The organism is Mesorhizobium sp. WSM4884, from assembly GCF_029625675.1.
Taxonomy (GTDB): domain Bacteria; phylum Pseudomonadota; class Alphaproteobacteria; order Rhizobiales; family Rhizobiaceae; genus Mesorhizobium.
Genome location: NZ_JARTVO010000010.1, coordinates 57,672 through 115,342, shown reverse-complemented (window position 1 = coordinate 115,342; position 57,671 = coordinate 57,672). Strand labels below are relative to the sequence as shown.

The following is a 57,671-nucleotide window of genomic DNA, read 5'->3' as shown; positions in this document are numbered from 1 at the left end:
GATGCGACAGTATAGGCCGCTTACCATTGTAGCAGGAACATATCGGTCGAACTCACCTGGCGGCAAGGTGAGGATCGACACTTTAGCGCCCGCCGGCCGACTTTGATATTGACAGCGGAACGCCCGGCCGGAATCTGGATGCGCTTGTGGGGCAATGATCCCGCTGGTGTGCGGCGACCACCCCTGATCGTCACGAGCAGGGCCGTCGCGGCCTCCAATAATGTTGCAGGAGACTTAGAAGCGGGATGTCCCGCATTGGCAATTGCTCTGCCTTGGGGCCATAGGGAAGAGGGGTAAGGTGCTGGCCCGACCACCGGAGAGCGCGTCTGTTACTACAAGGCTCGATCGCGGCCGCATCACGGCCCTCGGCGGCTGCCGATAACGCGCGCTTCGGGCGCTACCAGTACGCATTGGCGATAATCGCATCTGCTGTAGGAGAGCACTTGATTCGAGACTGACAGTGCGACGGTCAACAGGGTTCGCTATCATTGTCGAGCCGAGTTCAAGAATGGACACATACCTCAGGGAGGACCTTTCAGGGGGCAGACCATTGTCTGTCTCCTCATCCGAGAAACAAGCTAACCTCGCAGAGAGTGGCATCAGGGCAACACGTCATTGTCCTTCGATGCGACTGAATATCGACGACTTCAACGCGGCTTGCCGCCTTCGCGTATAGCCGCAGGACCTTGAATGCCGGGAACCAGCCGAGAAATGTTGGCGGTGGGTGAGCGCCTTTCATTTTTCAAGTCCGCTACATTCTGTCTGTCATATACCCGAAGGCGGCGATGCTTGTTGCCCGCCCGATGTGGTTAGCAGTTGACGTGCCTTCTTATGTATCTTCATTCAGCCTGCGGTGGCACGCTGGCCGTTTCGTTGAATGGCGGGGGAAAAAAGGCGTTGATGACTCAGGCTTGCGTGGAGCACTCGTGGGGCGCTCGATTGACAATGTTATTCGTGGAGAATGCTTTCCTTTGTGGAGGAGGATGATTCTCTCGTCCAGTTCCTTGTCGGCCTCGGTAAGGCGATGATTCAGGCGAAGGTAGTCGGTCCAGGTCGGCGTACGGAATGTCTCCGTCCATAGCACAGGCTCCTGAAGGTTGCGCTGGAGAGTCCAGTGCCGAGCACCAACGCGACTCTGTACATGCCGGCACCCGCGCATGGCGAGGAATTCTTCTAGATTTTCCACGAGTATGAGGTACTCGACTTTGACCACGATGGGGCCGCTTCTCGGCTTGAGACTGAGGGCGACTGCCGGCGCGTCGAATTCCTCCAAAGGGTCGGGCTCGGCCTCGCGACCCTCGCGAAGGGGAAACAGGACGCCGCTCGCAATGGAAGAGGCAGTGCCAGAAAAAGGGAGCACGCCGCACAGGCGACGCATGCCAGCGTCATTAGTTGCTCTTCTGACAAGCTCCGTCTTAATAGGCTGTTGGCGACGCCAGCCATGACGGCGCCTGTGCCGAAGCCGGCGATGATGGTGCCATAGGCGAGCGGTCCTTCGCCCAGCTGATCGCGGACAACCAATGGCAGCAGTGCGAGTATGGCGATGCCCGACAGGCCAAAGAAGGTTCCGCGGGCGATCGCCGTCTTGATTTCCGATGACATCGCTGTGAAGCGCAGCCTGTCATAGATGGCCGTCCTCATTGACTCACGTGGGAGAAGTGAGGAGCGAACCTTCCATTTGCATCGCCATATGGTGACCAAAGGGATCATATAGGTGAGTGTAAACATAGCGAAAGCCGTCATAAGTCCGAACGACGCAATCATGATGCCGCGAGCGCCGGTCCCACGGTCCGTGCAGTGTTGAAGCCAATGGAGAGGAGGGTGACGGCAGCGGGAACTTCGCGTCGGTCCACAATATCGCCAACAGAAGCCTGCCAGGCGGTATCGTTGAGCGCGGCACCACTTGCGATCAAGAAGCTGAAGCCGAAGATCATCCACGGGGCGATAAAGCCCAGCACCACTGAAGCCGTAGCATCGCGGATGCTATTACCATTAGGCATCGGCCGGCGAACATGACTCTTCGACGGCTGAAGTTGTCGGCGAGAACCCCTAGCGAAAATGGACAAAATGAAAGCGGGCAGGTTAGACGAAGCCTGCTCGAGCGCAACCATCAGATCGGAGGTCGGAACCGTTGCCATTAGCCAGCTGATAGCAACGGTCTGCATCAGCCAGCCAAGGGAAGAGACTTGAGAGGCTAAACCAGATTGAGCGAAATGTCGTATTCCTGAGCGGCGCAAACGTCTTCGGCGAAACTACATCCGCATCTGCGCCCGCCGCTTTGCTCATTGCTCCGACCGATTCGGTTCCGCCAAGCTTAACCACTTCGCGCGACACGATCCTCTTACACGTCGGATGCGCCAAATGCAGTCTTTGTATTAGTGTCATCTGGTAGCGAGATGCGGAGGTGGCGGCGGAGAGCCGTCGCTGGTGTCGCAGCGGCCTTACATCAGTGCAAACATGCTGTTGCGTGGCGCCGGCACAGTTCCCCCGGCGTCGGCGGCTTCGCCGGCAAGAATGCGAAGGCGCGCCGACTCGCTGCCAAGCTCAAGGTCGTCAGCATGGTTCTTCTGGCCGAGGCTGACGAGCTTGCCGAGCAACTCGGCGCCTTTGTCGGCGATCCTCTGGCGAGAACAAAGCTGTCGGAGACCAGCGTTGCCTGCATTGAGCGGCCGATGAAGGCACTATGCGCATCTCGCTGCGAGATGCAGCCGATATAAAAACAGCATTTGACGCTAGCCGCCAGGAAAGGGGATTGTCACCCCGCATGAGCCGGCGAAGCTTTTGTTCAATTTCGAACATGGACGCGATCGCGCGTTTTGCGCAACCAAACCACGACACACTGATTGAGGTGAGATATGGCGACGACACGCTCCGCAATTCCTCTGACTGGTGTACCGTTTCCGATATCAGAGTATGAGCGCCGGCAAAACAATGTGCTGGATGCGGTTGCTACGGCAGGCTTGGACGCAATCGTAGTAACGGCGCACGGCCACTTGAAGTATCTCAGCGGCTACGATGGGAGCGGTGGATATTTCGCGCCTTTCCCTCTTATTCTGATGCCGGGTCGGGTCCCGATATTTGTTGTCCGAGAATATGACGAGCAGGCAGTACGTTCATATAGCTGCATCGAGGAAATTGAAACCTATACACATCAGCCTGATTTTGGCAGGGTCTGCGCCGATGTATTGCGTCGACTCGGACTGGACAATAAGCGAGTCGGTTTCGAGCTTGGCTGCTGGAATCTCGCGCCCGCCGACGTGCGCGCAGTCCAAGACCAGCTCCCGGATCTGAAGATTACTGACGTCACCCGACTGGTCTCGTCAGTGTCAGCAGTGAAAGGAGAACTTGAGTTGGCGTGTATGCGCGATGCTGTTCGACTCACTGACGTGGCAATTCGAACCTTTCAGCAATCGCTTCGTCCCGGCATTACGGAGATCGAAATGGCAGCGGCCCTAGCTGCGGCGGTAACAAACGACCCCAGCAACGCCGCTGGGGATATCGGGCTTGCGCCGGGTACCATTTTGTTTGGAGAGCGAGTGAAGTTGCCCCATGCGCCAGCGACCCATCATCCTCTCAGCAACAACGAACCTGCCTTTCTGGAGATAGGGGCTTCGAAACACGGGTATACAGTGGGAATGGTTCGATGCGCAGTCCTTGGCAAACATCCCGAAACCGAATCTTTGCACGGCTTGGCTGAAGAGGTCATTGCGGCCCTTGTCTCCTCGATTCGACCAGGTGCTACGCCGGCGGACGTTCACGCTGCTGGGGGCGAGGTGTTGAAGCGATCTGGACGCAAGGGCGTCTTCCGCCAACGAACAGGATACCAAACTGGCATCAATTGGACTGAGCGCGGCGACCTAAGCCTGGAGCCCGATGTAAATGAACCACTCCGAGCTGGCATGACCCTGCACATGCCAAACATTTTGTGCAGCGAAAGTGGCTACCTATTTGGTGCCGGCGCACACGTGCTCGTGACAGAGCGCGGCGCGGAACTCCTGAGCGAAATCCCGCCAACACTTTATCGGGCGTGATGCTAGGCGGCGTGGACAAATTTGAGCCAGTATCTGGCGGTGGCTAGGTAGACCATTCCGAGGAAGCTATTGGCCAATTGATCGTAGCGGGTGGCAATGGCCCGGTTGATTTTGAGGTGGCCGAACATGCGCTCGATTCGGTTCCGCTGCTTGTAGAGCGCCCGGTCATACTCGATCTTCACGCGGCGGTTTGATCGGCCGGGTATGACGGGTTTAATCTTCCGCTCGGCGAGATCGGCGCGAATGGTATCGGCATCGTAGCCCTTGTCCGCAAGGAAGGCGTCCGGTGCACGAGTCCCCCTTTTCCGCCCGCTGCCGAGACATGGGCGCGAACTGTGGTGCTGTCGATGCTGTAGTGGCCGCTGTCCGCCATGACCTCGGCGAGCATTACCGCCACGGTCTCCCAGACCCCGGCCTCGCTCCAGCGTCGGAACCGACGATAGATGGTGTTCCAACTGCCGTATTTGGGCGGGACATCCCGCCATGGAGCGCCGCAGCGGAGCCGCCAGAGAATGCCGTTGATGATCGAACGATTCTGCTTGGGAGGTCTACCTCGGCCGCGTTTGTCAGGGTCGATGGGCAGCAAGCCCTTGAGAACACGCCATTCTGCTTCGGTGAGATCGCCCCTGCTCAAACCTGCCTCCAAAAAGCAGCCTTGAATCAATCCTCTTGGGCTACGTCAATCGCATCGACGTCCGAAATTCCGTAAGGCGGATATACTATTCCGCCAAGGTGATGGACAGTTCGAGAGGGCTGTCGCTATCCGCGAAAAATCGGCTGCCATCCTCAAACTCGATCACCACCTCTCCATCGCGGTGGCGCATGACACGGCGAACAACCTTGCCAATCAGCATCGACGTAGCTCGTTCGCTCTCTTCTTCCAGTGTCATTCCCAATGCTAACAACCCGATCGCAGGAAAGCGACCCTGCTAACATCGAATTTGTCCACGCCGCCTAGGGTCTGCGGTTTGCGGATTGAGTGGCAAAGCGCATGCAGTCCTGGAAAGTAGGTCGTGGGAGGGGGAGGAGTGTCGCGATGGTGACAGCTCTTCCTACTCAGACCTTTGCCATTGGCCGTTGCCAGCAGAGCCAGAGTTTATGATTGCCAGCACTTCGCAGCTGGTCCTCTAAGGCCGAAGCTTATCCATTTGAGGGCAAACGGCTTGTTATCGGGTCGCAGTCGCCGGCGCCAACACCGAGGCCTGAACGCGGGGCTATCTCGGTTCTAGATGGTTACGATATCCAAACTGCATTTGACGAAAACACCGGTGGCATCGATCATTAATTACGCACCGGCGCCTGATCCAAATTACTCAAATGCGGGAACGTGCCTATGGTTGGCGTTGACAGGTTCAAGGAGATCGAGATCGAAGCGATGACTTGGCGCCGGTACCTGCACGAGAATCCGGAGCTTGACTATCGGGTGAATGACACAGCGGCATTTGTGGCGGAAAAGCTGGCTTCCTTCGGGATTAACCACATCGAGTGCAGGATAGCTGAAACCGGCGTGGTTGCGTTGATCCAAGGTCAACTCGGAGATGGGCCCACTATCGGGTTGCGGGCCGACATGGACGCTCTGCCTATACTCGAAGCTTCAGGCAAACCTTGGACGTCGAAAAGGTCCGGACAGATGCACGCGTGTGGTCACGACGGGCATACTGCAATGCTCCTTGGCGCCGCGAAATACCTCGCCGCGACCCGGAACTTCAAAGGGTCCGTTGCCCTGATCTTCCAACCTGCCGAGGAAGATGGCCGCGGCGGCCAAAGAATGGTCCAGGAGGGGATCATGGACCGTTTCGGGATATCTCAGGTCTTTGGCATGCACAATTGGCCAGGCATGGAGGTTGGTGCGTTCGGCATTTGCGAAGGTTCGATTTTTGCCGCGCTCGACGAGTTCGATATTGTGGTCAAAGGCAGAGGGGGTCACGCGGCCGCTCCCCATCTGACAATTGACCCCGTCGTTGTTGCAGCTCAGATCATTTTAGGCTTGCAGACACTAGTCTCACGCAACACGGACCCCACCGAGTCCCTGGTGATCTCCGTCACAAAGCTGAACGCCGGACAAGCTTACAACATCATTCCCGAACGCGCGGAGATTGCCGGAACAGTCAGGACACTGTCACCGATTTTGCGCGACTTCGCTGAAAAACAGATTGAGGCGTGCGCGGAAAATATTGCACGCGCTTCCGGGGCGAAGGTCGAGTTTCAGCATCGCCGCCTGGAGCCCCTCACTGTCAATCATCCCGATCAAACGCGTCGGGCAACAGAGGTGGCGCGTGCTCTGGTCGGCCATTCATCGGTGAACCCCAAAGTCAAACCTAGTTTGGGGTCAGAGGACTTCGCGTACATGCTAGAGGCGCGGCCGGGGGCATGTATACTGCTTGGAAATGGATCGACTGCTGCTCTCCATAATCCAACCTACGACTTTAACGATGAAGCACTGCCATACGGCATTGGATACTGGGTCAACTTGGCCGAGGCTGCTCTAGCACCATGACATTGTCCAAGCAAAACAACCTTGGCTAATCAAGGCTGAGATCACAAGAAGAGGGTAACGACATGAAATACGAAATAAATCGCCGACGATTGCTGCAGGCGACATCGACCGCCATGGCGGCTGGCGCTCTGTCTTCAATTGCGGGCCGCGTTGCGGCCCAAACACCCAACCAGATCAACGTAGTGCTAGGCGGCGGCGATTGGGGAAAGGCTAACATTGAGGCTTACGCTAAGCCATTTGAAGCTGAGACCGGTATCAAGGTCAACCCAATCACCGACGACATGGGTATGGGACAGGTCGAGTTGATGGTAAAATCGGGCAATGTCACGGTAGATGTCGGGGCGCTTACGCAAGGGTCCGGCTTGGTCGCAGCTAAGAAAGGAATTCTTGAAGAAATTGATTACTCCTTGTTCAGGAAAGAAGAGCTAGACGGAATTTATGAATTTGCCAAGCAACCGTTTGGCGTGGCAAATTTGATTTACTCATATAATATGGTATATAGCACAGACGTATTCCCAGCTGATAAACCCCGGCCGACAAACTGGGCTGAATTCTGGGATGCTGATAAGTTTCCCGGCGTTCGCACCTTGGTGTCCGGCCAGTTTGGTTCAGAAGGACCCTGGGAAGAGGCCCTGTTAGCGGACGGTGTATCTCCCGATAAGCTCTACCCGATGGATATCGACCGGGTGTTTGCCAGTTTGGACAAAATAAAGCCGCACATCCGTAAGTGGTGGAGCAGCGGATCAGAGATTCAACAGATGTTGCATGATAAGGTCGTTGACATCGCTCAATCGTATGACGGAAGAGCTCTACTGTTGATCGATCAGGGCGCCGCGACGGAGATCAATCGAAACCAGGCGAAGCTGCAGTGGGATTATTGGGTCATTCCAAAGGGTTCACCCAACGCGAAGGCTGCGCAGAAGTTTATCGAATTCGCCACTCGCGCGGAACGTCAGGCAGCATTTTGCCAATTGTTTCCTGAGGGACCAAGCAACGGCAATGCGTTCAAACTTCTTCCCGAGAAAGTTGCGCGCAAGCTCCCTACCCACCCAGATTACATCAAGAGCAGCGTTTCCATCAACGGCAAATGGTACAATGAGGTAGGCCCCAGCGGTGTTTCCAACACTGAGATGCTTATCCAGCGGTGGAATGAGTGGATCCTGCAGTAGGGTTGGTTGAAGTGCGAAAGTCCGGTCGGGGTAACTCCATACCGGGCTAAAGTCGAAACTGATGCTGAAAATGTGACGGGGAGCGGGGTAGCCCACTAGCCTCTCCGCTCACGGCATCGGGTACGACGGCAGAAGGTACGGCAAATGCCTGCTAATGCACGCCAGCGATGGTGGAGGAGCCACAGTGAACATGCACGCAATGAATACCGCCCCCCGTTCGGAAGTTGACGCTGCAGATGTGAACCAATCGGTGCCACAAATTCAGTTCAGCAGTGTTACCAAGATGTACGGGAGTGTTCCGGCGGTCAGGGATCTGTCGCTGACCGTGCGTCGCGGCGAGTTCTTGACGATTCTCGGCCCGAGCGGCTCGGGTAAGACCACTACCCTGATGCTCTTGGCCGGCTTTGAGGCCCCGAGTTCGGGTGATATTATGATCGCCGGCCATTCAGTGGCTTCGGTCCCGTCCTACCGGCGCGATCAAGGAATTGTGTTCCAGAGCTATGCGCTGTTCCCGCATCTCACAGTGGCTCGAAACCTGGAATTCCCTCTCGAAATGCGGGGCATGGCTCCCGATCAGAGGAAGGTTCGGGTAGCCCGTATGCTTGAGCGCGTGCATCTAGGGGAATTCGGCGGTCGCATGCCATCCCAATTGAGTGGCGGTCAGCAGCAGCGCGTGGCGCTAGCCCGCGCGCTGATTGCCGATCCACCCTTCCTATTACTTGATGAACCGCTTGGCGCACTCGACCGTAACCTGCGTGAGCAGATGCAGATCGAGATGAAGAGCTTGCACAAGGAGTTCGGTATCACGACGGTGTGCGTTACGCATGACCAGGAGGAGGCGCTTACTCTGTCAGACCGGATTGTTGTAATGCGCGCAGGACGTGTCGAGCAAATCGATACACCAGAGGCCCTCTATGATCGGCCATCATCGTGCTTTGTCGCTAAATTTCTGGGTGAGGCGAACATTCTCGAGGATGCCTTGTTGCTGGCCAGAGGGGGCAACGCGCCGCAAATCGGCACCGTTGCGATGATAAGGCCAGAGCGCATCAGTGTACTTCCGAAGACTGCGGAGTGGGCTCAAACGGACCAGCGGCAATATGTTGCCGGTGCGGTCGACGATATGATTTTTGCCGGCCCTCTGCGAAAATACCATGTTCGCGTTGGCAACAATGTTCTCATCGTCCGGGAACATGTCGCGGCAGACCAACCTGTTTTCCAGCCAGGCGAGGAGGTTTGCCTCACGTGGCTGCGGTCAGACATTCGCTTCGTTTCGCCATAAGCGATTGATAAGGGATATCCATGAAGCTTTTGCGCAGAATGGCCAAGGTGCCACTTGGGTTAACCGCGCCCGCGTTCGCGCTTTTGCTTGTGGTTTTCGGTGCCCCTATAACCTTGCTTTTCCTAAGCAGTGTCAATGCCCCCGATTTCTCGTTCCAATACTACGGAGCGTTTTTCGCCCAGCCAGCTAATGTGCGGGTGCTCTTTCAAACGATAGAAATAAGTCTGGTCGCAACTGCCATCTGCTTAATCGTAGGCTATCCAACCGCGTATCTGATCGTCACGGCATCCAAGACTCTGCGCATGACGCTCATCGCTCTCGTGATCATCCCCTATTTGACCAGTGGGCTGGCGCGTACCTACGCATGGATTGTTATTCTTGGGGATCGCGGGGTCATCAACAACATCTTGCTGGACGTCGGATTGATCGATCGACCTCTGCAACTCATCTATAACCGAACCGCGGTCTATATTGGCATGGTCCACATCATGCTGCCGATGATGATACTTCCCTTGGTTAGTGCGATGATGGGGATCGATCGGTCCTTGATGGCTGCTGCACGCAGTATGGGAGCGGGACCTTTCACCGCTTTCAGGCGTGTATTTCTCCCCCTTAGCATTCCAGGCGCACGGAGTGGCTCGCTCCTAGTTTTTGTGTTCTGCCTAGGATTCTATATCACGCCGGCGGCACTTGGGGGATTGCGCGATGCCATGCTTTCAACCTTCATTGCGGCCGAGGTGAATAGCTCGTTCGATATTCCGCGCATTGCCGCTGCGTCCTTCATCCTTCTCGGGTTTGCCATTGTGGTGCTTTCCATGGTCGGGCTTGACCTCTCCGGCAAACAAGAGCAAAGCCAAACTCGAGCTCCGAAGGGCTCGATGTCCCGACTACCCATTGTTCTTGTTATCAAACGAAACTTCAGCGAAATTCTGCGTCCCTATCGTGTCAAACGGTGGACGGGACGGCGCTACGTGCCTGGGGCGGAAAGGCGATGGCCTAAAGTCGTCGCGATCGTTTTTATCGTTTTGGTGATGGCCTTTCTTTTATTCCCAGGGATAATCGTTGTCATCATGTCGTTCAGTTCCGGGGCATTTTTGCAATTTCCGCCTTCGGGCCTGTCGCTTCAATGGTATCGCTCGTTTTTCGGCGATGCATCTTGGAGCGGAGCAGCTTGGACCAGCGTCGAGATTGGTGTCGAGGTAGCTGTTATTTCTACTCTATTGGGAACACTTGCTGCTTTCGGATTGAGCCGAATAAGCGCAAGACTTCGCGGCGTGCTGACAATGATCATAATCACGCCTATCACCTTTCCAGTTATCGTGGTCGGTATCGCGACTTATCTGGGTCTCATCCAGATTGGTCTAATCGGCACAAAGGGTGGTATCGCCCTCGCTCACAGTATCGGCGCTGTTGGAATTGTGGTGGTGATCGTTTCTGCGACGTTGGCCAACTTCGATCGGACGTTAGAGCAGGCGGCCAAGAGTATGCGTGCCGGACCACTGCAAACGTTTTTTCGCGTAACACTGCCGTTAATCAGGCCGGGAGTGATCGGCGGCGCCATGTTCGCATTCCTCCAGTCATTCGATGAAGCGGTCATAACGTCTTTGGTCGGCGGTCTGTCGGTGCGGACGTTGCCCTTGAAGATGCTGGAGAATATCCGCCACCAAATCGACCCGACGATTGCTGCAGTCGCTTCTCTTTTGATGCTTCTGCCTTTAATCTGGATGCTTGTCCTCTATGCCGTCTGGTGGCGTTCTCGACCGAGCATGCAGCGAACATTACAGGAAGCCGCTGCCTAACTGGCGTGGCAGATCCACTTCCTGATGATGCGTCCGACCTATTCCTACGGACTGGCGACAAGCATCTGTTCGGGGCTTCAACGGGCGGATAAAATGGCCACCTGGTCCAAAACGGAAACCAGTAAAGCTCTTGCAATTATCATCTGGCACATGCGGATCAAGGATTCGGACTATGTCTGGGATCGGCCGGCCTTGCTCGCCAGCAAGCTCAGACCTGCCGATCCTCTTGCTGCGCGCCAGGATGGAATTCGAGGTCAACGGCGCTGACCGGATCGCACAGATCCTTCGCCCGTCTGAACAACGAACAGCTAGCCAACGTCAACCGGCTGATCGCGCGATTTCTGAAATCGGCTACCCACCGCGACTTTGACCTTCCTCCTCCCTTAGTGCACCGGGATCAAGGTGACGAACCAAGGGACAGGTCAGCAGAGCGAGCCCTGGTCATCTGAAAACGCGATGGTGCCGTCTCGGACATTATATTGGCGAAGTGGTGACCGCGTGTGCATAGTTCCAGGCGAAAAAAATAGCCGTGTACAAGACCATATGCCCGGTCAAAGTCGCCAGATCACCCGCAATAGGTTAAGCAATGAACGAAGCACCACATCTTACGTTTGATCTCGATGCGCATGGCGTGAGCAGAGGACACCTCGTTGTGCCGGGAGGCGCCGACCATGAAGAGTTCTCGCTTCCGGTTTTTAGTCTTAATAAGGGCGATGGACCGCGCCTTCTTATCACCGGTGGGAATCATGGCAATGAAATGGAGGGGCCATTAGTCGCGCGGCGGCTTATCGAGTGGCTGCCACAAGCGCAAACCAGTGGTAGGATCATCGTGCTGCCAGTGCTTAATCCATTGGCAGTTCAAGCATGGAGCCGCAATACTCCGCTTGATGGTTTGAATCTGAACCGCGTGTTTCCGGGCCGTGCCGACGGGTCTGTTACGGAACGAATCGCGGATGCGGTTTCACGCGTATTGTTGCCAAATGCCGACATCGTTTTCGATCTGCACAGCTTCGGCCCAACGTGGGATTTTCCCCCGGCGGTCATCACGCATCCAATTGCTGATGCGGATCTCATGGCTAAGACGCTCGCAATGGCAGCGGCATTTAAGCTGCCCGTAACATTGCTCTGGCAACATGACGACACGGCTGGGATGTTCGACAGTTGGGCACATAGCCTAGGGAAGGTATTCGTTTGCGCGGAATTCGGCGGTGGTACGGTTAGCGCAGAAGCTCTAGCGATTTATGAAGCTGGAGTTCGCAACGCGCTCGTTATGCTTGGACTCGTCGAAGGAAAAGTCGAGGACGTGTCTTTCCGTAACAAAAGGTCCAGTCAGACCCTTGAGACGCTGATATCAGACGAGTTGAAATCGCCCGCGCAGGGTATCTTCGAACCTCGCTGCTCTGTGTTGGATGAAGTGAGGTCGGGAGATCTTATAGGTATCCTACACTCTATGGATTCTGTTTCCGCTCCGTCCATTGACATCCGAGCGCCTGGGCCATCAATCGTCCTAGCCATAGGATCGGGCGCGCATGTCGACCGCAATGAAGGGGTAGCCATCCTTGCGCGGCCGCTGCATAACTAGAGGTACAGATTAGCCGCGCCTTGGCCAGCTGTAGTAACTCCGGTATGAAGGCACTGGCCTCGACTGGAGCTTATAGGCCAGCTCCTCGGATCGATCAGCGGCTGATCCTGTCTTCCAAAATCATGCCAAAAAGATTGCTTGATCCTTGATCGCTTGGTTTATACTAACCATGGTTGAAAGTGGCGGTCCGAGATGGGAGCTGGCCGGACGGATTGATCGCCTAGCTTCTGTTATGGAAGCAGGGGCGACGATCCGGCGCACCGCGACCAAGAGGGGAGGCGGACGGTGCCGTCCCCGCTGACGCCCGTAAAACAACTTTATCGTATCTTAAAACGAGATGGGCACGTTCGGGGCTTTATATTGGCAAAACCGATTCCGAACGGGGCATAACTTAGGACAGAGCGCGCAAATCCGGCCGCAGCTCATAGCTTGGCCAAACTCGAGTATAATTCAGTGCAGATCAAAGACGTCATTCTCACGCCCGGCAACGGCGCCTTCTTTTATGACGATCAAGCTGCCATTAGGGCAGGGGTTGGCCAGGACGGTTTTGTTTACGTCGGCGAGCCATTGACGCCCGGCTTCCGTGATATCCGTGTTCCGGCAGCTTGCTTAAGCGTCGGGCTTGTCCTGGAAGACGATATGGTCGCCTGGGGCGATATGATGGGAGTGCAATACTCAGGGGCTGGCGGGCGTGACCCCCTGTTTGACGTCGGAGCCATCATGGATCTCACGTCACGTGTTGTTGTCCCGCGGCTCTTAAACATTGATGCGTCCAGCTTTTTGACAGCCTGCTCCAGTGTCTTCGATCTCCATACTGGGAAACGACTCCCACTATGCATCGAATATGGGGTCAGCCAAGCCCTTTTAAGCGCTGCTGCCCATGCTGCGCGTCGTACCATGGCGGAGGTGGTTTGTTCGGAATTTTGCCTATCCATGCCGCATCGTCGTGTCCCAATTTATTGCCAGAGCGGTGATGCGCGCGAAATCAATGTCGATAAAATGATCCTGAAGGGGGTGGATGTGATCCCGCATGGCCTCATCAACTCGCGTAGCAAATTCGGCGTTGGGGGAGAAACCTTTCTGGATTTCGTCAAATGGGTGGCGCACCGCGTCAAGCAAATCGGCCAACCAGACTATTCTCCGGTGCTGCATTTCGATGTGTACGGCTGGATCGGTATGGAGATCGGGCTCGACGTCCAGCGCATCGCCGACTTCATCAGTAAGGTTGCTGACGCGGTTCCGGAGTTCACGGTGAATATCGAATCGCCAGCCGACTTCGGGTCTACGCCGGCGCAGGTCGAAAATTACGGGCAGATCGTCGGCATTCTGAATGCGCGCGCGTCACGTGCGCGCATCGTTGTCGATGAACGCTGCAACACCTTAGAGGATGTGCGTCTGTTTGCGGAGGCTAAGGCGACCCATCTCGTGCAGATCAAGACGCCGGACGTGGGCTCGATCGCCGACAGCGCCCGTGCGGTGCTTCTGTGCAAAGAGAACAACGTGGACGCCTATGTGGGAGGCAGCTGCAGCGAGACGGATCTCTCCGCGCGAGCGACGGTTCACATTTCGGTGGCAACACAGGCGGACATGATGCTCGCGAAGCCTGGCATGGGCATCGACGAAGGTCTTTCCATTGTAGGCAACGAACAAAATCGGTTGCTCGCCATGCTTGATCGGCGTCGGGCACAAAACCTGAAAGCCGCGTAGGAAGCGCCCTGATGCTAAACAGTCTCAAGGACATCACGGTTGTGGCGGTCGAACAGGCCGTTGCAGCTCCCTACGCATCGTCTCGCCTTGCTGACGCAGGCGCCCGGGTGATCAAGGTCGAAAGGCCCGAAGGGGACTTTGCCCGAAACTACGACAAGCTGGTGCGGGGGCAGAGCGCGTACTTCGTCTGGCTCAACCGGGGTAAGGAGTCGGTCTGTCTAGACCTGAGGTTGGAGGCGGATCGCGCCGTCCTCGACACGCTCATTGCCAGTGCTGATGTCTTCATCCAGAATCTAAAGCCGGGCAGCATAGAAAAACTGGGGTTCGCGTCCGCTGATCTGCGTCGACGATATCCGCGGCTGATCACCTGCGACATTTCTGGTTTCGGGGAGTCAGGGCCGTATTCCCATTTGAAGGCCTACGATCTGATCGTCCAGGCCGAAACAGGTCTATGCGCTATCACCGGCAACCAACAGGGGCCTGCGCGTGTAGGGGTCTCGGTTTGCGATATCTCGGCGGGCATGACAGCGCACAGCGCCATTCTTCAGGCACTGTACCACCGCGAGGTCACCGGCGAAGGGACCAGCATCCAGGTGTCACTGTTTGATGCCGTCGCCGACTGGATGAACGTGCCGGTTTTGCAAAATGATTACAGCGGCTACCAGACGGTACGCGCAGGCGTGAAACACCCGTCGCTCGCGCCGTATGGTGCCTATCGCTGTGCCGACGGCAAAGAGGTCATCTTTTCGGTTCAGAATGACCGCGAATGGGTGAATTTCTGCGAGAAATTCCTGAAGCAGTCCGGGCTCACACGCGCACCTGGTTTTGCTGACAATATGGAGCGCCTCGCTCATCGTGCGCAACTTGATGAGATCATTGAACAGCGGTTTTTTGAACTATCCTGCCACGATGCGATGCAGGAGCTCGAGGCGGCCGGCCTGGCATATGGCCGACTGAACGAAGTGGTGGATGTTTCAAAGCATCCACACATTCGCAGGGTGCAGGTTGGAACACCCGATGGAGCCGTCGAGACGATAGCGCCGGCGGCGATTTTCAACTCGGAGCTCCCCTCGCTTCGCCCAGTCCCGGCTCTTGGCTCTCATACCGAGGCTGTCCGCGAGGAGGTGCGGGCGCTTTTGCGCGAAAGAGCCGCGTCAGCGTGAGCGCGCGTTTCAGTAAGGTGAGACTGCTCGCGGTTTACAAAATGCCTGTGTACCTCGGATCATTTCAGCGCACCGGCCGCCTAGAAAGCTCACTGGCAGCGCCCGCGCTAAAATCGGCCGCAAAGGCGTCTCCATGATCAAGGACACCTTTGCGGCCGTTGAAGGCGCGATGTCTGTACCGCGCTGGAGATCCCTGCTCTTCGTTCCTGTTCACGTTCCGCGCTTTGTAGAGACGGCCCATGAGCGGGGCGCAGATGGCGTCATTCTCGACCTGGAGGATTCCGTGCCCCAGGATCGGAAAGGAGAGTCACGGCAGCAGCTTCCTGAATGCGTGGCAGAGGTGGGCCGGAAAGGCGCATCTGTTTTGGTCCGCGTGAATCATGGTCTGCGCGCCTTGGCGGCCGATCTCGATGCAGCCGTGATGGCGGGTGTTGACGCACTGGTTCTTCCGAAGACGGATTCGGCAGAGTGGGTTATAGAGATCGCGAATGCGGTTTCGGAACTAGAACGTGAAAGAAATCTTCCGCAGGGAGGCATCCGGTTCCTTGCCCAGATTGAGACCCCGGGCGCCTTGCAAAGGCTTGCGGCCATTGCGTCGGCGCATCCAAGGATGGTCGCAATGGCGCTTGGCCCTGAAGACTTCAGCGCCGCTGTTGGCGGCGCCCCAGGATTCGACCTTCTTTTGACGCCGAACCTTTCTGTTCTGTTTGCCGCCCGCGCGGCCGGCTTGCTCCCGCTGGGCTTCATAGGAAGCATCGGCGAGTTCTCGGACACGCATAAACTTCGTGAGGCCGCGGTGCGGGCGCGGCGGCTTGGCTTTGCCGGAGCTTTGGCGATCCATCCGACACAGGTGGCCATATTCAATGAGGCTTTCTCGCCAAGCGCCCAGGAGCTCGAGTGGGCCCATAAAGTTGTCGCGGCGGCAAATGATGCCGCCACGCGTGGACTGTCCGCATTCTCGTTGAATGGCAAAATGATAGATCCGCCAGTGGTGCGGCGCGCCCACGAGATCCTGATTCTTGTGGGCAACAACTGACTGGCCTGTTATCAGCGGCTGAACAGGAGCGAATGGCACTACACCGCGCCGGGCAAGCCGATGCAAAATGGCTACGCGATTCCCTCAACGGCCGAATGCGAGACGAGCTGTTGAACGATGGCCTGTTCTTCGGCCTCGACCACGCCCGCAGTGCCACTGCCGAATGGAGGCAGGACCTAAATCCTGTTCATAACACTCATCTGTCTATGTCATTTGAGTGAATAGGTTTTGCTGATCTGGATGCGATCCCATGGGGTATTTTGGGTTTTGCCGCGCGCGATGAACGATGCGCTGAGCCGCCGGTTCGTCAAGCGTTGATCGGCTGAAGACCCATGGACCGTCCGGCAGAGGATGAACGCCTTCGATCGACGCGAGTCCACCGAAGGCGATGCAACGCGGCTCGCCATTGTCAAGCAGACCACGCCAGCAGGAATAGCGCGGAATGTTGTGCTTGGTTCCCGTGTAGCGGACCGTCAGCTCGCGGCCGCAGCGCCGGCAGCGGACAAGGTCGGCGAGCAGAGCGTCGCCATGCTTGGGCGCCCCGTGATGCCGGCTCGTGGGCACGTGGTCGCTCACCATCTTGCGGATCGCTTCCGCCTTTCCCAGCCGACGTAGCCTTCGTGTGCACCCGGAATCAGCGCCAGCATCTCGCGCCTTACGGCGGCTGCGCGAGCGAATGGCGGCATCTGCGCGGTCTGCGCGTCGTGCGGGTTGGAGAAGATCGAACTGATATGTCGTAGGCTGGCGCGGTATGGACCTCTCCCCGGTTCGCTTCGTGAGGACCCGATGCTGCGCCCGAATCCTCCAATTGCGATGGGGTGTGGGAATTGGCCGTCGGGTCCTGCAGCAGTGTCACCAAGACGCCAAGCGTTCTGGGATCGATATGTGGGGCAGGGCAATGCGCCACGCGGTGCAGACCGCGATCAAACATCCAGGCCGGAACTTCCAGCCACCGATCGGAGGCGTGGCGGGAGAGACTGCAGCGGAAAACCTCCCGGTCGGCGTTCTCGATCACCTCATGAACGTGAACACAACGCCCGGCCCAAGGATGCCACGGATAAAGAAACTTGCGTTCCTCGGTCCTGTGGGTGTTCTTTCCTGGTGTTGTTCAACACCGTGAGGCCGCATTCCTCGCTCGCTATTTGACCCCGGCGGTCTTCGCCGGAACCCTCGCCGCAACCGGCTCCGACGCTGCACTCAATGAAGGCTTCGCGCCTCCGCCCGTTGCTCAAACCGCGCCATAACAGAAACGGCCGAGGCTAATCGCCACTGGTTGAAAGTTCAGTGGCAGGTCAGAGGGTCTGGCTCGACGGCCTTAGCTTCAGGCTATCCGGCCAATCCCGGCGATCACCCAGCGACACGATGACTGACCAGTGCTCAGCGCCACCGCCGGAGCTGCAAAAAGAGTTGCGTATGATTGAGCGTTCGACCACGTTGCTGTCGATCTTGATATGGCCTCGTCCAGGATGCGCGAGAGGCGCTTCCCAGCGCGAGAGCGTGTAGGGGATCGCCGCTGTGAGCTTGGTCTTCTGACTGATTTGGCCGAGCTTCTCTAGCCGCCCTGGGTCCAGTGCCGTGATGGTTGAGCACTTTTTGCCTGCGTGCAGCAAGGCCTCGTTGGCCTCGGCTACGGATGTCATCCTCGATCTTTTAGAGTTCGCGGATCCTTCTTAGCGCCTCGATCGGGCGCGGCATGGCAGAAGGCGAGCGTGAAGCCGCTTTTCGTCGGCCAGCAAGCGATGGCCCGCTATAGCCGTCGACCTGCAAGTTCCGGTAGAGAGCCTGCGAGATGAGCGATCGCACGCTGGGCCTTTTCGGTCCGGCGCATAGACATAAGACGCCCGGCGGTCCGCTCCCTCCCTAATCAGTCATCGCGGGCATAAATCCAGAGTAGGCCTGTCTTCGTCTTGCCGACCCCGGAACGAGCACCGGCGCGGTCGTCGCACGTCGGCGAAGAGTTTTGGCGAGGACTTCGGTTTTGCTAAAGCAACCGTTCATGGACCAGACGTAGGTGCCAGTCCGGCGCGGCCGACTACCGGCGCTGCCAGCAGCCTGGGCAAGCGAACCAAATTGTAGCCCGCCAAGTTATGCCGCGCCCGCGGTGGCACATCCTCGCAGCTTGACCTTGGCCATGCCGTCTGAGGTCTTGACTGACCGAACCCTCCTCTGACCCCTTAGGGCAGTGCTGACTGAGATCATAGCCCGGATGGCGCTTCGTGCGGTCATCGATCGCTATACGCGAGGCTTGTTGCTTTCTGCTCAAATGGGCGTTGAAGGCAACGCGCGGCGTGATCTTGCTCTTTGCAGGTCCTTGACTGGCGCGTCCTAGGCTTCGCCAGCGCCAGTCGATGCGCCGTCGCGGCGTCTGCGGTCCAACATAGCGAGAGCGGCATCACGCTCGCCTGTGCCAGGCCTGGGTATGAAACTTTCCAGTCAAGCCGGATTGGCCAGCACCTGGGTGCATAACCAACCTGTTGTCGCGGCTTCATTAGCATGAGGTGCCCGGAAACGAAGATACGTATGGACCCCGCCCCGCTTTCCAATTGAGCCTAGGGGCTGCTGATTCCTTCTTCGCCAAGGGTCGTGAACGGCGTGATCGACCAATGGATTAGGTTGATGGGACGATGAGTGTCGCCTCGGTCGAGCAATGGTGGATGAAACTGCGATGACATGTCCGATAGGATCTCTGTAATCGCCCTGCCTGACGCCCTGCCTTCAGGTTTTCGACATAAAATTTCACCTCGGTCACACCTGATCTTAATGTCGCCAGCGATCTAATCCAGTGTGCCAGGAATGAGGTACCGTACGGCCGCACTGCGAGAATGCCTTCTTCGCAAATCCCAGTCCTCGCCGTGACTGCTAGGTGCAATACTGCAAGCCAGCTGAACCAATTGAGGATCTGTCCCCTCATCGAGGCGCGGATTGACTTGGATGACGACGGGTCCAGGCTTCGTCCACGGAGTTCAATGTTCGTTGGCCCAGCTGAGGCCGTGAGCTTGCAAGCAATTCTGTGACACGTTGACGATACGATCATGCTCGTCATTAGTCAGCAGGGTTGGTTGGACAATTCACCTCTCGGAAGAGGAAATGGGGTGGCCGGCCGAAGTCCGCCAGCGGCAATAGCAATGACCTCCTTTCCCATCTTGTTAGCGCCGCTGGTTGCAATGGCGCTTGGTACTGAAGACTTCAGTGCAGCTGTTGGCGGTGCCCCAGAACTCGACCTGCTTTTGACGCCGAACCTTTCCGTTCTGTTCCCCATGCGGCAGTCTCGGCTCGATAGGAAGCATCGGCGATTCTTAGACAATGATAACTTCGTGGGGCCGCAGGCGATCCATTTAAACATCGATGGGGCTTTTCACCAAGCGCACAAGAACTCGAGGGACCCGTCGTGTCCTCGCGGCGAAAAAGATGCGACGGCGCAAGGCAAAGGCGCGTTCACATTGGACGGGAAGATGGTCGATCTACCGGTTATTCGAAGGGTCCGAGAAATCATCTCCATGGATCAGGGCGCCGAGTTGGCCGGTTGAAGCCTCGGCGGGTTGGGTCCATTCTGGACACATAGGTTACGGTTTTGGTCAAACCACACTGAGATGACACGACAGTTAGGCGTCATGTCGCTCTGCAATTATTGCTGTCGCGCCATCACATTTCGAGATAGATTACATCATTGCAGTCCGCCCTCGGAAGAGTACCCGTGGAAATCAGGCAGTTAAGATACTTTGTTGGCGTGGTCGAAGCAGGCAGTTTCACGAAGGCCGCTGGCTTTCTGAATGTCGCCCAGAGTGCGCTGAGTCTGCATGTGCGCCAATTGGAGGAAGGCTTCGGCACTCAGCTGCTGATACGCGACAGGACCGGCGTGAGCGTGACGGCGTCAGGAGCCAAACTCCTGGAGCGGGCGCGGGCGATTCTCAAAGAAATTCGAATTACCGAGGTGGAATTGACCAACACAGCCGCTTCCCCCGCCGGGGAGGTGACTATTGGCATTCCGTCTGGAGCTGCTCGCGTCCTGAGCGGTCCGCTGCTTGAGACGGTAAGACACGAACTGCCCAAGGTGTCCCTCAAGATGGTCGAGGGTATGACGGGACCGCTAGAGGAATGGATGGCGGCTGGACGCTTCAATCTGGCGGTTCTGTACCGCACTGCGGACAGTGTGGGGCGAATGACTGTGCTAGCGCGCGAAGACCTTTGTCTGGTGGTTCCGTCCGGCGAGCCACCGTTTGAAGATGCGATATCTCTGGCCGACCTGCATGCATTCCCCCTGGCGGTTCCCATGCGCAACAACAATGTCAGGCGTTCGGTGGCTGATGTCGTCGCACAACACGGTTGCGCGATGGACGTCAAGTTTGAAGTGGACTCGCTCTCAACGATCATCAACATGGTCGTAGAGGGAAAAGCGCATTCTATTCTCGCCCCGTCTGCCGTTCAGAAAGAAGCCTCTCAAGGGCTGGTCCGGACGGTCAAGATAGTCGATCCGGTAATTACCCGCTCCGTGGTGCTTGCTGTAAATCCCAAAGATGAGCGTTCTGCGGCCGTTTCTGCGGTCCGCAAGCTCATTCCGAAGGTCGCCAGAGAATTGATTGAGAGCCGGGGCTGGGTAGCATCGGCTCCTGACGCGACCTGAGAACCATCGATCTGTAAACAACGGCATGACTTCCTTCCTGTCGGAACAGATCGATCTGGATTCCAGATGGATTTAGGCACTAATCGATATTTGACCCGCTGCGACCATCGCGATGAAACTGGCTCAAGCGAGCTCAGCGGCTTCGAAAATTGAAACGGCGCTCGCATGGCCAGAATCACAAGTGGAGCCCGCGATGTCCCACGCCAGGAGCTACGAGCTCTTCATTAATGGCAAATGGCGAGCCGGTGGTAGCCGAGCCACTTTGCCGGTGATCAACCCGGCGACGGAGAAGGTATTTGCCTCAGTGGCCTCGGCTACGGTTCCAGACTTGGATGAAGCTCTTGCTTCGGCAGAACGCAGCCGCAAGGCGTGGTCCTCACGCCCCGCCAAAGAGCGTGGCGAGATCCTCGTCTCTGCCGCCAGCAATCTGGCTGAGAAAGCTGGCGCCGCAGCCAGGGACCTGTCGTCCGAACAGGGAAAGACGATTGCCGAAGCAACAGGAGAGTACGCGCGCGCAGTCGAAACGCTGGAATGGAATGGCCGGCATGCCGATGAGTTGTCGACCCCGATTCCGTTGGGTCCGAACAGGATGATCGTCCCGGAGGCCCTCGGTGTCGTCGCTGCCTTTACGCCGTGGAACTATCCAGCCGTTCTCATCGCCCGCAAGCTCGCCCCCGCGCTGGCGGCAGGCTGCCCGGTGATCCTCAAAGGGGCCGAAGAGACGCCAAGCGTGGCTGTCCATGTCGTGGAATCTTTGCGTCAAGCAGGGATACCGGAAGGCGTGGTCAACCTGGTGTTCGGTGTTCCTGTGCATATATCACGGCATCTGCTCAGTTCGCCAATTGTCAAAGTCTTGACGTTCACGGGGTCGACCGCTGTTGGGAAACAGCTGGCCACACTGGCCGCGAATAATCTGCAGCGCTGCATCCTTGAGCTCGGTGGACATTCCCCGGTTATTGTGTGCGAAGATGCCGACCTGGCAACGGCGATACCGGCTATTTCGGAATACAAATTCGAGTGCGCGGGCCAGAGTTGTAATGCGCCCAGCAGGATTCTTGTCGCCCGATCCCGCTATGAGGAATTCCTGTTCCGGATGACGGAGGCGGTCCGAAAAATCAGGATCGGTCCACCGGATGACCCTGCAACGCAGATGGGTCCCATGGCAAACGCGCGGCGAATCGAGGCCATGCAACGCCTGACCAAAGATGCGGTAGAGGGCGGCGCCCAAATCGAGACCGGTGGCATCCCCCTTGACCGACCGGGGTTTTACTGGCCGCCAACCATCCTGACTGGCGTACCGAAGGAAGCGAGAGTGCTTCATGAAGAGCCGTTCGGACCAATTCTCACCGTGGCTCCTTTCGATACGATCGAAGAGGCGATCGATGAAGCCAACGCCACGGAGTACGGTCTGGCCGCCTACTTGTTTACTGGCGCGGCCGATACGCAACAGAGGCTTGTGGGCGGTCTTTCTGCGGGCGCTGTTAGTGTGAATTACCTGAAAGGGGTTTCCGCTGATGCCCCTTATGGAGGAGTCAAACAAAGCGGCTATGGATATGAAGGCGGCGAGCAGGGGGTGCGAAGCTTCCAGATTCTGAAAATGGTCAATGGCCTCGGTTCATTTGGATAAAATCCGGTGGGAAACAGAACACGGACCATGGCCGGTAGCGACATCACAAGGAGCGTCGCCGACGCCCTTCAGTACATCTCGTACTATCATCCTCCAGATTATATCCGGTCTCTTTCTCACGCATACACGCGAGAACAGAGCCCGTCGGCGAAGAATGCCATAGGTCAGATTCTGCTGAACTCCCGCATGGCGGCCTTTGGGCGGCGCCCGATTTGTCAGGACACCGGACTTGTGGTTGTCTTCGCAAAGGTCGGCATGGATGCCCGCATTAAGTCAACAGCCAGTTTCGCGGATCTTGTGAATGAGGGCGTACGTCAAGCCTATCTCGATCCGGACAATCCCCTTCGGGCATCGATCGTTGCGGATCCCCTCGCTAGACGGGTCAACACCCGCGACAACACACCGGCAGTTGTCCATGTCGACCTGGTGCAAGGTAACCAGATTGAGATCACCATCGCCGCGAAAGGCGGCGGGTCGGAGAACAAGGCACGTTTTACCACCCTCAATCCCACCGCCTCCGTTTCCGACTGGGTGGTCAATACCGTTTCGACCCTTGGCAGCGGGTGGTGTCCACCTGGACTGATCTCTGTCGGCATCGGTGGTAGCGCTGAAAAGGCGATGCTGCTGGCCAAGGAGGCCATGAACGAGCCCATAGATATGGCGGAACTGATCGCAAGGGGGGCGTCAAGCGCAGAAGAGGGGCTGCGGATTGAGCTTTATGAGCGGATCAACGCGCTTGGTATCGGCGCCCAAGGCCTTGGTGGTCTGACGACAGTCGTTGACGTCAAGGTTGCGACCTATCCTACTCATGCAGCGTCCAAGCCTGTGGCGCTCATCCCGCAATGCGCCGCCAACCGGCACCTGAAGTTTACTTTGGACGGCTCTGGACCCATCAGCCTCCAGCCGCCCGATTTGCGCGAATGGCCCGACATCGGAGCCGACGAATTGAACCCAGCCGGCGTCCGGCGGGTCAATTTAGATACGCTTACGAAGGAAGAGACGGCATCGTGGCGCTGCGGTGAAACGCTCCTGCTTTCTGGAAAGATGCTGACGGGCCGTGACGCTGCCCACAAACGAATGGTCGAACTGATTGATGCCGGCAAGCCGCTCCCAGTCGATCTGAGGGGCCGCGTGATCTACTACGTCGGTCCCGTCCGGGCAGTGAGGAATGAAGTCGTTGGACCCGCCGGTCCAACAACCTCCAGCCGCTTGGACGATTTTACGGACAAGGTGCTCGCCGAAACCGGCCTTTTCGCGATGGTGGGCAAAGCGGAGAGGGGACCGGCGGCCATCGCGTCGATTGTAAGACACAGAACGCCATACCTTGCTGCAGTGGGTGGCGCTGCGTACCTGATTTCAAAGTCGATTAAGGCGGCGCGGATTGTCGCCTTTGAAGACCTGGGCATGGAAGCCATCTATGAATTCGATGTGCAGGACATGCCCGTCGTCATGGCTGTCGATGTTGAGGGAAACTCCATTCACAATTCCGGGCCTCTTGAGTGGCGTAAGCGTATGGCAGCCGACAGCATCGCACGCAACATCGGTGTTTGAGTCTTTCCGGTTGGGCGATTTCGGCCAGACCCGAGCGCCAAATTATCGGGCAAGCCATAAGACGAGCGGCATTTGCGGTGCCCTGCGCCTCGGCGAGCCGGCCAAGCAAGGCCTTCAATTCACCCTAATAGTTGAATGTGCGAGTGAATACTGCATTGAGTATGCCGTCCATGCGATCGAGGGTCGAATGCAGTCGCGCGTCTATCAAGTACGGCAGCGAGATTCAAGAAAATCGGTTATCTATTTATCATGGTCTCCGCCGCCGCCGACTATTCTCTCCAGCTGCACCATTGCCCCGTTGGGCGTTGGGGCGATAGCCAAATTACTTCTGCAGCTTTTCTCAGCGGATCGCTCACCCTCAGCTGATTTTCGTACCCCATTCTGGCACATCTCGGGCCTGGAACGGATGCCTTCCACTGCTACATTCGCTCGTTTCAATTGATGATAGAATTGATCGGCACACAACGCGATGTCATCGCTGAGAGCATAGGTTATGAAGTCGAAACCCGATCCCGTGCAACTCGACAGTTGGGACCTGCGGATCCTCTCCGAAATTCAGGCAGACGGTCGGATTTCAAAAAGTGAGCTTGCAAAACGAGTTCATCTTTCGGCGTCCGCCTGTTCGGAGCGGCTCCGAGCACTCAAGGCCGCGGGGATTATTGAGGGATTTTATGCGCGGCTGAGTCCTGCCCTCATCGGCGGCATGATCTTTGTGATGGTGGAGGTCGTGCTGGATCGTCATCGTCTTGAGGACCAACGACACTTCGAAACTGCTATCCAAGACATTCCGGAAATCCTGGACTGCTGGGCAATTGGGGGGCGCGTGGATTATCTGATGCGGGTCGCATCTCGTTCTATGGCCGCCTATCAGGATTTCATGGAGGGACTGCTGCAGGCAGGCTTGGGGATTGATCAATACTATAGCCTTGTCGTCACGAAACCAGTGAAGTCCAATTCACCGATACCTTTGTCCGCCCTGAGGCAACGGTAACCCAAAAGCTAAGTTTCAACGGCGTTTGGCACGGATCCCGTAGATTCGTCGGCAAAAGGCACCCATTCCGACGAAACTCAAGGGACATTTGCGGTATACTAATTGCTGGAAAAAGGTGGCCGAGCGCTATCCGCCAGTTGATCGCGAGCAAGGACGATGCGCTTGAGCAATCTGGAACCGATCTATTCCAGGAGAGGATCGAAGCAGCCATCGGACGCACTTGCCCAGCACGGTTACGGCGAGAAGCCAAACCGGATCGTGCCTGGTTGAGGAGGCGTCCATATCTAAGATGCGAAGTGCCGAAAAATGCCTCTACCGCTACTTCAAGGGGGGAACTTTCGCCCTGGATTGGCGATCAGTGGCGATTGAGCTTAGTCGCGGTCAGCGCATCCGTGTAGGGGGCGAAATCTACAGCGAGGGTTTGGCAAGCCGACGGGTAGCGGGAGTGCAAGCTGGCCCGCTCGGCCTTGGCGACCAACCCGGCCCTCGACGCCTGCGGACATTCGGAGATCGCGTTTTTACGTCCTAAGTTCGTTGCTGTTCGAGATTAGGAGATCGTCTGTCCTGTTTGACATTGCTGGTCTCCGCAGCCTTCTAAGCGAGGAGCATGGCTGTGCCGGGATCGCGTAGGTGGGTGACAAGGCCGGTCACTCCTGCCACCCGACGTGGTCTTTGAGAAGGTGGAGGTTGCGCTACCGGCTGGAGAGCATGGTGCCAGTTTTCACAAGACAAGGGTCGCTTAATCGAATGGGCGTCAAGTTCATAGATTGCGAACAGATCATGGGGGGATTTGAATAGTGCTACTGACCGAGGCAGAGCTGAAAAGAGTTGCGAATGCCAGTCGAGGACATAGAGCCGCATCGATCGTTCTAAAGGAAGAGACGGCCGCAGCTACAGCCAGATCGTCATTCGACGTTTTTCTGTCACATTCTTTCAAGGACGCAGAGATCGTTCTCGGTGTGAAGCGAATTTTCGAGGAGCTTGGGTTCACTGCTTACGTAGATTGGGTCGAAGATTCACAACTGGACCGCACAAAAGTCTCCTCGGCCACCGCCGAGTTGCTGCGGACCCGTATGAGGCAGTCAAAGACGCTAATCTATGTGCATTCAAACAATTCTCCAGGATCCAGATGGATGCCTTGGGAGCTTGGCTTTTTCGATGGGTTTCGGACCGCGGTAGCGGTTCTGCCCGTGGCAAAAAATTCTTCGGAAACATTCTCCGGGCAAGAATTTTTGGGCCTATACCCTTACATTGATGGGACAGGACCTGCATTCCTGTTTATGAACAGAGGGACCGCGCCTCGCTCAAGAATAGGCTCTGTAAGCTCGACTGCTAACCTCACGTTTGCCAAATCCTGGCTTAAAGAATTTACCGCCACAAAATAGACTGGTGTGCTTCAAAAATGAAATATCCTGGACTCTATAATAGCGCCGACGTGGCATCCAACGAGCAGCAGGCGACGTTTCTGCGCCTGATCCGGGCAGAGTACGTTCTTCTTTTTTTAGCGTCGGTGCTCTCTTTGGACTTGTCGCCATCAAAAGCCTATTTCGGTGTCTATGCTGCGGTATTTCTTTGCTCAATGGGAGTCCTCATTTTCCGGTCGGTCACAAAGCCCGAGCAGGTCTGGTATCAGGCTCGAGCTCTGGCAGAGTCGGTGAAGACATTGACTTGGCGCTTCGCGATGCGAGCACAGCCGTTCGATGACGCGCGCGCCGCTGACGCCAGAGCTGATTTTCGAAAGCTCATGGAAGGTATCCTTGATAGCAATCGTCACCTTGGTAGCGCGTTGAGCGGCACCGATTCAGCATCCCCCCAAACAACCGACCAGATGATGTCGATAAGGGACTCCCCGCTAAAAGAAAGAAAAGACCTATATCTGCAGAGACGAATCTGCGACCAACGGAAGTGGTACGAGAAGAAGGCGCGCTCGAACAAGAGGTCCGCGAAAGTCTGGATGGGCCTTGGTATTTTTGCATACGCTCTGGGATTCTCGTTCATCGTAGTACGCATCGCTGACCCCGCGATGCCAGGCTGGCCGACCGAGCCGCTAATTGTCATCGCCGCCTCCCTTATTGGGTGGACCCAGATCAAGAAATTTAACGAATTGGCATCGGCTTACACGTTGACAGCTCACGAGATCGGCTTGACTGCCGACCTTATTACGGACGCCAACTCGGATGAGGCATTCTCCGCCGCGGTGAACGAAGCCGAACTGGCTTTCTCACGGGAGCACACCCAGTGGGTTGCTCGTCAAAACAACTAAGAGACAACAATGGCATACAGCGATCCGACCTATGTAATATTTGACGGCGATGAAGACGCTTGGGCATACCGCTTTATGAAAGGGTGGAACGCCAGCGAGAATGTGAGTTTTGAATTCGCGAACGCTCACGATCTGGACAATATGACGAGCCGAGCACAGGACGAAGATTATGTTAAACGCAATCTTCGCAACAGAATGAATGGATCGAGCCAGGTACTTGTCCTGATCGGTGAGAAGACGAAAAACCTTTTTCGCTTCGTGCGCTGGGAAATGGAATTGGCTCTTGATCTAGGTCTGCCGATAATCGCAGCAAACCTTAACGGCTCGCGGCAACAAGATGTGAGCTGTCCGCCTATCATCAGGGACAAATGTGTTGTGCACGTGCCGTTCAAGATGAAGGCCATCAAGCACGCGCTAGCCAATTGGCCGAGCGAATTTCATCGGCTTTCAAACGCTCAGCGTGGCGATGGCGCCAGGAGCTATGGCGAAAGCACCTATCGCGATCTCGGCTTATAATCGCCACCTAAAAGCACTTAGCCGCCCAAACATCCTCGCCATCCGCTGGCGGCGACTAGCCTTAGCAACGTCCGCCAGCGTGTTCCGAGCTTGCCGAGCGATGATAAGAAGAGCACGACGTCCGATTTGCTGAGTTTGGCTGAAAGCTGCAGGTCATGTGCAACCTATTAGAGGAGCCCCGCTCGAAGCGTCGGATCGTCAGACAAGATCATGTCGCGCGAGGGCGCTGGTTTCGCGAGGAAAAGGAGCGGCTGTTCGATGTTTGAGGCTTGATCCAGCGTTTCGAGACTGCACGAGCGGCCAGCATTGATGGAGGCAGCTTTTCAGGCCGCGCAATTCTGTCGGCTCGCCCCCTCCTGCGAGCCGCAGCTCGGCTCGCCCTGCGCAGCAACCACGAATTTGCGATCGCAAGAAAGGCAACACGCTGACGATAGAACTTGGCGGCGCTGGTCGGCTGCGAATCAAGATGTCAATGGCAAGGAGCTCTCGCCGCGCGTCTTTGCCGGGCCGAACCTTCTGGCTATGCTCCTTCGAGAAGTCTGCCGAGCACCAGCCGCCGCACCGCCAAAGCTATCAATATGCGCGAGGGCACGACCTCAGCCTCTCAGCGCTGGCCAACCAGGTTGGAGCCTGTGCCGCGGCACGGAACCCGCTGCCTGCTGATCGAGGCGAATGTGCTTTGCCCCTGATCACCTCATTACCACCCTTGGGAAGGGCAAGACCGATCCGGACCGTCAGAATGTAAGGGATGACCGGCAGTTCGGCGGAACATGGCCGCCGGCGCTCTATCGTGCCTCGCGCGGCCGGCGGGAACAGCGTCCCGAGCGCTATTCATCCGTCAATATCGCCCGCTAATCGGGCACTATGCTGGGCGCATGCGCGTCGTAAGCTGTTCGTGTTTGCAGGACGCGCCCCCGACCCTCGGCTAAGGCGAAGGTGACGCCTTAGTTTTCACGGCAATTCGGGCCGATCCCGCGAATTTCACGGCGAATAACCTGCATTCCCGAGAAACTCAAGGGACGTTTCCGGTATGCTATTTGCTAAACAGGTGGCTGGCCGAGTGCCCTCCGCCAATTTATCGCGAGGAGAGGGACATGCGCTTGAGCAATCTGGGAACCGAGCAACTCCGGGAGAAGGATAGAAGCTTCGTCTTCCATCCTTCTACGCATCTGGCCAAGCACAGCCGAGGCGAAACGCCAAATAGGATTATGGCCGGTGCGGAAGGCGTCTATATCTGGGACACCGAAGGCCGAAGGAGCCTCGACGGTTTCGGAGGACTCTACTGCGTCAACATGGGATATGGATGCACGGAGATCGCCGAGGCCATTGCCAGGCAAGCACACGAATTGCCGTTCGCGCACGTCTATGCCAGCCAAGGTACGGAGCCGGTCGCCCTGTTGGCAGAGGCCGTGGTCGAGTATTTCGGTCAGAACATGCGAAGGGTCTATTTCGGCCTCTCCGGTTCCGATGCCAACGAAACCAACATCAAGCTGGTCTGGTACTATAATAACATTCTTGGCCGGCCCGAAAAGAAAAAGATCATCTCGCGAAATCGCGGCTATCACGGGTCTGGATTGGTCACGGGTAGCCTAACTGGCCTTCCCTTCTTTCACAATTTCTTCGACCTGCCTCTGGATTTGGTGCGCCATACAACCACGCCGCACTATTACCGCCAGGCGCGTGTCGAGGAGAGCGAGGAAGCGTTCTCCCGGCGCTGTGCCGATGAGCTTGAAGCCTTGATCCTGGCCGAAGGACCGGAAACGGTTGCAGCTTTTATCGGAGAGCCGGTACTTGGGACAGGAGGTATTGTGCCGCCCCCCAAAGGGTACTGGACGTCCATTCAAGCGGTGCTCGACAAATACGATATCCTTCTAATCGCGGATGAAGTGGTCTGTGGCTTCGCGCGAACCGGCGAGAAGTTCGGTTCCCACCTGTATAACATGCGTCCGGATTTCGTGACCATCGCAAAGGGTTTGAGTTCCGCCTACCTCCCCATCTCCGGGTCAATCATTGGCGACCGTGTCTGGTCGGTTTTGGAACAAGGAACTGAGAAGCACGGCGCACTCGGCCACGGCTGGACATATTCGGGGCACACGCTTTGTGCCGCAGCCGCGCTCGCCAATATTCGACTGCTTAAAGAAAAAAATATTCTGGAGCATGTCCGCGATGTTGGACCGTATTGGCAAGACCGGATGAAGGCCGAGCTGGCGGGACATCCCATCGTTGGTGAAGTTCGCGGAGTGGGTATCCTGTCGGCCGTAGAGATGATGCGGGACCCAAAACAAAGGATACCATTCGAACCCGACCTTCAGGTCGGGGTGCGCACTGCAGCTGCTCTGTTTGAGAATGGTGTCATCGGACGGGCCATGCCGCATGGCGACATCCTCGGTTATGCCCCCCCCCTGATCATTACCCGAAAAGAGATCGACATCATTGTCGACGCGACGGTAAAGTCGGTCGATACCACCTATCGCGCGCTGAAGGCCGAGGGTGCCGTATGATTTTGCGATCGCGAAGGAGCGAGTCCGGAGGCAGGCATGTCCCTGCGCGCTACTGCGCCGAGCAGACCCAAAACTGTTGAATTCCAGATATCTGATCTTGAGCATGCTCCGGGCTATTTCAGTCACGATTTGTAACCGAATCAGTTCTGCCGCCGCTGTCCTGTTGCCCAACGACCAGGACCTCTGTGCGGCGCGCCCTGCGGGTGTACCTCCCCGCCGGCAGGGCGCCCTTTTTGACCCACGTAATCAGTATCATTATGGCCCGTGCGGGATCGAGGGTCTGGTAAAGGTCATCTGCACGTTCCGATGCAGATTGAGCTTAGACGTGCCCTTTACATCATTGCAGCGGGCCATAATCATTGCGGTGAATTTTATCACGTCAGGTATATAGAAGGACGATACTCACACGCCACCCCGTTCACAAGGAAAGGCATTTTAATATTGTTGAGACGATTTGCCTATCAAAGAAAAGAAAGCATCGCAACACTTCTTTGCGGATCACGGCGCCCCGGGTGGGGGATGAGCGGCTATCCGAATTGTTATGCTAATGCCGACCCAAATTCCTGCAAAAGCTGGGGTCAATGATGGCTTTTGGTCAGCGCAGGATGATTTCTCCTGATTTGGTCGGTGCAGGGGCGGTCATGATTTAATGCATGGAGATTCTCTGATTGAGCTGTTGAGATCATGAGGCGTCTGCCAGACGCCCATCGGGTGAGCCCAGCATGATTGGGATGACCGACGAAGATCGAAAGTGTGGCAGCATTCTGGAGCCCGGTCAGCCCAGCGACGCCCGCGAATTCAATCACGTTTGTCGGGACATACACGACGCAGCCGGAAGGCGTGCAGAAAGAGGAAGAATCGAGCGCGACGATGACGAGGCACATGCCACTTGTTTTCGAGACATTCCTTGAAAGACTGTCACAGAGTATCGATGAGGCAGATTTCCGGGATGCCATGGCTGAGGCGGCCGGACGACTTGACCTAATCTTCTTTGCCTACCTCTCCTTGCCAGCACGGCCTTCCGGCAAACCGAGGTTAATTTCAAACTATCCACCCCGCTGGACCAGACAGTATCTGGAAAATCAGTATGAGAAACTCGATCCTGTGGTCTTGCGTGCTCGAAATGGCGGCTGCCCGTTTCACTGGGGATCGAATTTGGGAGGCGATAAAATGTCGCCGGCTCAACAGCAGCTATTCGATGAGGCGGCTCAATTCAGCATCTGCTGCGGTTTGACGATCCCAATTGTCGATCTCCGCGGCCGCATCGCTGCGGTTACTTTTGCCGCCGATGAGCCTCGTCCAGTATTTCTTCGGGTCGCTGAGCGGTACGAACAAGCTCTTCAACTGATGGCGGCCTGCTTTCATCGTTGCGTTCGCCGCAAATTGCCGAGCGATCGAACAGTGGATGGGGTTTCGCTGACATCCCGCGAATATGAGTGCCTGAGGTGGGCAGCGCGGGGTAATTCAGCCTGGGTGACCGGCCGCATCTTGGGTATCAAGCCACGCACGATCGCTTTTCATTTGGACAATGCCAAGAAGAAGCTAGGCGTGCGAACCCAAAATCAGGCTATAGCCCTTTTGGGGTCCGAAGGGTCCTCAATTGTCTGAGAAGCTTTTTGATCCCCTTGTGCTCGGGCCATTCGATCGCGCGCTTTGTATCGAGCGTTGACTGGATGCCGAGATCTTCTGTTCCGCCGGCTCGGGCGATGCAGCCGTATTCTTCCAGTCCGCGCCGGTGATCATAGTCTATGGGTGCTCGAGCGGGTGTGTCGTCGCTGACGAGCTAGTTGTGGAGCCTCAACAGGTTGTCCTCGGTTAGAGCGAGGCGACTGATAGGTGTTTTGGACTTTAGGCTCCCGTGGGGACGGTGCCAATTGTATCTGTGCAGCCAGACCGGCAACTCTGCGGCGCGGTGATCTGAAGTCGGATAAGCGATGGCATAAGCCCATTCGCGCAGTGCTGTCTGGATGAAGCGCTCGGCCTTGCCATTGGTCTTGGGTGTATAGGGTCTTGTCCTGACGTGCTTGAGGCCGAGATCGCGGCAGGCCTTGGCGAAGGCCTTTGATCTGTAGCAGGAGCCGTTGTCGGTCATGACGCGGGCTATCGTGACGCCGAGGCTGGCGTAGTAGGCCACCGCCGCCTTGAGGAAGGCGATGGCGCTTTCTTTTTTCTCGTCGGGCAGGATCTGCGAGAAGGCGATGCGGGAGGCGTCGTCGATGCAGACATGGACGAACTCCCAACTGCTGCCGCGCGAGCTGGCATTGCCGGTGCGCTTGCCGGTAATGCGATGACCGATGCGCTCGAAACGACCGAGCTTCTTGATATCGATATGGATCATCTCGCCAGGATGCTCGCGCTCGTAGCGTCGGATCGGCTCGGCCGGTTCGATATCCCGCAACCGCGACAGTCCGGCACGCTTGAGAACCCGGCTAACGGTGGCGGGCGAGACGCCGACCTCATGGGCGATGTGCTTGCCGGTCCAACGTTGCCGCCGCAGCGCCATGATGCGCTCGGCGATCAACGCAGCGGTGGCCTGCGGCATATTGGCGGGCCGCGAGGAACGGTCGATCATGCCGGCCCGCCCTTCGGACTTGTAGCGCTCGACCCAGCGCGCCACGATCTTGGCCGACACGCCGTAGACACGCGCCGCATGGGCTTTGGAGAAAGCGCCTTCTATCACCGACAGCGCCATCTCCTCTCGACGCAGCGGTGTGAGACGGGCATTCTTATGGATGTTCATTCGGACCCTCCGGTGAGTGCTGAAGCTTGGTAACTCCAGTCTCCCCGGTCCGGTCCGAATGGACAACCTCCCGAAAGCTCACAGCTAGTCGTGCGGTTATATAGTTTCCGAGGATGGCCCGCTTGCATACCTGCCTGCCGGTAATCTCTAACCCTTGACTTAGGGCGATGGCTATCGGTTATGCGGCTTGAAAGCGAAGAGGTGGACCCTTCGTCGAGCGCCGGTACGATATGGAGTGCTGCTCCGGGCTAATACCCATCCAGACAGAGCGGAACCTTCTATCACGTCAGACGCTCGGACAGTTGCCAAACCCCGATTTCCTGGGAACTGAATTGTGCTCGCCACCGGGTCCATTTTGCCGGCGCGTCTGTGGTGCAGGCCCCGATCAGCCTGACCAATGGCACAGGAACGCTTCTATGACCGAGCACTGCGAATTTGTCAGCTGGCGAACAATTCCTTGTAGCCGCTCGTCACCATCCAGTTCGCACGGTCGAGATGACTACGAAGCGCCTTCCTGGCGCGCTCCGGTTCAAGTGCCGGATCAATGCCGAGGATCAGTTGGGCCATTTCCTCTTCGGGCGCCTCATCGGCTGAGGCGTCCAGGAGCCTCATATAGATGGTAAAGTGCGCCCTGTCGTAGGCGGTAAGACGGTCAGACCAAGGGACTTCGTCGAGCAGTGTTGAGCTTTGAGTCCTATCTGTTCCCGTTGATTGATTCATGTCTGCCGCGAACCTCGCATGTTGATCGCTGGATCCAAGGCAGAATATCCCAAAATGGGATAATCCGAAACGGGGATTAGTCGCTGAGCCGGTCTCTACCTGCCGGTTCACCTAAATGCCCAAATCTCTTCGATCTCCCCGCCACCAGCGGTTTCTGGCCCAGTTGATCTCACTGCGCAATGTCAAAGGGCTGACGCAGGCGCAGGTGGCTGAGAAGCTTGGTCGTCCGCAATCTTTCGTGGCGAAATATGAGGGTGGCGAACGGCGTCTCGATGTCATTGAGTTTCTCGACGTAACTGCGGCCCTCGATGCTGATCCGTGTGAGATTCTGTTGAGCCTGCGCACGTAGTGGGCGCCCGCGCCCATCACCGCGCGTGCCGTGTGCCGGTGGGTCGAGCCCCGATTTTCTTGGCTCTGGCGTCTCGACCATTCCGCTGCGCCTCCTAGCGCGTCGTTAGACTCTCGCAATTCGCTCTGTTTTGTGCCTTTCTCAGCAGGTGGCGCCGCATCCTTCTAGGCCCGCCGCGGCGTCCCGCAACCCTTAGCCAGCTGTGAGCTTTCAGTAGGTTGTCCATCCGGCCCTTCGGATGCGGTGCGGCTCAGACGGCGGACCCGTTCCTGTCATGATTCGCCGCCGCACCCATTCCTGGGAAGCAGCCATTGGCGAGCGGAGGACAAAATGATGAGACAGCGAAGCGCTGGGCCATCCGCGCTGTGGTGATACGTCGATGCATGGCGGTTGCGCGACTTCGTTGCTTGAAGCGAAGCGACCGCACCGCCCATTTCGTCAACTGGCGAACAAATCCTTGTAGCCGCTCGTCACCACCCAGTTTGCACGGTCGAGATGACTGCGAAGAACGTTGCGTGCGCGCTCAGGTTCGCGTGCCGGATCAATGCCGAGGATCACTTTGGCCATTTCCTCTTCAGTGGCGTTGTCGGCCGAGGCGTCCAGGAGCCTCATATAGGTTGTAAAGTGGTCCTTGTCGTAGGCTGTAATGCGGTCCGACCAGGGGACCTCGTCGGCGAACGGCGTGTTCGATCTGGGCTGCAACATCGCTAATTCTATCTCCGGCCAATGGACCCGCGAAGCCCTGTGCCTGCTAAATGTGGATTACATATTATAGTTGATAAACTCAAGCCGCCTGATCCGCTGGCTTGCGTGCATGGATATGCGCAAGTTGGTCGGACGGAATGTGCAGAGGATCAGGCAAAGGAAGCGCCTGACGCAGGAGCAGCTTGCGGAGATTTCCGGGTTCAGTCAGCAGTACATCAGCGGCTTGGAGAAAGGCCGAAGAAATCCGACAATTATCACGATCTATGAACTGGCATTGGCCCTCGGCGTCAGCCACATGGATCTGGTTCGGCCCGACAAACAGGCATGATACACCCGCCCTCCAAGTAGCTGGCCGCCTGATGGCGCGCGCCGGGTGCTCGTGAACCCAGGCTTTTCTTAGGGTCCCCCGGCAGCCCCTGCCATTTGGCTCGCCCTGGCCCGGCGCACCCTATTGGACAGTCGGCCGCTGCGGTTTTTGTCAGCCTTTCCTGGGGCGGTCGGCATTGCCTTTTAGGCCCGCCGCGGCCTCCCGCAACCTTCGCTCTCGCTTCAGGTCCTTCTCTTGGTTACGATCCTTCGGATGCGGTTCGCCTCTTTCAGCGGGCCTAATCGCTTTCTGCCGCCCACCCCACGGGGACAGCCACGCGAGACTAGTATGGAGCGTTGCGGTTAGCGCACGAACAGCAAAGGAACTGAAAAAACAGGCAACTGTCGAAGCATGGCTGAACCAGCCATCGTGTCGGCATCTTGGAGCCGCGTGTTCGCCTTGAGGCCCTGCCGGTAGGATCCCTGCAGTTGAAGTCATTGTCGGCATTCTGACAACAATGGACATGAACCGCCGAACTATCAAGGCGACCAGGTTGTTGTCTAGCAATGGTTTTCCGAATCGGCACGGCACTTGCGTTACCAAAAACAAGTACGCCGCGGCACGGATCGCCCAAGAGGCTGAACGACCTGATCTGTTTGACCCTCGCAGCAGGGGTGGATGGCTAACACAAAGGAAACTTTGAAGGTGGACGTTTTCGAAAGTTCTCCAATACCTGTCAGGAAAACACGGACGCCATCTTTCTCGGTGGATCTAGCCTTGCTGGGAGTCGCATTCGTTTGGGGGGCGAGCTATCCGGTCGGGAAAGGCGCACTGTTCTACGCGCCGGTTTCGATACTTGTTCTTTATCGCTTCCTGATTACTACGATCATTACGGCAGTGGCTGCAAGACATGAGATCGCATTGGTCTCCTGGGGCGATTTCATCCGCGGCTTCGCATTGGGAACAATACTTTTTTGCATCTTTATTGCTGAAACTTACGGCGTTGCATCGACAAGCGCAATGAACACGGCCTTGATCATATCGCTTTGTGTGATTTTCACGCCGAGCATCGACTATGGGCTATCACGGCGACTTCCACCTACGGGCATTTTGGCAAGTGCTGCCATAGCGTGCATCGGTGTCGGCATTCTCACTGGCGGGATCAGCAGGTTCAGCCCGGGTGACGCGCTTGTCTTGGGGGCCGCGATTCTGCGAGCGGTTATGGTCGTTTCCACCAAACGCCTTCTGGCCGGCCGGCAGATTTCATCTGCAGCCCTGACGGCCATCCAAGGATCGACGGTGGCAACACTTACTTTCGTTTTGGCCGTCGCTCAGTTCGGAATTTCAGGCCTTGTTGTGAGGGCCACCCTTCAGTTTTGGGGCGCTGTTGCCTTCCTTGCACTCTTCTGCACCCTCGCTGCATTCTACATTCAAAATGCCGCAGTGAGAAAATCCACACCGACACGGGTTGGCTTCTTGATGGGAACAGAACCTTTTTTTGGTTTCGTTCTAGCGCACCTTCTTCTGAATGAGCCTTTGACAGTACCGAGCTTGATAGGCGCAGGCCTCGTCCTCGCTGCGACGTTTGCTGGCATCTGGTTTGAGAGCAGGACATCCAAATGAACCCCATCTTGGCTTCCACCAAACCCGCCATCGGCGGCATTTCGAGTTTTGAAGATCTGGAGGCTTTTCCGGACCGAACCGCACCAGTTGCAACCATGTTCAGCGGCGGTCTCGACAGCACCTATCTTCTCTACAAGCTGCAAAGCCTTGGCTTTGCGAACATTGAAGCTGTCGCAGCGGATGTCGGAACGCGCATCGATCAGCCTTTGTTGGAACGGACGGCAGCCATGTTCGGCGCGCGCTTTGTCTGCCTCGAAGGGCGGGATGCCTTTGTCGAACAAGGCGTGAAATCAGCCATTCGAGCCCACGCCAAGTACCTTGGCATCTATCCGTTGAGCAGTTCGTTGAGCCGTCCCATAATCGCATCTTTGGTTGTTAATCATGCTAGGTCAATCAACTCACGGCTGGTTCTTCATACAGCAAACCTTTCTCAAAACAGTCTTCCGCGCCTTAACAATAGCATTAAGCGCTCAGGATTTTCCGGCAACTTCGGCAGTCCGTATGAATGCTCTGTGATATCCCGACAACAGAAGACCTCCGACCTGTCCAAGTGTGGAGCGACTTTTGTGGCGGACCGCACGTGGAGCGCGGACGAAAACCTCTGGTGTCGGGAATTCGAGTCGGGGCCTTTGGAAGATCCCGAGAACTTTTCCATCCCCGAGGAGGCATTTGCTTGGACGCGCCACATTCCCGCAGAGCAGCCGGTAGAGATCAAACTCGGGTTTGCAGACGGAAGTCTCGTGTCAATTGATGACCGTGATGTTGCATTGGTCGACGCAATCCCGTTCCTGAATAACACGGTCGGCAAATTCGGGCACGGCCGCTTTGTCGGGCTTGAACACATCACAACCGGCCAAAAGGTTCTCGAAGTCCGCGAGGCCCCTGCCGCGGCCATTATCTTCGACGCGCTGCGTCACCTCGAAACCGCTTCTCTTGACGTGGCATCAATCGTTTTGAAGCAAGGGCTTGAGCAAGCCTGGTCCCAAGAGGCGGTTTCAGGTGCATGGGGCAGTACTATTCACCAGATGTGCGAACGGGCCATTGCATCCGCCCTCGAGGGCGTTAGCGGGAGCGTCAGCTACATAGTCGATCACACACGCTTTTTACCTCGGTCGATCCGAGCCAGGACGCCGAGATACATTAGGGACCGCGACCTTTGGGAATACCAAGCCGCAACCCACATAGCGTTGTCCAAAGCGTTCCGTCCTCGCCAAGTCACCAAAAGGGAGACACCCGTGGAAAACAACGCACCCCAGGCGCCGGCCAACCTCAGTCAACAATGCACTGACGGTCTGGTGACAAATGGATGGTGGTTTTCAAAAGGCGAGCGCGCCGAAGCCTGCTTTGGCATCGAAATTGATGCAGCCTGGAAGAACTTTGCTGACCATTGGAATCGACTTCTTCTCGATGAATACATGCGTGACGGCGGAACATATCGTTACCGGCGCTATAGCGCTTTTGAATATGACGCGACTGACGGAATCTTTAGGCTCCTACCCCACGCCCCCTACGAACAATCAAAAAGTGTCAATCATCTGAATGGCGGCTTCAAGCGCCACTTCGAGCCCCTTGAAAACTCCTTTATAGACCATCCCGTCTTAGAAAAGATTCTGACAGGTTTCTGCAGAATTCTATGTGAAGCCGCCCGACATGATCGTTGGAATATCAAGATCCATCCCTACCGGATTGTCGCGCGCGATGGTGTAAATGGCAAACCGGCACCCGAGGGCCTTCACCAGGACGGGGTGGACTTCATTGCTTGCTATATGATTGGGCGGGTCAACGTCACCGGCGGCATGAGCATGATCACCGACGCCTCAAAGGAGTTCCTCGGCGAGGTCGAAATGAACTCCCCGAATGATTTTGTGATCTGCAACGACCGCGAAACCTTTCACGATGTATCGTCGATTGTGGCCGAAAACCTGAAAATGCCGTACGCTTATCGCGACGTCCTTGTGATCGCCTTCGAGAAATTATAACGCCCAGCGCGCCGAGAGCATTTTCAACAAGGTTCAATACTGCTTGGTATCCTCTCGGGTGTTCCTGGTGCGGGAACAATGCAGGATTAATTTCTTGCATCTAAACACCTAGATAGCAGTTTCGCCTCTCTGGTATGATGGTTTTTGGCCTCGCGGATCTCGCGTAATACGAATGACCGTGGACACCCCCGATCTTCGCAAGAAAGTGAGAAATTATCCTCATGCTGTCCGACGAGGTGGTCTGCGGCTTCGGAGGCACCGGGAACTGGTTTGGTAGCCAGACATTTGGGATGGAACCGGACATGCTCTCGATCGCCGGGGGGCTTTCATCCGGTCACCTGCCCATTGGCGGCGTCATTATCTCGACAAGATTTATCAATGCGCCGCTGACGAGGCCCACAAGGTCGGCGTGTTCGGTCACGGTTTCACCTACTCCGGTCATCCGGTGATAGCGGCCGTCGCCGCCGAGGCGATCAGGATCTACAGCGAGATCGATTTCGTGACCCAGGCGCGTCGTCTCGGCGATCACTTGCATGGAGCCCTCGCGGACGCGCTCGGCGACCATCCGCTTGTCGGTGAAGCCCGCGGCCGCGGCTTCATCGCGGGGGTTCAGATCGTCGAGGATCGTGCGCCCGTCGCGTCTTCGCGCCCGAGCTGAGGATCGGCGATGTCGAGCGGCGGTGCCGCGAGCACGGCGTCATGATCCGCAATATGGGAGAAGTGCTTGGAATCTGTCCGCCCTATATAATCACCGAAAGCGAGATCGACCCCTTGGTTGACGGCATTCGTTCTGCACTCGACGGCGCCGCTGCTGCGAATTCCCGGGTCGGTCGGGTGGCATGAGTTCCAGCATTAAGACCGACTGCTTCACTTCAGTGGATATTATCGAGCAAACGCTCACCCGAGGGGTGCACTTCATCCGTGTCCGGTACAAAACGTCACCCATGTCTCAGGTCGGGCACGCCGCTCGCCAACGACACCGAGTTCGGCCTCGCGGCCTACTTCTACACCGGCGATCTCGGTCGCGCCTTCCGCGTGATGGAAGGACTGAAGTACCGGCGTCAATGAAGGCCTGATCACCACGCCGGAGGTGCCGTTCCGCGGCGTCAAGGAATCGGGCCTCGGCAAGGAAGGCGGCCTCCAGGGCATCGTGGATTATCTCGACACCAAACATGTCTGCATCGGCGGTCTCGGCGTCTAGTGGTTCCCGCCTGACATAGGAGTCCAATCAGAGATTCCCTTTCTGGCCTGCGCGTGCGAGTCTGGCGCATGCGCACAGGAAGATCGTTCACCGTTTCGTCGGCCGATCGCGTCCGTCTGACGGCGCTGATCAGGGATCGCAACGCCCCGCAAAAGCATGTCTGGCGCGCCGAGATAGTGCTTTTGCCCGCCGACGGCGTCGGCACCGGCGAGGTCATGCGCCGCATCGGCAAGTCGAAGACCGACGTCTGGCGCTGGCAGGAGCGCTTTGCCGCGGAAGGCTGTGACGGGCTGCTGCGCGACAAGACGCGACAGTGGCGCATTCCGCCGCTCGGTCCCGATGTCGGCGAGCGCGTCGTGGCACTGACGCTTGCCGATCCGCCGGGCGAGAGGACCCACTGGACCGCCGACATGATGGCGCAAGCCGCCGCAATCAGCGCCAGCGCCGTCAGGCGCATCTGGAAGGCGCATGGTCTCGCACCCCACCGCTGGCGCCAGGTTCAAGCTCTCCAATGATCCGAAGTTCGTCGACAAGTTGCGCGCCGTCGTCGGCCTCTATCTCGATGCGCCGGCCCATGCCATCGTTCTGTCGGTCGATGAAAAGAGCCAGATCCGGCGCTCGACCGCACCCACCCGGCCTGCCGATGAAGAAGGGGCGGCTCGGTACGATGAGGCACGACTACAAGCGCAACGGCACCACCACCCTGTTCGCCGCCCTCAACGTCCACTATTGTCCCGTTGACGAGAATATCATCTTAGTTGCTTGTAAAAATTTGTTCTCCACTTCCGTCTCCATCGTATCTCAGTCAACGCGATGGAGCAGGAAATGACTACAAACATTGTGAAACTGGAAGAAGGCAGGGCAATCGGCTCTAATCGTGACGTGCCGCTGTCAGATCATGAGGCGGAAGCCCTAGGGCATCTTGCGGTGGCGCTGAGTGGCATTTCGACGACCATTCGGTCCGCCGCCTACAAACACGCGCTAAACTCTAGTCACGCGATGAAGCCCCTAAAGGAGACGGAGGACGCGCTTACCGACTACGACGCCTTGGCGAGGGCGGCGGGCCGAAAGCAGCCGAAAGCGGCGGAGGAGGACGACAGGAAGGGGGACGCCCTAGCGAGAGAGGCCGCCGCACAGGTCAGCAGGGTCGATCAGACCCGATCTTCCCGCTGGAGCAGACCGCGAAGGGTACCGGTGGCATCAACGGACTACGTTCGGCAGGTGGTCATGGCAGATAGTCAGCTTGGAGCAGTGTCGGCACTGGTAAACGCGCGGCGAGTGGCTCCAGAACGCTTCCATGCTTCTGTTCCCAGTGTAGATAATAATCCGGATGCTCCGCTTCTGACCTCTTTTTCGGACTATCTGAGCAGGGTGTGCGGACTGGAGTCAAAGTCCCGCGAAGGCGTTCTCCTGGGCAGCCGCCGCTTTCTGGATTGGTTCCATCACCACCATTCCCGGCCAAGCCCTCGGCGCGTTGACGGCTGAGCATGTCCTTGCCGCTGTCGAACATCGGCTGTCACTATCGGCGACCTCCGGTACCCGCACCGGCAGCAACTTCTCACATCGTATTGGGCTGGCCACCACGACCAGAATCTCGCGCGCGTCGTCCCCAGGACGCCCCACTGGCGTTTGGCTCATCTAACCCTCGAACTCGGCTACGGCCCGTCGACGGTCTTCTTCACATGGGTCGGATTCGACGAAATGGACGAGGTCACAGGCGACGGCCATGCTGAACTGCTCGACGACGGCTCCATCGACATCACCTTCTATCACAACGGCGACGAGGCAATCCTCAAGGCCAAACGGGACACTTCTTCAACGGCCTGCTAGGAGATCCGTGTTCGCCTTGCGCTGACAAAGAAGCTCACACATGACGTCCGGGAGACGATGCTGGCAAATGGTCTGGCTGAAGCATTCCACCCACAATACCAAAGCCCGTCCCGATCCAAAGCGCTTCTAAGCACTCCACCTCAGGCGCAAGGCCGGTTGGCCAGTGCATCTTCTTGGTCCGCCGGAAGAGAACCCCGCCCGACAATAGCTTCATGAGGTCTTGCGCTGCAGTGTCGACCGTAAAAAAGGGCGCGCGAGGCGCCCTTCATTTAAACCGGCAGTCGGGAAGCAGACTTCACTCTGATATTCAAAAGCGGTAGGTGACACCTGCGCCTATCAGCCAGGGATCGAGCTCCGCCTTCCCCGTCAGCTTCGCGCCGGTCACCGTGACGTCGAAGTCCGGCTTCAGGAAAAGCTTCTTCACGTCGAAGTTGAGGCCCCAGTGCTGGTCCACCATGTAGTCGAATCCGACCTGCAGCGCCGTGCCGAACGTGTTCTTCACCTTGAGAGCATCAGCGCTGCCAGTGTCCTGGTTGTAGAAGATCGTGTAGTTCACGCCGGCGCCGACATAAGGCTTGAACGCGCCGAGATCGGTAAAATGGTACTGCAACGTGAGTGTCGGCGGCAGCAGCCAAACTTTGCCGATGTTGCCCAACCCTCCGATCGTCCCTTGGCCCGCGATGTTGGCATAAGTGGTACCGAGTATGAGTTCGGCGGCGATGTTGTCGGTGAAGAAATACGAGATATCGAGTTCCGGCGTCACCGTGTCCGAATACGAAAGACCGGAGCCGGGAAGCGTATCAACGTAGCCCAGATCTTTCGTAACGACGCCCAACGCCCGCAGGCGGACCTGCCAAGGGATTGGCGCTTCGGTGACCGAGGCTCCCGTCTCCGCCAGGACGGTCTCTGCTTGCGCAGGCTCCGCGGCGACGGCCTGCTGTCCCACCATGATCAGGGCCACCGCCGCTGCTGTTGCCCGCGCTACGCCCATTCGCGTTCTCGCCATGAGATTCACTCCTTGATGTTCAGAAAGGATGCACTGCACTATTTCGTCTCCTGCTCGAATGAATTGTTGATGGACCTCAAATGCCCCTCTTGCGTTGCAACGCGTTCCGCCGTCTCCGGAGGGTGATCGTTGAAGCCGATTGCGCTGCGGAGAAAATTGGTGCCTAGACTGATGAATGCGGCTTGCTCCCGATTGTCCTCGCCGCAGCCGTGCCCGCCTGCGCTGGCCTCGTAGAAGTAAGCGGGATAGCCAAGAGCCTGCAGTTTTGCGGCCATCTTGCGCGCATGGCCCGGATGGACGCGGTCGTCGCGTTTCGTGGTGGCGATCAGGATAGGCGGATAGGGCTGTCCCGGCGCTGCGGCGTGATAGGCGGAGATTTCCTTCAGGAAAGCCCAATCGTGAACCTTGTCCGGATCGCCATATTCGTCGATCCAGCTCGCGCCCGCCAAGAGCTTGGTGTAGCGACGCATGTCGATAAGCGGTGCTGTGCAGAACAGAGCCCCGAAATGCTCAGGATAGCGGGTCAGCATGTTTGCGATCAGCAGGCCGCCATTTGAGCCACCCTCGGCGGCAATCCGCCTCGGCAGGGTGATGCCCCTTCGCACGAGGTCGGAGGCAACGGCGGCGAAATCGTCGTGGGCGAGACGCTTGCCCTCCCTGCGCCCGGCTTCGTGCCAGCGGGTGCCGAACTCGCCGCCGCCGCGGATGTTCGCCTCGACACACGTGCCACCGCGCTCGAGCCACAGCTTGCCCAGCGGGGAGTTGTAGTAGGGCAGGAATGATACGCCGAACCCGCCATAAGCGGAAAGGTGAATCGGAGCATCTCCGTTCCCGTTCGCCGGACCAACCTGCGTATAGGGGATCAGCTCATGATCGATAGAGACTGCCTCGTGGCGCGTGACCACCAGTCCGGATGCATCGAAATTCTCCGGGCTGCGCTTCAGGATTGCTGAAGCGCTGAGAGACGGCGCGGCATTCAGATCGAACAGCAAGAGCTGCGGCGGCGTGATCGGATCCTGAGCACAGATCAGGACCTCTCCATTGGTCTCGTGAACTGCCGCATCGAATGACCAGACGTCGACAGTACCTTCGGCGGGCAGGGTGTTCAGGACTCGGCGCGTCCATTCCTGGTGGCCGGGAGTGAACATCTCGAAACGCGGTGCGAGATTGACGAGGTAAGAGATAATGAGCTTCCCGTCATTCCAGAAGAATGACTGCATGGAGCGCCTTTCCCCTGGTTGAAACAGGGTCTCAAAACGGCGTCCGCCGGCGAGGAAAGTGGAAAGCGAGATGACGATCAGCGCGTCGGCGGGATGGGTGGTGCCTCCCACCGTCCAGGGCTTGCGCGGCCTTACCGCCAGCCAGTCGCCGAAGACCCGCCACGACGCGTCGCGAGGAAGATCGATCTGCCTCCTCGGCCCGCTCCTATCGCCGATCCAGCTGATCTTCTCGAAGAAGGCCGGCTGCTCGATGAACCAAAGGCGCTCGCTGCGGCCGGTGCGGTCCGAATGACCAGACACTTGGAAGCTTTCGAACCCGGCCTCGAAGATTGCCGGCGTGGTGAGGGGATCCGCGTCACGCTTCCACAGTCGAACTGTGCGCGCATAGCCGGAGCGGGTGGCCATGCCATTACCAAGCGCACTGGAAAGCAGAAGCGTGTCAGGGTCCAGCCAATTAACGTAGCCTTTGGCCTCGGGGAGGTTGAAGCCGTCGGCGACAAAGCTCAGAGAAATCAGGTCGAATTCGCGATGCACGACCGCGTCGCTGCCGCCGCGCGACAGGCGCAGAACGGCTCTTTCCCGTCTCTCCGGCTCGATGGACGCGCCGTCCCAGATCCAGTCCTCTCCGTCGCTAGCCGCGAGAGCATCCAGATCGAGCAGTAGCTCCCATTGGGGATCCGCCTTCATGTAGGCGGCAAGGGTGGTCCGGCGCCACAGTCCGCGTGGATTACCGTCATCTCGCCAGTAATTGTAGAGGTACTGACTACGGCGCGCGATCAGGGGAAGATTGTCGCGATTGTCGAAAATGGCTGTCAGAGCCGCGCGGTCGCGCTCGAACTGCGTTCCACCGAAGTGCTTCAGAGTCCTTGCCGATTGGCCGGCGGCCCAGGCAAGTGCCCGCTCGCCCTCTACATCTTCAAGCCAGACATAGGGATCGTCGTCGGGAGCATCAAGCGTTGGACGGACATCAAATGCGTTCATGTCCGGACAGCCTTCAGAAAGAAGGGATAGAGGCTTCCGTCGGCTCGGGAACGCTCAGTGTCGGTAGCGGCGCCCACATGTTCGAAAAGCGTGATCATTGATGAGTTCTTCCAGTCGGTGCGGCATCGCAGTGCTTTTGCGCATAGGGCCGCAACCTTCGTGCCAACTGGGAAAATCGTTTCGGAACAATGCGATCGCTCTGGAAGCGTTGTGTCACATGTCCGACATCGTCGAGAATCCGACAACGAGTGCTCCTCCTAATCACCGGATCAACCTCCGGCGCCAGTCGTGGACACTGTGCAGAACTCGAGAAGTGAAGCTCATTGGAGTGAACCTGGTTGACGCCCAACATCTTCGCTCTGGAGCGCTTCACGCACACGGATTCATGGCAGACACCATGATGCGATCGATGCTGTTAGAGACCAAGCTGGCTGCGCCTGTGAGTTTCAGCCGCCAGCTGGAAGCAGCGGAGTTCTGAGGAGAAGGGTGGGGGGCCCAAGCCCTGCCGCAATCTTGGCCTGCACCGTCCCCTTGATTGTTGTGGGTCAACGTCTGCCTGCCCGCTGAATTTGGCACGCCTTACACCTACGTCACGACCAAGACCTTCCTGTTGCACTTCGGCCTCGACACACTGCGGGATTTGCCCGATTTCGAGGCGATTGAGGTTGCCGCGCTGCTCAGCAAGGAGAAGCTGCTGGCGGGCGATACTCCCATCGGGCTGGTGAGTGGTGGAGGAGGTGAGGAGCGACACTCCAAGGCCAGGACGGGCTAGCGCAGCAGATACATGGAAGTAATCGCTTGATATGAGCGGTTGAGAGTCGAATCAGGGAACTATGCGATCACTATCGATAAGAGGTGGCAATATCGATCGTGATTGTATCGGGCCACTCTACGGCGAAGGAGGCGGCAACTTGTGTCTCCGACCCGAAACGATTACCTTGCGGCCATTATGAGCAAGCATTTGGCATCCGTCTTGACGACGTGAACGCGCCCTGCAGCGTACAGCTGGACGACGCGGCGCTGGCCGATTGCTTTGCGGATCTCGATTTGGCCAAGCAGCATCCCGCTCATGTCAGCGCCTTTCTCGGCGAGGTCCCTCTCGCCCAGCAAGTCGAGTTCGCAACCGCGCACCACATTCGCGGTCGACGAGATGAAGGCTTTTGCCGCCAAGTTCTCTGCCTGGTCCGGCGAAAGCTATCCGCTCGCCGCATAATGGCTGGACATGATAGCCGACGCCCGTCCCGAATGGCGGCGGCTTTTTCGTATTATATCGACCTGATCGACAAGATGCGGCGGAACAGGGGTCCACGTGCGATGCGGCCAAAGCGGATCCAGCTCTCGAGCGCGACTACGGGGTAGGTGTGGTCGCTGGAGCCGCGGCCGACCTCGACCTCGCGCCAGCCGGTCTTGCCGCGCAGGGTGACCAGCAGCCCTTGCCGTCAAAAATCTCGATCCAGCTGGCGCCATCGCTGTTGTCGTCGCGCATGACGTCGAGACCGACGATCTCGGAGCGCCGCAGGCCGCCGCCACAGCCCAGGAGCAAAATAGCGCGGTCGCGCAGGCCCTGAGGTCGTGGCCGAGCGTGGCGATCATCGCCAGCAGATCGTCGCCAGGACCGCCTCTTTCTGCCGCGGTGGCTTTGCGTGCTTGCGGCGAATGCCGGCAAGAACCTTATAGATATGCCGCTCCGCGCGGTCCAACGGCCGGCCGCGCTGGGTAAAGTTCCAGGCGAGGCCGGAAAGCCGCCGCTCGATGGTCGCAAACTAAAGGGCAGGGGCGCCACGCTTCGGATCGCCGGCGGCGGTGCCCGAGGCACAGGCGCTGATATTGAGCCTGATCACCTTCGAGCCCGGAGGCAGGGGATCGAAGCCAGCGCGCCGGCACCAGGAGGAAAAATGCCGCCAATCCTTGGGGTAGGCGTCGCGCGTGTTCTCCGAGGTGGCGTTGTAGCCCCTCGCGGTCTCGACCAGTTCCTGGACATGCGCCGGGACTCTTTGAGCCGGGTCTCCATCTCCTTGTAGAGCTTGTCAAGCTCGCCATCGACTGGCTTCAGGTCGTCGATTGAACATTGCGTCATCATAGGCTTTGTGCCTTGTTGTAGCAGGCATCGTCCGTTCGCGCGGCGGACACAGACATCACCGTCGCTGAGCCGAGAACGACGGTAAAAGAAAATGCACTCACTGACTTCATAACCAATCTCTTTTGCGGGTGATTTAGAAACGGACGCCGAGCTTGGCGCTGAACCCGTGTGTCTGGGCATCCGAGGCGATCTGTCCCTGATAGGCGATGCCGAACGTCGCGTTCTCGGTGATGTTTACGTCAAGCCCAGCTTCGAGCAGAGCTGCGTTCTTTGCGATCGGCACGCCCTTGATGGCGAAGGAGGAACCGCCAGCAAAGGCAAGAGCGGTATCCGGCCTGACGTCGCCGAAGGCGTGGCGCCAGCCAAGACCGCCGCGCGCGGTAGCAGTCACGGTGCCGAGGGTCAGTACCGTCGACGCACGCAGACCTAGCGTGGTAAACGCCGTGTCGCTCGAGCGATCCCCGCTCGACAAGGCGGCTGCGCCGCCATTCTCGGTGAAGCCATCGGCGTCAAAATTCACATAAGCGAGATTAGCGTAGGGCTCGAAGGAAGCCGAAGCCGTATTGATACGGTAGCCGAGCTCGCCAAAGGCCTGGAACGTGCCGGCGTCGTAATCGGCCGAAAGGCTGTCGGCGAAGCCTGGAAAGACCACGGACCTGCCGGTCTCGATGCTGTGCCAGGTATAGGCAAGGCCGGAACGAAAACCGAGATTGCCGTTCTGCGTGCCGGCAAAAAGACCGAGATGGTAATTCTCGCTCGAGCCCGACGACGCGCGATCGTCCGCCTCCAAGGAGGTATGGCTGTAGCCGCTGATGAGGCCGAGCCGCCAGCTTTCGCCGACAGCCGCGTCACCGCCAGCCAGAAAGCCGCCTGTCGAGTGATCGAGACCGGCGGCATTGCCGTCGCTGTCGAGATGACCCCAGGCGCCGAAGCCACGGCCCCATACGGCGAAATTCTCACTCGTTGCCGGGGCCAGTTCCAGACCACCCAGCCCATAAGTCATCACCGGAACGCTGGAGGCACCGACGCCGTCGAACGCCGCACGGATCCGTTCGCTCGCGGCATCGCGTACAGAATGACTGTCCTCGATGAGGCCGCTATGAATGGAAGCATGAACCTCGCCTGATAGCATATCGAAAGCGTTGCGGGCTTCCGGCGCCGTCAGGAACAGGATGTTGTCCTGGATCGGATTACCGCTTCCAAGCGCCTGAGCCGCTGCGGCGACCGAGCGTTGATTGAAGGTGCTGGCTACATCGGCAAACGCCGTCGATGTGCGGCTGATATCGAGATAGACATTGTTGGCATCGTAGACGAGCTGGAAATCGACGAAGGGCGTCGCGTCTGTCGCCAGAGCCCCCGTCAGCCCGCCATAGGTGCCGCTTACGCCGCCTGCTGCGGAGAGCAGAGTATATCGGGCATCGACCGATAGCGTTCCCTGCCGCAGCAGCTCGATCTGCGCGCCGCTGTCGATCGCCGCTGCTCCGCCAACATCGATGAGATCGGACGACCTTGCGAGGTCGACCTGATAGATCGATCCGGACTGCTGCGCGAAATCGCCCGTGACAGTCAGTGTGGTGACGATCCTGCTCGGATCGGTCGCACTGCCAGGAGCGACCGTGCCGCCCTCGGAAATGGTGACCGCACCGTAGGTGCCGCCGCCTGCGACGACACCGCCGCTGTTTGCGATAGCCGTGCCCCCGATCTGCCCGTCATTCCCGAGAAAGCCGGACGTGGTCGCATCATGGGAAAGCACACCTGTATCGGCAAGCAGCAATCCCGCGCCGGAACCGACCGTCGTCATGCCGGAAAAATTGTTCTTTCCGCTCAGCGTTTGCACGCCACCGGCAACGAATAGTTTGCCGCCCATATTATTGTTATCAACGTCGAGGTCGTTGATGCTGCCGGCGAACGTGTCGTTCGAATCCGTTAGCACCAGGGTACGCTTGCCCAGTTCGACCGTTCCGCTGCCACTCAGGCTACGAATACGGGCATCGTTGTAGGCGTCGGAGATTCCCCAATAGTCGCTGCCATTTCCATGTTCGGAGATATCGAACGTGCCGTCTGCAACGACTTTCGCTGACCGTTGGATGTTGCCGAGCCCCGCAAGCGAGAGATAGGCATCCTGAGCAATATTCGTCTCGCCGGTGTAGGTGTTGACATTCGTCATCCGGACCACCGTCTTTGTATCAAGCGTCAGCGATCCGGAGCCGGAGACGACACCCGCTATGCCGAACCCGCCCTCATTCCCCATGCTCGTCGTGATCCTGCTCAGACCGGTCCCTTCGGGTGCGGATGAATCGGTAGAGAAGTTGCTGGCAGTGACGAAATGTGACGTATAAGCGGTATACTTCTTCTCCAGATCGAAAATGACCGATCTGTTTTTGAAGAAGTCAAGACCGGCAACAAAACTGGTCTGGTCATTGGGTTGTTCCGTCGTGCCGCTGGTGTAGGTGAAGTCGATATTGTCCAGCCTTACCGGATCGCCATCCGTTCCTGCGATTGTAACGCTCGGGATGTTGCCCGATGCGCTTACGATCTCGCGTTGCTCATTTCTCCGAACATTTTTAAGTTTGACGCCCGCATCCTGAAATTGCTTCAGCATCGCATCACTGATCTCCAGACTGCCACCGCCCGGTGTGCCGGTGTCGAGCAATACCGCGGTCTTGTTGGGGTCGGTGATTGGTGGGGCTCCATCCTTAACCGTGTACTGCAGATTGTAGCTGCCTTCGTATTCGGTCGAGGCATTGGCGCCAGAGCCAGGAAAATTCTGATAAGAATCCTGATCTTTTTCCTCGGGTTCTCCCCATGGCATGGCATTAGTATATTGGGCCCGGAGGCTTGGATTGAGGTTGACAATCGTGCAGGGGGAACAGCCAGGCGTTTGGTCGCTCTCGGAATCCGGATTCACATTGGCGGAGACCACGTAGCCAGACCTGGTGACACTGCCCATCATGCCCCAGACACTTGTCTTGCCAAGAAAATCGCCGGCCCCGAATGTACCTGCGAAATCGCCGCCTTCGTCTGCCATCTTGCCAGCGGTCATTTTCGCCCGCTGCTCCTTATCGGCGTGATAAGGTTCTTGGAGATCCTGACCATACATATCTTTAAGTCCATCCGTCACGGATCCCGGCGTGCACTTAAGATTGTTGTCCTTGCAATACGCATGGGTATAGACAAAATCGAGAATGCGAGCAGCCCGGTATTTCTTATCGCTTACAGACGGCCCGTCGATTGTTATCTTTTGATCTGGATCGACATATGTAAATTTATCAATTTCCACGTTCTGAAGCTTATTACCATACGTTCCGTCCCCGTACGTATATACGTAAGGCGTGTCGGCAATCGGGCGGACCCCGGTCACCTCTGACCCGATCTGCGTGTTGAGCTGGTCCGAGCCCGTGTCGAATACGTATCGCTGCGCGTTGCCATTGTTGATCTTGGCCCAGATGCCCAGGCGGTCATGGCCTTCCCCGACATACTCCAGCGGGATCGAAATCGGGTCGTCGGCCAACGCTTCTCCAGTTGGAAATGCTACCAGACCCACCCCGAGAGACACAGCCGGCAGGAATACCGTCGTCATCGCGGTGGTTGCCGCCAGAAAGTTCTTTGTCCTGAAACAAGCCTGCATACCTGGTCCTCGAAAAAGTCTCGCAAACTGATTGTTCATTGGAACGGCCTCCTGAATTGTTTAACGAGACCCTTTATGGCGGCCCTGGCTGACAACAGCCTGAAAGCTGCAAGCGGCCTGCGAGAATGGGGCGATCCTGAATGACGACAGGTGCTGTCAACAATGGATGAGTGCTCGGCCTGAAAGCTGAGCACGCTTTATGCTCAGGCTGCTGACAAGGCCAAAGCAGCGTAAGTGCGGAGTGAAATCCAAGGTCCACATGGGTCGTCGCGCTTCCCGTGCGCCTGGGAAGGCGCCGGCCCGGCCAAGCTTTCCCAGATCGTCCGGATGGCGCACAAGATACCGGTTCAGGTCGATCGAGATGGAGGCCGAGGCGTATGCCAAGGCGGTCGACTGCCTGACGAAAGATCAGAATGCGTCGCTGGCGCTCTACGATTTCCGCCGGCAGCGAGCTCAGCTCCTGCCGGGCATCCGTGTTTACTGGCGACGAGACACAAGATGTGCCCAAATTGCCACCAGACCGTCACCTGCGATGAGTTTCGGCAACTGATTTTGTCCTTTCAATCGTCGCCACTTCCTGGCCGCGGCCAACATGGGCCACTCGAAGGCAGCAGACTGGCGGCTATATGGACGGGCTGTGAGCCCGCACCGGAGACATTGGCGAAATCTACGATCTCTATAGCAACGTCAAGGAGAAGCGCGAGGTGTTGCAGATGTGGTCAAATCACATCGAATGGCTGATCAAGCAGGCTGCGGATGACGCTCTGGCGGCGTAGCTGCTGGCATGGGCGGAAGATGCGGCGCAACAATCGTCAGAGCCTCATCGAATTGGAGATCATGCTTGACCAGCAAATGCGCGGCCAATGCTTCGATGGCTGACCAGTGATCGAGTACTAGCCGGGCCGTGCGATCTTCGATCCGCCTCCAACGGGGGCGGCGCGGCATCAGGAACCGCAACTCACCATAGATTCGCTTGGCATCCGCGTAGTCGCTGCTCCCCTCATTCCCATCGGACGCATTCATCGCCATATCGCGCGGGTCCAGATAGCCTTCGAATGCGGATTCTGCAAAAGGACCTGCCAGACACGCAACTATCTCTTGGATCGCTTCATCGCGTTGGAAATGTCGATCCATATCGTTCTCGAAAATCGGCTTTAGCTCCGAGGTGAATCCTTGCGCTGAATAGAAAACCGTGCCTTCGACAAAACCACCGCACTCTCCGTCACCGGCGTCGGGGTAAATACTAACACTTGAGAAAGCAGGGAGTTCACGGTCGTCGTCGAACATCTGACGGTGCAAAACGATGGCGGCCACCGCGTGCCCGGCTTCGTGATGCGCCACAGACGGGAGAAGATATTGGGAGGCTACATTCATGCGGTGCGGCTCTCAGATCTAGTTTCCATCCAAGCCCTGATATCGGATTCAAGCCATGCGACTCGGCCGGGGGAGATGCGACGCCGCTTAGGGAACAGGCCTGCCTTCAGAGTCGCGCGGTCGCGCTCGAACTGCGTTCCACTGAAGTGCTTCAGGGTCTTTGCCGACTGGCCGGCGGCCCAGGCAAGTGCCCGCTCGCCTTCCACATCTTCAAGCCAAAGATAGAGATCGTCGTCGGGAGCATCCAGCGTTGGACGGACATCAAATGCGTTCATGTCCGGACAGCCTTCAGAAAGAAGGGATAGAGGCTTCCGTTTGATCGGGAACGCTTAGTGTTGGTAGCGGCGCCCACATGTTCGAAAAGCGTGATCATTGATGAGTTCTTCCAGTCGGTGCGGCATCGCAGTGCTTTTGCGCATAGGACCGCAATTGTCGTGCCAACTGGGAAAATCGTTTCGGAACAACGTGATCGCTCTGGCAGCGTTGTGTCAGATGTCCGACATCGTCGAGAATCCGACAACGAGTGCTCCTCCTAATCACCGGATCAACCTCCGGCGCCAGTCGGTGACACCGCATTCCTCTGTCTTTCCAGGAGACGGCGTGGACATCAATGCCGTTCCTCACCGAACCCGCCTCCTAGCCCTTCGCCCATACGTCACGGCCGCCCCCCGGTTTGGCTTCAACCTGAAGGATTACGGCGTCCTCTTCGCAGAGAAGATCGGGTTGTTCGTGGCGCGCGCAGCGGAGCCCAAGGAGCTTTTCTGGGTTGCGGATACTGGCATGTCGATATTACGACCGTGTGTCCTTCGACAAGCTTGGTGGCTTCTTCAACCAGAATCTCGCCGCGGAGATCGAATCGTTATCTGCGCCGCAAAGTGCGGCCGGTGAGCGGCGTGGCCCTGCGTTCCAGTTGGCCACGGTCCTCGCTGGGACGAGCAAGTAAATGGCTTGCGCAGCAACGGTGCGATCACACCTGGAGCACGGCGTCATCAGGAAAGCGCCATCCTTGTGCGCCCACGACACCCTGGTCGCCATCGGCCGCATCGCGGGGGGGCACTGTGGGCGATAACCATTCATTGATCTGGGCGATTGAGGGTTCTGCCGGGGCGCTATTGCTGCTCGGTAGGGCTGCGGGCTGGCGAGTCTACCAAGGCGAGCAACGACAGGCGAGACGGCAGACATTACGTGACGGAACTTGATATTGCAGTGCAGCAAGCGTAGAGCACCGCGCGCTTATCGGAGTGTCGTCCATGGCCCTTACCAATGCTGGTAACGAGGCAGAACCTGTCGAACAATCGAGCCATTCTGAGGTCGAGCAGCACAGCACCAAGGCGCTGATGTTGGGCGCACTAGGTGTCGTTTATGGCGATATAGGCACCAGCCCGATCTATGCATTTCGCGAGGCGTTGCATGCATCAGCGGGTGGCAACGTCGCCAGCCGTGGCGACATCCTCGGCGTACTCTCGCTGATCATCTGGTCCCTGACGATCACCGTGACGATCAAATACATCATGTTCGTGCTCCGCGCCGACAATCGAGGCGAGGGCGGAGTGCTGTCGCTTATGGCGCTGGCGCGCAACAGTTTCCCGACCTGCTCTGCGGTGATCCTCGGCATCGGCATCGGCATCGGCATCGTCGGCGCGGCGCTTTTTTTTGGCGACGCCGTCATTACGCCGGCAATCTCGGTACTGTCGGCGGTCGAAGGTATGAATGTCGTCACGCCGACGTTCCAGCCCTATGTGGTGCCGCTGACACTGGCCATCCTGGCGATCGTGTTTGCGGTACAGCGGTTTGGCACCGGCGGCGTAGGATTGGTGTTCGGACCCGTTACCGCGCTGTGGTTCCTGGCCATCGGCCTTTCCGGGCTCAACCACATCATGGACGACCCGGAAATCCTGCTGGCAATCAGCCCGCATTACATCGTGTCGTTCCTGGTCAACTCGCCTGACGTCGCCTTCGTTACGGTTGGTGCAGTCTTCCTCGCCGTCACCGGAGCCGAGGCGCTCTACGCCGACCTCGGCCATTTCGGCCGCAAGCCGATCGTGCTCGCCTGGCTGGCGATCGTGTTCCCTTGTCTGTTGCTCAATTATGTCGGGCAAGGCGCCTTCGTGCTGGCAAATGGCGGCGTTGTCGGTCATCCGTTCTTCGAGATGAACCAGGGCTGGACGCTTATTCCGATGGTCGTGCTTGCCACGGCGGCGACCGTGATCGCCTGCCAGGCGGTGATCTCCGGCGCCTTTTCGCTGACCAGGCAAGCGGTACAGCTCAACATGCTGCCGCGTTTCGTCATCCAGCACACGTCGGAAAAACAGTCGGGCCAGATCTATCTGCCGCGCATCAACCTGATGCTGGCGCTGGTGGTGATGCTGCTGGTGGTCGGCTTCGGCGAATCCAGCCGGCTGGCCTCGGCCTACGGTATTTCGGTGACCGGCAATATGCTGGTGACGAACATACTGCTTTTTGTTGTGATGACGCGCATCTGGAAATGGCCGCTCGGCGTCGCGATAGCCTTAATGGCGGTGTTCGTCTTCATCGATACCGGCTTCTTTGCAGCTAACATCGTCAAGGTATTCGAAGGCGGCTGGGCCTCGCTTGCCATTGCCGCAGTGATCGTGATGACCATGTGGACTTGGATAAGAGGCAGCAGGTATCTATTTGACAAGACGCGCAGGAACCAGATTCCGCTCGATTTCCTTGCGGGCAATCTGTTGAAGAAGAAACCGCAGCTGGTGTCCGGTACGGCCGTGTTCCTGACCAGCGATCCCGCCAGTGCGCCGACCGCGTTGATGCACAGCCTGAAGCACTACAAGGCGCTGCACGAACAGAACGTCATCCTCTCTGTGGTGACGGCGCAGCAGCCCGTGGTGCCCGACAGCGAGCGGATCAAGATGGAAACGATCAATGAGCTGTTCATGCGGGTGACACTGACCTTCGGCTACATGGAACAGCCTAACATCCCGCGTGCGCTGGCGATCTGCCGCAAGCAGGGTTGGAAGTTCGACATCATGACGACGTCCTTCTTCCTGTCGCGTCGCTCGCTCAAGGCGTCACCCAACTCCGGCATGCCGGTGTGGCAGGACAAGCTGTTCATCGGCTTGGCGCGCACGGCCGCCGACGCGACGGAGTATTTCCAGATCCCGACCGGACGTGTGGTCGAGATCGGAACGCAAGTGGCCGTTTAGGTATGCCCGGTTAAGCAGAATCAATTGGCATTTCGCGAGCCGGTGAATGCCTGACCGGGCGGAGGCCACGATGCTTGCGCCAAACTGGGGTCCGGTTCCAGGCCTGAAGCTTCCGGCCCCGAAAGCCGTCCTTTACGCCTGCGATCATTTCCGTTCCGCATTGTCTTGCCGACCCACCAGTCGAGATGCGCTGAAACGACCTCGCCGGGCAGCAACTTATCATTTGAACCTAATCGATGTGCCGCAAGTCCGACCTTCATTCTTCAGTTCACAGGCTAGCGTTGCCAAAATCGGCGTGCCGCCTAACCGGCGCCGCACCGTGACCTGTCAGGATGCTATGCAGGCGCGAGGCAGAAGCTGGCTCGAGGCCGCCGGCCTGGTGCTGGTCCGGCAGCGGCCGGGCTCGGCCAAAGGCTTCATGTTCCTCTGGAGGATGAGACGGGTGCGGCAAACGTCGTCGTCTGGGTCAAGATCTCTCGAGAAATTCCGGCGCGTGCTTCTTGCTTCGGCCATGCTCGGCGTCCGCGGACGCATCCGACGGAAGAGGAGGTGGTGCACCTCGTCGCCCACGAGCTGACCGATCTGTCGGCCGGGCTGGCCAGCGTGGGAAACCGCAAGACGCCGTTTCCGTTGCCGCACGGCCGAGGGACGAGGCTCATCACGGCGGATCGGGCATCGATCCGCGCGGCATGCCGAAGGGGCGCGACATCGTCGATGCAGTATGACCATATCGACCCTATCAAGTTCAAGACGCGTAACTTCCGGTAGCGCTTCCGGAGGCCACTTCAGCAGCATGTTGTGCACACTTTTGTCGGACCCTGTTAACTGCCGATTGGCAGCAGGTCACCCCGTGCCGGATCCCAAATGTCGTCGCTCTCAAGCGCAACGACTGCCCGCACCCTTTTTAAGTCAGCGAGCACCTCCACCGCCGGACGCCGCCCCGTTTCCTGAGCCGCGGCGTAACGGGTGTATTTGTGACTGTCCGGCTCAAACCACTTCAACGATTCCAAAGTAGCCATGGCATCGCCCTTGCGGCTGCGCGTGATGCGAATGATCGTGATCCCATCCTAAGCGCTCGCGTCGAATGGAGACACGCTGCCAACGCTTCATCTGCTCTACCCCATCTTTGTTCCAAGGCGGTCGGATCATCTCAATGAGCCCTGCCTCGGGGTGGCCAAAGCATGCATATTTATCGTTCGGCCCCGCATCGAATTATCATCTGCGATGTGGGACTCGATCTTGGGTTGGCGACGGCTTCGCTCCGGGAGTAGACGTCGGACCACTGATAAGTGCCGGACCTTCTCCACAATTTCTCGGCGGACTCATCGTGAACGCTCGATTGGACGTAAATGCGGTTCGCGGAAACGCAGGTCTGGCCGGCATTGCGGAACTTCGCCTGGACCGCACCGTCAACAGCACCGTCAATGTCGGCATCATCGAAGATGATGAAAGGTGCATTGCCGCCGAGTTCAAGGCTGACCTTCTTGATCTGGTCAGAGCACTGACGCATCAGCAGCCGTCCGACCTCGGTCGAACCGGTGAAGCTGATCTTTCGAATCTTGGAATTGGTGCAGAGTTCACGGCCCACGCGATCACCTTCGGACGCATAGATCAGGTTGACCACGCCATCGGGAAAGCCGGCCTGATGGCGAGAGCAAACATTGCACCTAGCCACGCCACGATAAGATCGAGCGCGGCTTCGTTGCGTGCGGGTCTGTGGTCAGTGGAGGGCGGAGGAAAAGCGCTCGGCGTGCTCGCCCTCGCGATACCACTGGTTCGCGCCGGCAAGCGCCAGTTTCTGAGGCAAATCGCCGAACAGCTGGTAGAGCCTTACTCTCAGGGCTTGGCATCTATGTCGCCTACGACCGCCACATGCAGCCCGTCGCGTGCGAAAGCGGCTTTGTGGAAGGCGCTTAGATCGGAGGGCGTTACGCTAGTCAGCCTCCCTTGGGCGGTCTCGAATACGGATGCGTGCGTAGATTCCGCGCCGCCAGGCCAGCTCGGCGATCGCATGAGGTTCGCGCTCATTGGCAATGATTTCGGAGAGAAGCTGGGCGCGTATGCGGTCGAAAAGTGCTGGTGTAGCCGGATGCGGGTCCCGCCGCCGAGAATGTCGGCCAGCAGTCGAGCGCCGCGGCCCCGCACCAGGGACCGCCCATGAATGACTCATGCGAGGCGTCTCAAGGCTGTCCGCGATCCAGCGCCAGATCTCCGCCTCGCCCGAGACGCGCAGAGCTGGCCGGTTGTGCAGGAGCCGTCGGCAATATCCGCCTTCCTCGTTCGGATGGGTAACGCTTGCGATACGGAGTCTTGACTTTGGCAGTCGCTCTGTGACATTACCTATATAAAGTTCGAAAGAAGGCGATATGGATCATGCATAGGTCACAGAGACCCGAATGAAGGCAACGTATAA

43 protein-coding genes and 11 pseudogenes (1 of these 54 only partly in view) are annotated in these 57,671 nt (G+C 57.8%); 37 read left to right on the top strand and 17 right to left on the bottom strand.

Going from position 1 to position 57,671, the window contains the following annotated elements; genetic code table 11:
• Positions 1–829: 829 nt before the first annotated feature.
• Both P9236_RS17890 and P9236_RS17885 read right to left on the bottom strand, forming a co-directional pair.
• Positions 830–2,286, bottom strand: a pseudogene (locus P9236_RS17890) (MFS transporter).
• Positions 2,287–2,441: 155 nt separating this feature from the next.
• Entirely contained in the window at positions 2,442–2,597 is a 156-nt protein-coding gene (locus P9236_RS17885; RefSeq protein ID WP_164548527.1) for a hypothetical protein, read from the bottom strand.
• A gap of 258 nt (positions 2,598–2,855) precedes the next feature.
• On the opposite strand from P9236_RS17885, the gene P9236_RS17880 reads away from it, so the two are divergent.
• A complete protein-coding gene (locus P9236_RS17880; RefSeq protein WP_063169317.1) occupies positions 2,856–4,031 on the top strand; it encodes a Xaa-Pro peptidase family protein in 1,176 nt (391 codons plus the stop codon).
• 2 nt (positions 4,032–4,033) lie between these two features.
• On the opposite strand, the pseudogene P9236_RS17875 reads toward P9236_RS17880, so the two are convergent.
• Both P9236_RS17875 and P9236_RS17870 read right to left on the bottom strand, forming a co-directional pair.
• Positions 4,034–4,665, bottom strand: a pseudogene (locus P9236_RS17875) (IS5 family transposase).
• 85 nt (positions 4,666–4,750) lie between these two features.
• Entirely contained in the window at positions 4,751–4,921 is a 171-nt protein-coding gene (locus P9236_RS17870; RefSeq protein WP_164548526.1) for a hypothetical protein, read from the bottom strand.
• Positions 4,922–5,364: 443 nt separating this feature from the next.
• Here P9236_RS17870 and P9236_RS17865 point away from each other — a divergent pair, with 443 nt between their 5' ends.
• The 10 genes and pseudogenes from P9236_RS17865 to P9236_RS17820 all read left to right on the top strand — a co-directional run.
• Positions 5,365–6,528, top strand: a complete 1,164-nt coding sequence (locus P9236_RS17865) for a M20 aminoacylase family protein (RefSeq protein WP_063169316.1) — start codon at positions 5,365–5,367, stop codon at positions 6,526–6,528.
• A 62-nt stretch (positions 6,529–6,590) separates the two neighbouring features.
• Complete coding sequence (locus P9236_RS17860) at positions 6,591–7,697, top strand: ABC transporter substrate-binding protein (protein ID WP_063169315.1); 1,107 nt, start codon at positions 6,591–6,593, stop codon at positions 7,695–7,697.
• A 190-nt stretch (positions 7,698–7,887) separates the two neighbouring features.
• Positions 7,888–8,976 (top strand): ABC transporter ATP-binding protein, encoded by a 1,089-nt coding sequence (locus tag P9236_RS17855; protein WP_224570037.1) that lies wholly within the window; start codon positions 7,888–7,890, stop codon positions 8,974–8,976.
• 20 nt (positions 8,977–8,996) lie between these two features.
• Complete coding sequence (locus P9236_RS17850) at positions 8,997–10,775, top strand: ABC transporter permease subunit (protein ID WP_063169314.1); 1,779 nt, start codon at positions 8,997–8,999, stop codon at positions 10,773–10,775.
• A 93-nt stretch (positions 10,776–10,868) separates the two neighbouring features.
• Positions 10,869–11,042 (top strand): hypothetical protein, encoded by a 174-nt coding sequence (locus tag P9236_RS17845; protein ID WP_164548525.1) that lies wholly within the window; start codon positions 10,869–10,871, stop codon positions 11,040–11,042.
• 319 nt (positions 11,043–11,361) lie between these two features.
• Entirely contained in the window at positions 11,362–12,357 is a 996-nt protein-coding gene (locus P9236_RS17840; protein ID WP_063169313.1) for a succinylglutamate desuccinylase/aspartoacylase family protein, read from the top strand.
• A gap of 453 nt (positions 12,358–12,810) precedes the next feature.
• Positions 12,811–14,064 (top strand): methylaspartate ammonia-lyase, encoded by a 1,254-nt coding sequence (locus tag P9236_RS17835; protein WP_063170371.1) that lies wholly within the window; start codon positions 12,811–12,813, stop codon positions 14,062–14,064.
• Positions 14,065–14,075: 11 nt separating this feature from the next.
• Positions 14,076–15,227 carry a CaiB/BaiF CoA-transferase family protein gene (locus tag P9236_RS17830; protein ID WP_063169312.1) on the top strand — a complete coding sequence of 384 codons (1,152 nt, stop codon included), beginning with the start codon at positions 14,076–14,078 and terminating at the stop codon, positions 15,225–15,227.
• Positions 15,228–15,360: 133 nt separating this feature from the next.
• Complete coding sequence (locus P9236_RS17825) at positions 15,361–16,263, top strand: CoA ester lyase (protein WP_210326668.1); 903 nt, start codon at positions 15,361–15,363, stop codon at positions 16,261–16,263.
• A gap of 24 nt (positions 16,264–16,287) precedes the next feature.
• A pseudogene (locus P9236_RS17820) lies at positions 16,288–16,412 on the top strand (integrase core domain-containing protein); the annotation flags it as partial.
• Positions 16,413–16,467: 55 nt separating this feature from the next.
• Here the strand turns inward: P9236_RS17820 and P9236_RS17815 are convergent.
• Positions 16,468–16,842: a zinc ribbon domain-containing protein gene (locus P9236_RS17815; protein ID WP_063169311.1), complete on the bottom strand. Its 375-nt coding sequence runs from the start codon at positions 16,840–16,842 to the stop codon at positions 16,468–16,470.
• Between the two features lie 528 nt (positions 16,843–17,370).
• On the opposite strand from P9236_RS17815, the pseudogene P9236_RS17810 reads away from it, so the two are divergent.
• Positions 17,371–17,507, top strand: a pseudogene (locus P9236_RS17810) (IS3 family transposase); the annotation flags it as partial.
• 48 nt (positions 17,508–17,555) lie between these two features.
• Here the strand turns inward: P9236_RS17810 and P9236_RS17805 are convergent.
• Positions 17,556–17,903 carry a transposase gene (locus P9236_RS17805; RefSeq protein WP_063169310.1) on the bottom strand — a complete coding sequence of 116 codons (348 nt, stop codon included), beginning with the start codon at positions 17,901–17,903 and terminating at the stop codon, positions 17,556–17,558.
• A 1,485-nt stretch (positions 17,904–19,388) separates the two neighbouring features.
• Here P9236_RS17805 and P9236_RS17800 point away from each other — a divergent pair.
• The 10 genes and pseudogenes from P9236_RS17800 to P9236_RS17755 all read left to right on the top strand — a co-directional run bounded on the left by P9236_RS17800 (position 19,389) and on the right by P9236_RS17755 (position 31,941).
• Positions 19,389–19,790 (top strand): hypothetical protein, encoded by a 402-nt coding sequence (locus tag P9236_RS17800; protein ID WP_063169309.1) that lies wholly within the window; start codon positions 19,389–19,391, stop codon positions 19,788–19,790.
• A gap of 167 nt (positions 19,791–19,957) precedes the next feature.
• Complete coding sequence (locus P9236_RS17795) at positions 19,958–20,884, top strand: LysR family transcriptional regulator (RefSeq protein WP_063169308.1); 927 nt, start codon at positions 19,958–19,960, stop codon at positions 20,882–20,884.
• A 193-nt stretch (positions 20,885–21,077) separates the two neighbouring features.
• Positions 21,078–22,511 carry an NAD-dependent succinate-semialdehyde dehydrogenase gene (locus tag P9236_RS17790; RefSeq protein ID WP_063170369.1) on the top strand — a complete coding sequence of 478 codons (1,434 nt, stop codon included), beginning with the start codon at positions 21,078–21,080 and terminating at the stop codon, positions 22,509–22,511.
• A 27-nt stretch (positions 22,512–22,538) separates the two neighbouring features.
• Positions 22,539–24,062, top strand: a complete 1,524-nt coding sequence (locus tag P9236_RS17785; protein ID WP_063169307.1) for a fumarate hydratase — start codon at positions 22,539–22,541, stop codon at positions 24,060–24,062.
• 493 nt (positions 24,063–24,555) lie between these two features.
• On the top strand, positions 24,556–25,053 hold the full coding sequence (locus P9236_RS17780; RefSeq protein WP_063169306.1) for an Lrp/AsnC family transcriptional regulator: 498 nt from the start codon (positions 24,556–24,558) through the stop codon (positions 25,051–25,053).
• A 1,402-nt stretch (positions 25,054–26,455) separates the two neighbouring features.
• Complete coding sequence (locus tag P9236_RS17775; protein WP_063169305.1) at positions 26,456–27,316, top strand: DUF4231 domain-containing protein; 861 nt, start codon at positions 26,456–26,458, stop codon at positions 27,314–27,316.
• A 9-nt stretch (positions 27,317–27,325) separates the two neighbouring features.
• Positions 27,326–27,832 (top strand): TIR domain-containing protein, encoded by a 507-nt coding sequence (locus tag P9236_RS17770; RefSeq protein WP_063169304.1) that lies wholly within the window; start codon positions 27,326–27,328, stop codon positions 27,830–27,832.
• Positions 27,833–28,315: 483 nt separating this feature from the next.
• Positions 28,316–28,736 (top strand): annotated as a pseudogene (locus P9236_RS17765) (transposase); the annotation flags it as partial.
• Between the two features lie 190 nt (positions 28,737–28,926).
• A complete protein-coding gene (locus tag P9236_RS17760; protein WP_063169303.1) occupies positions 28,927–30,333 on the top strand; it encodes an aminotransferase in 1,407 nt (468 codons plus the stop codon).
• Between the two features lie 870 nt (positions 30,334–31,203).
• A complete protein-coding gene (locus P9236_RS17755) occupies positions 31,204–31,941 on the top strand; it encodes a LuxR family transcriptional regulator (protein ID WP_082826574.1) in 738 nt (245 codons plus the stop codon).
• 175 nt (positions 31,942–32,116) lie between these two features.
• On the opposite strand, the gene P9236_RS17750 is transcribed toward P9236_RS17755, so the two are convergent.
• Together P9236_RS17750 and P9236_RS17745 are read right to left on the bottom strand one after the other, a co-directional pair.
• Positions 32,117–33,073 carry an IS481 family transposase gene (locus tag P9236_RS17750; RefSeq protein WP_063169302.1) on the bottom strand — a complete coding sequence of 319 codons (957 nt, stop codon included), beginning with the start codon at positions 33,071–33,073 and terminating at the stop codon, positions 32,117–32,119.
• 438 nt (positions 33,074–33,511) lie between these two features.
• Positions 33,512–33,793 carry a DUF2285 domain-containing protein gene (locus P9236_RS17745; RefSeq protein WP_063169301.1) on the bottom strand — a complete coding sequence of 94 codons (282 nt, stop codon included), beginning with the start codon at positions 33,791–33,793 and terminating at the stop codon, positions 33,512–33,514.
• Between the two features lie 115 nt (positions 33,794–33,908).
• On the opposite strand from P9236_RS17745, the gene P9236_RS17740 reads away from it, so the two are divergent.
• Positions 33,909–34,142 (top strand): helix-turn-helix transcriptional regulator, encoded by a 234-nt coding sequence (locus P9236_RS17740; protein WP_082826573.1) that lies wholly within the window; start codon positions 33,909–33,911, stop codon positions 34,140–34,142.
• Between the two features lie 438 nt (positions 34,143–34,580).
• Here the strand turns inward: P9236_RS17740 and P9236_RS17735 are convergent, their stop codons facing one another.
• Entirely contained in the window at positions 34,581–34,847 is a 267-nt protein-coding gene (locus tag P9236_RS17735; protein WP_063169299.1) for a DUF2285 domain-containing protein, read from the bottom strand.
• Positions 34,848–34,956: 109 nt separating this feature from the next.
• Here P9236_RS17735 and P9236_RS17730 point away from each other — a divergent pair, with 109 nt between their 5' ends.
• From P9236_RS17730 to P9236_RS17690, 9 genes and pseudogenes are all read left to right on the top strand, one after another.
• Complete coding sequence (locus tag P9236_RS17730) at positions 34,957–35,175, top strand: helix-turn-helix transcriptional regulator (protein ID WP_029354714.1); 219 nt, start codon at positions 34,957–34,959, stop codon at positions 35,173–35,175.
• Between the two features lie 657 nt (positions 35,176–35,832).
• Complete coding sequence (locus tag P9236_RS17725; protein WP_082826572.1) at positions 35,833–36,777, top strand: DMT family transporter; 945 nt, start codon at positions 35,833–35,835, stop codon at positions 36,775–36,777.
• The gene (locus tag P9236_RS17720) at positions 36,774–38,756 is read left to right on the top strand and encodes an argininosuccinate synthase-related protein (RefSeq protein ID WP_063169298.1); all 1,983 of its coding nucleotides are present in this window, start codon (positions 36,774–36,776) and stop codon (positions 38,754–38,756) included. Before P9236_RS17725 ends, P9236_RS17720 begins: the two co-directional genes overlap by 4 nt.
• A gap of 221 nt (positions 38,757–38,977) precedes the next feature.
• Positions 38,978–39,205 (top strand): aminotransferase class III-fold pyridoxal phosphate-dependent enzyme, encoded by a 228-nt coding sequence (locus P9236_RS17715; protein ID WP_263485461.1) that lies wholly within the window; start codon positions 38,978–38,980, stop codon positions 39,203–39,205.
• Entirely contained in the window at positions 39,166–39,414 is a 249-nt protein-coding gene (locus P9236_RS17710; protein WP_063169297.1) for an aminotransferase class III-fold pyridoxal phosphate-dependent enzyme, read from the top strand. The genes P9236_RS17715 and P9236_RS17710 overlap by 40 nt, the downstream gene beginning before the upstream one ends.
• Positions 39,415–39,722: 308 nt before the next feature.
• Positions 39,723–39,957 (top strand): annotated as a pseudogene (locus P9236_RS17705) (aldehyde dehydrogenase family protein); the annotation flags it as partial.
• 68 nt (positions 39,958–40,025) lie between these two features.
• Positions 40,026–40,681, top strand: a pseudogene (locus tag P9236_RS17700) (IS630 family transposase); the annotation flags it as partial.
• Positions 40,682–40,782: 101 nt separating this feature from the next.
• Positions 40,783–41,442, top strand: a complete 660-nt coding sequence (locus P9236_RS17695) for a hypothetical protein (protein ID WP_063169296.1) — start codon at positions 40,783–40,785, stop codon at positions 41,440–41,442.
• Positions 41,443–41,586: 144 nt separating this feature from the next.
• Positions 41,587–41,787 (top strand): hypothetical protein, encoded by a 201-nt coding sequence (locus tag P9236_RS17690; RefSeq protein ID WP_244514237.1) that lies wholly within the window; start codon positions 41,587–41,589, stop codon positions 41,785–41,787.
• A 307-nt stretch (positions 41,788–42,094) separates the two neighbouring features.
• Here the strand turns inward: P9236_RS17690 and P9236_RS17685 are convergent, their stop codons facing one another.
• Both P9236_RS17685 and P9236_RS17680 read right to left on the bottom strand, forming a co-directional pair.
• Complete coding sequence (locus P9236_RS17685) at positions 42,095–42,793, bottom strand: OmpW family protein (protein WP_063169295.1); 699 nt, start codon at positions 42,791–42,793, stop codon at positions 42,095–42,097.
• Positions 42,794–42,831: 38 nt separating this feature from the next.
• Positions 42,832–44,994: a prolyl oligopeptidase family serine peptidase gene (locus tag P9236_RS17680; RefSeq protein ID WP_082826571.1), complete on the bottom strand. Its 2,163-nt coding sequence runs from the start codon at positions 44,992–44,994 to the stop codon at positions 42,832–42,834.
• A 217-nt stretch (positions 44,995–45,211) separates the two neighbouring features.
• Between P9236_RS17680 and P9236_RS17675 the strand changes: the two genes are divergently transcribed.
• Complete coding sequence (locus P9236_RS17675; RefSeq protein WP_095769041.1) at positions 45,212–45,472, top strand: hypothetical protein; 261 nt, start codon at positions 45,212–45,214, stop codon at positions 45,470–45,472.
• 93 nt (positions 45,473–45,565) lie between these two features.
• Positions 45,566–45,766: pseudogene (locus tag P9236_RS17670) on the top strand (SMC-Scp complex subunit ScpB); the annotation flags it as partial.
• Positions 45,767–45,927: 161 nt separating this feature from the next.
• On the opposite strand, the gene P9236_RS17665 reads toward P9236_RS17670, so the two are convergent.
• The 5 genes and pseudogenes from P9236_RS17665 to P9236_RS17645 form a co-directional block, all read right to left on the bottom strand.
• The gene (locus P9236_RS17665) at positions 45,928–46,164 is read right to left on the bottom strand and encodes a hypothetical protein (protein ID WP_063169293.1); all 237 of its coding nucleotides are present in this window, start codon (positions 46,162–46,164) and stop codon (positions 45,928–45,930) included.
• A gap of 116 nt (positions 46,165–46,280) precedes the next feature.
• Positions 46,281–46,964, bottom strand: a pseudogene (locus P9236_RS17660) (integrase); the annotation flags it as partial.
• 243 nt (positions 46,965–47,207) lie between these two features.
• A complete protein-coding gene (locus P9236_RS17655; protein WP_082826570.1) occupies positions 47,208–50,741 on the bottom strand; it encodes an autotransporter domain-containing protein in 3,534 nt (1,177 codons plus the stop codon).
• Positions 50,742–51,443: 702 nt separating this feature from the next.
• Positions 51,444–52,076, bottom strand: a complete 633-nt coding sequence (locus tag P9236_RS17650; RefSeq protein WP_063169290.1) for a hypothetical protein — start codon at positions 52,074–52,076, stop codon at positions 51,444–51,446.
• Positions 52,073–52,351: an AlpA family phage regulatory protein gene (locus P9236_RS17645; RefSeq protein WP_063169289.1), complete on the bottom strand. Its 279-nt coding sequence runs from the start codon at positions 52,349–52,351 to the stop codon at positions 52,073–52,075. Before P9236_RS17645 ends, P9236_RS17650 begins: the two co-directional genes overlap by 4 nt.
• Before the next feature lie 975 nt (positions 52,352–53,326).
• Here P9236_RS17645 and P9236_RS17640 point away from each other — a divergent pair.
• Both P9236_RS17640 and P9236_RS17635 read left to right on the top strand, forming a co-directional pair.
• Entirely contained in the window at positions 53,327–55,258 is a 1,932-nt protein-coding gene (locus tag P9236_RS17640) for a potassium transporter Kup (RefSeq protein ID WP_063169287.1), read from the top strand.
• 307 nt (positions 55,259–55,565) lie between these two features.
• Positions 55,566–56,026 (top strand): annotated as a pseudogene (locus P9236_RS17635) (OB-fold nucleic acid binding domain-containing protein); the annotation flags it as partial.
• Positions 56,027–56,567: 541 nt separating this feature from the next.
• Here P9236_RS17635 and P9236_RS17630 read toward each other — a convergent pair.
• A pseudogene (locus P9236_RS17630) lies at positions 56,568–56,926 on the bottom strand (aldehyde dehydrogenase family protein); the annotation flags it as partial.
• A 728-nt stretch (positions 56,927–57,654) separates the two neighbouring features.
• On the opposite strand from P9236_RS17630, the gene P9236_RS17625 reads away from it, so the two are divergent.
• Positions 57,655–57,671, top strand: partial view of a helix-turn-helix transcriptional regulator gene (locus tag P9236_RS17625; RefSeq protein ID WP_063169282.1) — the 5' end (the start) only. It continues 322 nt past the right edge of the window; the window shows 17 of its 339 coding nt (coding positions 1–17); the start codon lies at positions 57,655–57,657; the stop codon falls past the right edge of the window.

What these genes read in the sequence shown, in the direction of transcription:
- P9236_RS17655 (WP_082826570.1), bottom strand. Translation starts at nt 50,741, where the DNA reads ATGAACAATCAGTTTGCGAGACTTTTTCGAGGACCAGGTATGCAGGCT.
- P9236_RS17865 (WP_063169316.1), top strand. Translation starts at nt 5,365, where the DNA reads ATGGTTGGCGTTGACAGGTTCAAGGAGATCGAGATCGAAGCGATGACT.
- P9236_RS17720 (WP_063169298.1), top strand. Translation starts at nt 36,774, where the DNA reads ATGAACCCCATCTTGGCTTCCACCAAACCCGCCATCGGCGGCATTTCG.
- P9236_RS17730 (WP_029354714.1), top strand. Translation starts at nt 34,957, where the DNA reads ATGGATATGCGCAAGTTGGTCGGACGGAATGTGCAGAGGATCAGGCAA.
- P9236_RS17880 (WP_063169317.1), top strand. Translation starts at nt 2,856, where the DNA reads ATGGCGACGACACGCTCCGCAATTCCTCTGACTGGTGTACCGTTTCCG.
- P9236_RS17745 (WP_063169301.1), bottom strand. Translation starts at nt 33,793, where the DNA reads ATGAATCAATCAACGGGAACAGATAGGACTCAAAGCTCAACACTGCTC.
- P9236_RS17845 (WP_164548525.1), top strand. Translation starts at nt 10,869, where the DNA reads ATGGCCACCTGGTCCAAAACGGAAACCAGTAAAGCTCTTGCAATTATC.
- P9236_RS17860 (WP_063169315.1), top strand. Translation starts at nt 6,591, where the DNA reads ATGAAATACGAAATAAATCGCCGACGATTGCTGCAGGCGACATCGACC.
- P9236_RS17760 (WP_063169303.1), top strand. Translation starts at nt 28,927, where the DNA reads ATGCGCTTGAGCAATCTGGGAACCGAGCAACTCCGGGAGAAGGATAGA.
- P9236_RS17790 (WP_063170369.1), top strand. Translation starts at nt 21,078, where the DNA reads ATGTCCCACGCCAGGAGCTACGAGCTCTTCATTAATGGCAAATGGCGA.
- P9236_RS17855 (WP_224570037.1), top strand. Translation starts at nt 7,888, where the DNA reads ATGCACGCAATGAATACCGCCCCCCGTTCGGAAGTTGACGCTGCAGAT.
- P9236_RS17640 (WP_063169287.1), top strand. Translation starts at nt 53,327, where the DNA reads ATGGCCCTTACCAATGCTGGTAACGAGGCAGAACCTGTCGAACAATCG.
- P9236_RS17755 (WP_082826574.1), top strand. Translation starts at nt 31,204, where the DNA reads ATGACGAGGCACATGCCACTTGTTTTCGAGACATTCCTTGAAAGACTG.
- P9236_RS17735 (WP_063169299.1), bottom strand. Translation starts at nt 34,847, where the DNA reads ATGTTGCAGCCCAGATCGAACACGCCGTTCGCCGACGAGGTCCCCTGG.
- P9236_RS17780 (WP_063169306.1), top strand. Translation starts at nt 24,556, where the DNA reads ATGAAGTCGAAACCCGATCCCGTGCAACTCGACAGTTGGGACCTGCGG.
- P9236_RS17645 (WP_063169289.1), bottom strand. Translation starts at nt 52,351, where the DNA reads ATGAACGCATTTGATGTCCGTCCAACGCTGGATGCTCCCGACGACGAT.
- P9236_RS17805 (WP_063169310.1), bottom strand. Translation starts at nt 17,903, where the DNA reads ATGACATCCGTAGCCGAGGCCAACGAGGCCTTGCTGCACGCAGGCAAA.
- P9236_RS17650 (WP_063169290.1), bottom strand. Translation starts at nt 52,076, where the DNA reads ATGAATGTAGCCTCCCAATATCTTCTCCCGTCTGTGGCGCATCACGAA.
- P9236_RS17740 (WP_082826573.1), top strand. Translation starts at nt 33,909, where the DNA reads ATGCCCAAATCTCTTCGATCTCCCCGCCACCAGCGGTTTCTGGCCCAG.
- P9236_RS17815 (WP_063169311.1), bottom strand. Translation starts at nt 16,842, where the DNA reads ATGGTGAGCGACCACGTGCCCACGAGCCGGCATCACGGGGCGCCCAAG.
- P9236_RS17680 (WP_082826571.1), bottom strand. Translation starts at nt 44,994, where the DNA reads ATGAACGCATTTGATGTCCGTCCAACGCTTGATGCTCCCGACGACGAT.
- P9236_RS17675 (WP_095769041.1), top strand. Translation starts at nt 45,212, where the DNA reads ATGTCCGACATCGTCGAGAATCCGACAACGAGTGCTCCTCCTAATCAC.
- P9236_RS17840 (WP_063169313.1), top strand. Translation starts at nt 11,362, where the DNA reads ATGAACGAAGCACCACATCTTACGTTTGATCTCGATGCGCATGGCGTG.
- P9236_RS17715 (WP_263485461.1), top strand. Translation starts at nt 38,978, where the DNA reads ATGCTGTCCGACGAGGTGGTCTGCGGCTTCGGAGGCACCGGGAACTGG.
- P9236_RS17800 (WP_063169309.1), top strand. Translation starts at nt 19,389, where the DNA reads ATGACCTCCTTTCCCATCTTGTTAGCGCCGCTGGTTGCAATGGCGCTT.
- P9236_RS17695 (WP_063169296.1), top strand. Translation starts at nt 40,783, where the DNA reads ATGACTACAAACATTGTGAAACTGGAAGAAGGCAGGGCAATCGGCTCT.
- P9236_RS17785 (WP_063169307.1), top strand. Translation starts at nt 22,539, where the DNA reads ATGGCCGGTAGCGACATCACAAGGAGCGTCGCCGACGCCCTTCAGTAC.
- P9236_RS17850 (WP_063169314.1), top strand. Translation starts at nt 8,997, where the DNA reads ATGAAGCTTTTGCGCAGAATGGCCAAGGTGCCACTTGGGTTAACCGCG.
- P9236_RS17750 (WP_063169302.1), bottom strand. Translation starts at nt 33,073, where the DNA reads ATGAACATCCATAAGAATGCCCGTCTCACACCGCTGCGTCGAGAGGAG.
- P9236_RS17775 (WP_063169305.1), top strand. Translation starts at nt 26,456, where the DNA reads ATGAAATATCCTGGACTCTATAATAGCGCCGACGTGGCATCCAACGAG.
- P9236_RS17770 (WP_063169304.1), top strand. Translation starts at nt 27,326, where the DNA reads ATGGCATACAGCGATCCGACCTATGTAATATTTGACGGCGATGAAGAC.
- P9236_RS17685 (WP_063169295.1), bottom strand. Translation starts at nt 42,793, where the DNA reads ATGGCGAGAACGCGAATGGGCGTAGCGCGGGCAACAGCAGCGGCGGTG.
- P9236_RS17825 (WP_210326668.1), top strand. Translation starts at nt 15,361, where the DNA reads ATGATCAAGGACACCTTTGCGGCCGTTGAAGGCGCGATGTCTGTACCG.
- P9236_RS17830 (WP_063169312.1), top strand. Translation starts at nt 14,076, where the DNA reads ATGCTAAACAGTCTCAAGGACATCACGGTTGTGGCGGTCGAACAGGCC.
- P9236_RS17725 (WP_082826572.1), top strand. Translation starts at nt 35,833, where the DNA reads ATGGCTAACACAAAGGAAACTTTGAAGGTGGACGTTTTCGAAAGTTCT.
- P9236_RS17870 (WP_164548526.1), bottom strand. Translation starts at nt 4,921, where the DNA reads ATGACACTGGAAGAAGAGAGCGAACGAGCTACGTCGATGCTGATTGGC.